This window comes from Vibrio sp. OPT20 (assembly GCF_963889365.1).
In the GTDB taxonomy this organism is placed as follows: domain Bacteria; phylum Pseudomonadota; class Gammaproteobacteria; order Enterobacterales; family Vibrionaceae; genus Vibrio; species Vibrio splendidus.
In genome coordinates, this window is record NZ_CAWPOA010000031.1 from 92,103 (window position 1) to 149,773 (window position 57,671).

Below are 57,671 nucleotides of genomic sequence, written 5' to 3' on the forward strand. Positions count from 1 at the left end.
AGGTCGTCAGGTTGGTTTAGAACTCAAGATTGGTTGTGATGGCGAGAGGCTGTCTCTGCAAGATTGGGCTAAACGCGTATTCAAAGATCTTCGTGTTATCGCTGAGTTGATGGATGCTGAACAAGGTGGTCGTGCATACCAAGAAACGTGCGATACGCTTGAAACTTGGATTGATAACCCAGAGCTGACCATTTCTGGCCAGTTGCTAGAAGAGACCAAAAAATTAGGTGGCTTGGGTAAAGTGGGTTGTGCGTTAGGAAAAACGTACGCTCAGCAACACAAAGCACACCAATATAAAGTTTACTCAGCTGAGTTGATGGAAGCGGAAGTTCAACGCTCTGTGATTGCTCAGCAACAAAGTGAAGAAGCAAGCACTCAAGATTTTGACAGCTTCTTAACGGATTATTTTTCGTATTTAAAAGCATAGCGAGACTTTGGTGGAAAGGAAGCAAGCCTTATTAGGCCAGCCTAAACGCGTAAGTGGAAAATGGTTGCCAGTAGTGACTGTTGGTGTTGTCTCTAGCCTATTGGTTGGATGTGCCACGCCACCGCCAAAGCAGCAAGATAACTTGTGTAGCATCTTCAGAGAACACCCGTCGTGGTATGAAGATGCTCTCGATATGCAAGAAGAGTGGGGCACGCCGATCAACGTAGCGATGGCTTTTGTGAAACAAGAGAGTAGCTATCGTCATGATGCTCGCCCGCCTAAAGATTACATTCTTGGTTTTATTCCGTGGGGACGCGTGAGTAGTGCCTACGGTTATGCACAAGCTCAAGACCCTGCTTGGAAAGATTTCCAAAAGGCGACCAATAACGGTGGTTCAAGAACCAATTTTGATGATGCATTGATGTTCATCGGTTGGTACACCAGCGAGACGCGTCGTCAGCTTGGTATCTCACTATGGGACCCGTATAACCAATACCTGGCTTATCATGAAGGTCGTGGTGGTTATAAGCGTAAGTCATACAATAGCAAACCATCGTTGATTAAGGTGGCACGCAAAGTCGAACAGCAAGCAAAAGATTATGGATGGCAGCTTAAACAGTGTCGTAAAGAACTAGAAGACAATAGAAGTTGGTTTTTCTAAAGCCAACCGTCATGGAGAAGAGCAATGCCTTTATTAGATAGTTTCACTGTTGATCACACGCGCATGAACGCACCTGCAGTTCGTGTAGCTAAAACAATGCAAACCCCAAAAGGGGATACCATCACTGTGTTTGACCTGCGTTTTACTGCGCCAAACAAAGACATCCTATCTGAGAAAGGTATCCATACTCTAGAGCACCTTTACGCAGGATTTATGCGTAATCAATTGAACGGTTCAGATGTAGAGATTATCGATATTTCACCAATGGGCTGTCGTACTGGTTTCTACATGAGCCTAATTGGTACGCCTTCAGAGCAGCAAGTAGCAGACGGTTGGTTGGCTGCAATGCAAGATGTGCTGAAAGTTGAGAATCAAAATAAGATCCCTGAGCTGAACGAGTACCAATGTGGTACCGCGGCAATGCACTCTTTGGATGAAGCTAAAGATATCGCTAATGCGATCATCGCTGCCGGTATCTCTGTAAACAAAAATGATGAACTGGCACTGCCAGAGTCGATGCTTCAAGAGCTTAAGATCGACTAGTCATTGTTAGTTCACCTTGAATACGCTTCACTCTAGAGACAGAGCGAGTTAGATACTAAAAGGCCCGGTTCAATGAACCGGGCCTTTTTCGTCAACGTATTTTAGGACGAGACATATTTTAGGGTTAGGCAGTTGTCGCAGTGAGCTTGTGATTACTCACTTAGTTATCCCAGTCCAGCAAACCACTTTTATCCGTTAACGATCTGCGGGAACACGCGAACGAGCTTGATACGGTTCTCTTCGAGTTCGACAATTTCCATAGGATGACTCGCAACCTGAACACTCAGGTGACTTTCTGGAATGTCTTCAAGGTGTTCCAGTATTAAACCATTAAGTGTTCTTGGGCCGTTTGTAGGTAGTGTCCACTGCAGGCCTTTGTTTATGTCACGGATATTGGCGCTGCCTTCAATCAAGAAGCTGCCATCGCTTTGCGGTGTGATCTCTTCAGATAAGCTTGGTGCAATTGAGGTCGTAAACTCACCAACGATTTCTTCTAGAATATCTTCAAGGGTAACCAAGCCGTTGATATCGCCATACTCATCCACAATCAAACCTATGCGCTGTTTATTGCGCTGAAACTTAAGTAGTTGGATATTGAGTGGTGTCGCTTCAGGAATAAAGTAGATCTCATCCGCAGCACGCAACAGTGTCTCTTTATTGAATTCGTTCTTTTCAAGCATCAAGCGGTAAGCTTCTCGTAACCTAAGCATGCCAACCACTTCATCTATCTGGTCACGATATAACACAATACGCCCATGAGGGGAGTGAGTTAATTGGCGAACGATAGATTTCCAGTCATCATTGATGTCGATGCCAGTGATTTCATTTCGAGGCACCATGATGTCGTTCACGGTTACGTGTTCTAAATCTAAAATAGACACCAACATATCTTGGTGGCGCTGAGGTATAAGGCTTCCCGCTTCATTTACCACGGTTCTCAGCTCTTCAGAACTTAAGTGGTCGGTCGCATCATGGCGGGCTTTGACGCCTAAGATACGAATAAAACCGTTGGTAATGAAGTTCACCAATATCACCAATGGTGACAATACCTTCATCAGTATCATCAAAAGGATACTACTGGCGTAAGAGACACGCTCTGGAAACAGAGAGGCGATGGTTTTTGGGGTTACCTCGGCAAACACGAGGATCACGAGAGTCAGGACACCGGTCGCAATTGCGACGCCGATATCCCCGTAGATGCGCATACCAAGAATAGTCGCGATCGCAGACGCAAGAATGTTGACGAGATTGTTGCCGATGAGAATGAGGCCGATCAATCTGTCTGGGCGGTTCAGAAGTTTTTCTACGCGTTTGGCACCTTTATGACCCGTATTGGCCAAGTGCTTTAAACGGTAGCGGTTCAAGGACATCATGCCCGTTTCGGAACCAGAGAAATAACCAGAAATTACAATGAGACACGCGAGTAGCGCAAATAAGATACCCGTTGATATGTCGTCCAAAACTATTCTTTTCCTATTTGTGTATCTTGATTAATTTATGACCGAACATGGTCGAGATGTCAATTGAATCTAACGGACTCAATATTTTAAAGGCAAGGTGTGTGAGACCTTGCCTTCATATTACAGACTAATTCAGGATGATTTCCTGAACGAAGCGGCTACCGAAGTAGGCTAATGTGAGCATGCTGGCACCGGCAAGTGCGAACCAAGTGACTTTTTGTCCACGCCAACCTTTCTGATAGTGACCCCACAGAAGGATGGAGTAGATAACCCAAGCAATAAAAGACAATACAGCCTTGTGTGCTTTTCCTTGAGCAAACATATCTTGTACGAAGATAAGGCCAGTCAATAAAGTACCTGTTAATAAGCCATTACCGATCAGAATGATCTTGAAAAGCTGTCTTTCCACCATCATTAAAGGAGGTAGGTTAGGGTTTATCACTAACGCTTTTTTCTTTTTAAGTTTGTGATCTAGCCACGCAAGCTGTAGGGCGTATAGCGCACCGATAGTCAACGTCGCGTATGAGAACAAAGCCAAAGAGATGTGCAGTAGCAGCTTTGGGTCATTCTCTAGATGTTTGATGAACGTGCTTGAAAGAAAAGTGGCAGCCATTAGATTTAGAGCAGCGAAGCTATAAACAACCGGCAAGATGAACCACAAACGGGTTTTGAGCATCGCACCGCTCATGACCAAAGAGATGATTAAACTGATCAATGAAGCAACGTTCAAGATACTGAGGTTTTGGCCACTGGCATTAAAAATTAAATCGCCAAGCAACCAAGCATGGAAAGCTAAAGCAAGTAATGCGCTGATAAACACCGTTTTTACGCGGATTCCTGTTTGGTGCACGAGACCTGGAATGATCGTGGAAATCGCCATTGTATAAAGAAAGGCTGCTGCGATCGCAATAAGACTGTCCATGGTATCCATTTAAATGATTACTAATTGGAGAATTATACCTCGCATCGCTCTTTGGGGCTATGGTGAACCTCATTCAATTCCAAGTGAATAATGTCTCACATCACAAGCGTGGATGATTAACGCTCTACAACGGGTATGACTCTAATCCGCGCTAATGTATACTCACAGTAATAGTCGCAGTTTTGAGCGAAGAGAAAACTATGTTTGATAATTTAACGGATCGTCTATCCAAAACGCTGAAGAACATCAGCGGTAAAGGTCGTCTGACCGAAGACAATATAAAAGAGACGCTGCGTGAAGTACGTATGGCGCTACTTGAAGCCGACGTTGCACTGCCCGTTGTCCGCGATTTTGTTAAGCGCGTAAAAGAAGGCGCTGTGGGTGTTGAGGTTTCTAAATCTCTAACTCCTGGTCAAGAATTCATTAAGATCGTTCAAGCTGAGCTTGAAGCTGTGATGGGTGAGTCTAACGAGGCTCTTGACCTAGCAGCACAGCCGCCAGCCGTTATTTTAATGGCAGGTCTACAAGGTGCGGGTAAAACCACATCGGTAGGTAAGCTATCTAAGCTCCTGACTGAGCGTGACAAGAAGAAAGTTTTGGTTGTGTCTGCCGACGTTTACCGTCCAGCGGCAATCAAACAGCTTGAAACGTTAGCAAGCGATGTTGGCGTCGACTTCTTCCCATCTTCAGCTGATCAAAAGCCTCTTGATATTGCAAACGCTGCAATCGACCATGCGAAGAAGAAATTCTACGACGTGCTAATTGTCGATACTGCTGGTCGTTTGGCTATCGATGAAGAGATGATGGGCGAGATCAAAGAGCTTCATACTGCAATTAAACCAGTAGAGACTTTGTTCGTTGTTGATGCAATGACTGGTCAAGATGCTGCGAACACTGCAAAAGCTTTTGGTGATACGCTACCACTAACCGGTGTTATCTTGACGAAAGTTGATGGTGATGCGCGAGGTGGTGCTGCACTGTCTGTTCGTCATATCACTGGCAAGCCGATTAAATTCTTAGGTGTTGGTGAAAAGACTGACGCACTAGAACCATTCCACCCAGATCGTGTTGCTTCTCGTATCTTAGGTATGGGCGACGTACTGTCTCTTATTGAAGACCTACAGAAAAACGTTGATACCGAGAAAGCAGAGAAACTGGCTAAGAAGTTCAAAGAGAAGAAAGGCTTTGACCTTGAAGACTTCCGTGAGCAGCTTGGTCAGATGAAAAACATGGGCGGCATGATGGGCATGATGGATAAGCTTCCAGGCATGTCTCAGCTACCAGACAACGTTAAAGATAAAGTTGATGACAAGATGTTCAAGCAAATGGAAGCGATCATCAACTCTATGACAATGAAAGAACGTCAGCGTCCAGACCTAATCAAAGGCTCACGCAAAAAGCGTATTGCTGCAGGTTCTGGTACGCAGGTACAAGATGTAAACCGTATGCTTAAACAGTTCACTCAAATGCAGAAGATGATGAAGAAAATGCAGAAGGGTGGAATGAAAGGCATGATGCGCAACATGCAGGGCATGATGGGCGGCGGTGGAGGTATGGGCGGAATGGGTGGTGGTTTTAACCCGTTTGGTCGATAATCTACAAATGTAAGCTTTAGCTACGTTACTTTTCATAGTGTTAGCCGTGTCACAGAAAGTGTCCGGTTGCTATGTTGGTGAAAAAATAGCTAAAGCCCTTGCATTGCACCGGAATAAGAGTAAAATTCCGGGGCTTTAATTTGGCACGAGACCCCAAGCTATTTACTTATACTTGGGGTTAATTATTTTATTAAGAAAGCAAAGAGGACGACATGGTAACCATTCGTTTGGCACGTCACGGTGCAAAGAAGCGCCCATTTTATCAAATCGTAGTTGCGGATAGCCGTAACTCTGTAACTGGCCGTTTCATCGAGAAAGTAGGTTTCTTTAACCCTACTGCTCAAGGTCAAGAAGAAGGTCTACGTCTAGACCTAGATCGTGTTAACCACTGGGTTGGTCAAGGCGCATCTCTATCTGATCGTGTAGCTAAGCTAGTTAAAGACGCTCAAAAAGCGGCTTAATTCTTTTTTAAAGAGAAATAGCTTATGTCGATGAAGGGTAAAGAAACGATGAGCGAGCAAAATAATAGAATTGTCATGGGTAAACTTGGGTCTACCTATGGTATTCGTGGCTGGCTTAAAGTGTTCTCCTACACAGACAATGCTGAAAGCATATTTGATTACAGCCCTTGGTATTTAAACCAAAAGGGTAAGTGGGTTGAGTACAAAGTTGAGAGCTGGAAACGTCATGGCCAAGGTTATGTATGTAAGCTAGCGGGATTAGATGTTCGTGAAGACGCGCAACTGATGACTAACTTTGAAATTGCTATTGACCCTGCTTCGTTACCTGAATTGTCAGAAGATGAATTCTACTGGCGCGAATTGTTCGGTATGCAAGTTTTTACCACTAAAGGTTACGACCTTGGTGAGGTCACTGACCTATTAGAAACTGGCTCGAACGATGTTCTAGTAATTAAAGCAAATCTTAAAGATGCTTTTGGCCAAAAGGAACGGTTAGTACCGTACCTTGAAGAGCAAGTGATCAAGAAAGTTGATCGCGAAGCTCGCCGGATCGAAGTTGACTGGGATCCTGGATTCTAACTCCAAATTACAGAGCGAGAGAACACATGTGGGTTGGCATTATTAGCCTGTTTCCTGAAATGTTCCGTTCTGTTACTGATTTTGGAGTAACAGGTCAAGCGGTTAAAAAAGGTCTTTTATCTATTGAGACATGGAATCCTCGCGATTTCACTCATGATAAACATCGCACTGTTGATGATAGACCTTACGGTGGTGGTCCTGGCATGTTAATGATGGTTCAGCCTTTGCGCGATGCTATCCAAACTGCCAAGCAAGCAGCACCGGGAAAGACGAAAGTAATCTATCTTTCACCTCAAGGTCGTAAACTCGACCAGAAAGGTGTTGAAGAGTTGGCAACAAACGAGAACTTGCTTCTTATTTGTGGTCGCTATGAAGGGGTAGATGAGCGCATTATTCAATCTGAAGTCGACGAAGAATGGTCGATTGGCGATTTTGTGATGACGGGTGGCGAACTGCCAGCCATGACGTTGATTGATTCAGTCTCTCGGTTTGTTCCGGGTGTACTTGGAGATTTCGCTTCAGCAGAAGAAGATTCTTTTGCAAATGGTTTGCTAGATTGTCCCCATTATACGCGCCCTGAGGTGCTAGACGATAAAGATGTGCCATCGGTACTCAAGTCTGGAAACCATAAGGACATTCGTCGCTGGCGATTAAAACAATCGTTGGGCCGAACTTGGCTAAGAAGACCAGAGCTCCTGGAAAACCTAGCTCTGACTGACGAACAGGAACAATTACTGGCTGAATTCATTAAAGAGCAACGCTCTTAACGAAAAGCAAGCAGTAACCTATTAAATTTAGTATCAGTTTATTCTAGGAATTTATACAAATGAGCAACATCATCAAGGCTCTTGAAGAAGAGCAACTAAAATCAGACCTTCCTAAATTCGCACCAGGTGACACTGTTGTAGTTCAGGTTAAGGTAAAAGAAGGTGACCGTGAGCGTCTACAGGCTTTCGAAGGCGTTGTAATCGCTATTCGTAACCGTGGTCTACACTCTGCATTCACAGTTCGTAAGATTTCGAACGGTGAAGGCGTAGAGCGTGCGTTCCAAACTCACTCTCCAATGGTTGATAGCATCGAAGTTAAACGCCGTGGTGCAGTACGTCGTGCCAAGTTGTACTACCTACGTGAGCGTTCTGGTAAGTCAGCTCGTATTAAAGAGAAGCTTACTAAGAAGTAATTCTTTTTGCATTCTATCGATAAAAGCGGAGCCATTTGGCTCCGCTTTTTTGTGTCTGCTATTTAGAGTTTCACAGATAAGAGAACCCCAACTCACTTGTCCCTCGCTCTTGAGGATGACGGACTAAAACGAGACTCACATTTAACTGTCATTCCCTAGACTGACGAAGGAAGGAGTAGGGAATCTCTATTCGTACCATGCTATAGGCAATAAAAAAGGATTGACGTTAAACGCTAACCCTTCAAAATTTACTCGTTACTCGTTACTCGTTACTCGTTACTCGTTACTCGTTACTCGTTACTCGTTACTCGTTACTCGTTACTCGTTACTCGTTACTCGTTGCTCGCTTAGTGTGGGTCTTCTGACCAACCATCGCTATCTGACATGTCTGGTGCGCCAGCGATGCTGTTCTCTTCGTCTGCCCATTCACCGAAATCAATCATCTGACATTGCTTACTGCAAAACGGGCGGTGTGGGCTTTGTTCGCCCCATTCAACGTCGGCATTACATTGAGGGCATTTAACGATGGTGATTTTTTTCGACATAGTGATTCTTAATTAGAGGGTATTGTAAGAAAGAGTTTAGGCTCGAGTGAGGGCTCAAGCCAAACTATAAAAGGAAATTAATTAGCTGCAGACAGCCAATTCAAATTCGATGTCTTGAGTACAGGCTTGTCCTGTTTCAAAGCTCATGAACTTAACGGCAAAACGGTTTTTATGCCCGGAGATCATCGGGTAAGCACCGTATTGCATTGGAATAGAAAGGCGAAGGATATTCGCTTCATCAGCATCGCTCTGGAAGAAGCCAGCGCGAGCAATTTGCTCTTTAAAGTGACCAGTCTCTCTGGTGAGCTTTAACCATAGTGTTAGCGCTTCATACAGAGGCTGTAGGCTATCCATCCAAGCTTTGGCATCTCGCATTCTCTTATCGAGAGGAAGATGCAGCCAATAATGCAGTGCGGGTAAATCAAAGCAGCATGAGCCACCTGGTAAATTAAAGCGTTGACGTATGGCACTCAAGAAGCGGTCTTCTTTAAGTGACTGCCCAAAACGCTCCGCCTGCATCAGTTCACGATAGATGTTACTAATATCGTTGAGTAGTGAAGTCAGCATCTCTTGATCGACACCTTCAACATCTAACCAACTTTTGTAGGTTACACGCTGCTTCTCAATATCTTTTGCAAGTTCACTCTTGAGTTGGATCTGTTCGAAGATTTCAATCAGATCAAAGATGGAACGGAAAAAGAGTTGATACTGTTGAGCATCGGAAAATGTAGAAGACAAGTGCAGCTGCCTCAAGAGTGATTCAACTCTTAAGTAGATGCGTGTTTTCTCATTTAGAGGATGTTCAAATTTGTGGGTGATCATCGAGCAAACCTTCATTCAACATTATTCTATTCTGACCCATCTACAGTACTGATTGCCAGATACTTTTGATGTAAATCTGTGATTTGAGGCAAAAGTTCTTGGTTTTTAGTATGGTTTTTAATCACGTCATCTGCAACTGCTAAGCGTTGTTCTCTTGAAGCCTGTGATTTTAAAATTGATGCAACTTGTTCCCTAGAAACATTATCACGACTCATCGTACGCTCTATTTGCACTTCTGTTGGCACATCAACGATTAATACGCGATCGGCCATGCTTTGCATTTGGTTTTCAACCAATAGAGGTGCGACTAATAAACCATAAGGGGATGTGACTTTAGACAGGTCACTGTCAATTTTGTTACGGATCATGGGATGAAGCAGGTCATTGAGCCATTGTTTCTCTGTGGGATCCGAGAAGATTAACTCACGTAGCTTACTTCGGTTGAGTGCTCCATCTTCAAGTAAGATAGCCTCACCAAAATGGTCGGTAATCTGCTTTAAGCCGTCACTGCCCACTGCAACGACTTCGCGTGCAACGATATCAGCATCGACAATATCAATATTAAAATGCTCATTGAAGAGGTTAGCAACGGTGGTTTTTCCACTGGCGATACCACCGCTTAATCCGATAATGATTGCCATGGTTAAATTCCTAGTACAGAAGTGAAATACCAACCCATGATGTCGTTACCCCACATCAAACTCACCCAACCCGCAATTGCAAGGTAAGGTCCAAAGGGAAAGGCTTTATCTATGCCTTGTTGTTTCAAGCGAAGTTGAATCAATCCGAAAACTAAACCGACAAGTGAGGATAGAAGAATGATCATTGGGAGATGTTGCCAACCGAGCCACGCGCCAAGCGCAGCCAGAAGTTTGAAGTCGCCGTAACCCATGCCTTCTTTGCCTGTCAGTAGTTTGAATAACCAGTAAACAGACCATAGCGCTAGATAACCTGCCATTGCGCCAATCACAGAATCTTGAAGCGATACTGGGCTGATATTAAACAGAGCTAACGCGATACCAGACCAAACTAAAGGTAAGGTAATTTGATCTGGCAGCAGCATAGTATCGAGATCGATAAAGGTTGCGGTAATCAATGCAAACGTGAAAAAAATCAGAGCGATGGCGTAGTAACTGAAACCAAAGTGGCTCGCGACTACGGTACAAAGTATCGCCGTAAGCAGTTCGACCAATGGATAACGAGCGCTGATTGGGTTAGCACAGCTATGGCACTTGCCCTTTAAGAACAACCAACTTAATACTGGAATATTGTCGATGATTCTTAATTGGGTTTTACATTTCGGGCAGGTAGAACGAGGGATACTGAGATTGAACTTTCCCTCTGGTGCTGGAATTTTATATTGAGAGAAATACTCCGAGCACTCTTGTTGCCACTCTCGTTCCATCATTATCGGTAAACGGTGGATGACTACGTTGAGGAAGCTGCCGATAAGAAGGCTAAAAATGAAAGCTAATACGGGGAATAGCCAAGGATAGTAGTGAAATACTTCCATAGTGTCCTTTACCACTTAATCAAGGTGAGCAGAGGTTGGCTGCTCATGGGTGTTTAGTTGCTTTTAACTATCCTAACACACTCATAAGATTAAAGATCGGTAAGTACATCGCGACAACAAGTCCGCCAACTACGGTGCCTAAAAATACGATGATCAGTGGCTCTAGAATCTTACCTAGGTTATCGACGGTGTTGTCTACTTCGAACTCGTAAATGGAAGCGACTTTATTGAGCATATCATCAAGATTTCCGGACTCTTCACCAATCATCACCATCTGCAAAACCATCTCTGGGAAGGCATTGGTATTGCGCATTGCAATGTACATCGGCATGCCTGCGGAAGTTTCACGGTGAACCTCGATGATGGCCGATTCATAATGCAGGTTGCCTGCGGTTTTAGCCGTTGTTTTAAGGCTGGTTAAAATAGGAATCCCTGAACTGAAACTGGTTGAAAGTGTTCGGCTGAACTTTGCAATCGATGCCTTGGTGATGACAGCACCCAATATCGGGAAGCGTAAACCAAGGCGACTGGTTGAAAGTCGAATCGAGTAGGATCGCTGACGCAGTTGCTGAAAAGACAGAATTAGTAAACCAATACCGATGGCACTATAGAAACTATAAGCCTGCATCCAATGGGAAAGATAAAGCACTTGCTGGGTGAACCAAGGTAAGTCTGCTCCGAAACCAGAAAACATCGATTCAAATTCAGGGATGACCATGGTCAGCATTAAGTAGGAAACGGTAAGGGCGACCGCAACAACCATTGCAGGATAGATGAGCGCCTTTATAACCTTGGATTTTAGTTGCTCACTCTTTTCACGATAGGTCGCCAAGCGTTCAAATACTTGTGCAAGGTTGCCGGAGAGTTCGCCTGTCGCGACCAAGTCGGTATAGAGGTCATCAAAGTGGCGGCTTGCGGTTCGCATCGCTTTTGAAATAGGAGTGCCTGCTTCTACGCCTTTACAGATATGCGACAAGATAGATTTCATCTCAGCTTTGCGATGGTTGTCTGAGACCAGCTTGATGGCTTGCACGATCGGCACACCAGTGGCGAGCATGGTAGCCAGTTGGCGAGTCAAAATAGTGATGTCTTTGGCTTTGACTCTATGGGTTAAACGAGTGACGGCTGAAATACTTTTCTTTTTGATTTTCTTAATCTGAATATGCTGTTCTTTGAGCTTCTCTCGCACTTCTAATTCGGTGAGCGCTAAGCTCTGCCCTGATACTTTCTTGCCAGAACTATTGATTCCCTTCCAATGGTAGTTTTTTAGTTGTGACTGTTTGCTTTTACTACTCATTTTCGCTCCGTGAATTATAGGTATAGAACACGTTGTAGCTCTTGATAGCTGGTGGTGCCTTCAAGCAGTTTATCTAGCCCTGACTCTTGTAAAGTTCTCATGCCTTCTCGGCGTGCCAAGTTTTCAATGGCTAACGCGTTCGGCTTGTCTATCAGGCTGCTTTTCAGTTGGTCACTAAACGGCATGACTTCATAGATACCGACTCGCCCAGAGTATCCCTGATTACACTCATTACATCCTTGTGAGCTGGCTTTGTAGATGATTTGGCTATTGGGAATAGAGTGGCGTAGAAATATATCAGGTGAGTCATCAGCGGCTTTACAGTGGTCGCACAATCGTCTTGCCAGTCGTTGGGCGATAATCAGGCTTAATGATGAAGCGAGGTTAAAGGGTTCTATTCCCATATGAGAGAGGCGAGTCACGGTTTCTGCTGCAGAATTGGTGTGCAGTGTCGAAAGCACTAAGTGGCCTGTTTGAGAGGCTTTGATCGCGATCTCTGCGGTTTCCAAATCACGGATCTCTCCGACCATCACCACATCAGGATCTTGTCGTAAAAATGATCGCAACGCTTCAGCGAAACCAAAGCCGATCTTAGGCGTCACTTGTACTTGATTGATGCCACACAGGTTGATTTCAACAGGATCTTCGGCTGTTGAGATGTTGCGTTCTGTTGTGTTAAGAACGTGAAGGCCAGTATAAAGAGAAACCGTTTTACCGCTGCCGGTTGGACCGGTCATTAAGATCATACCTTGCGGGCGTTTCAATGCATTAAGGTAGAGTGCTTTTTGATCCTCGCTGTAACCGAGCTTATCGATATCGAGATTGGCAGCGCTGCTGTCTAAAAGACGAAGAACGATCTTTTCTCCCCATAATGTTGGCAGTGTAGATACACGCATATCAATCGCCAGTTCGTCATTTAAGCGCAGTTTGATACGACCATCTTGAGGCAAACGACGTTCGGCAATATCAAGTTTGGCGAGAATCTTCAAGCGAGCCGATAGGCGACGACTTAAATGAGAGGCGGGCTGTTGAATTTCGACAAGGATGCCATCGCAACGTAGACGTACGCGGTAGTTTTCTTCATAAGGTTCGAAGTGGATGTCCGATGCGCCTTTACGTGCTGCATCAACCAGTATCTGATTGATAAAGCGACTGACAGGGGAGTCATCTTGGCTAAGGTCTTCAATGGACGTTATCTCGTCGTCAGATATCTTAACAAGGTTAGCGAGCTCATCTTGAGTGATCTCTTTACGCTTGGAGTCTTGCCCGGAAATCGAACGTCCATACAGCTTTCGTATTGCGCCTTCTAGTTCAGAGTAGTTAGCGACAACTAACTCAATCTGCAATCCGGTTGCGAATCGAAAGTCATCTTCAGCTTGTAAGTCGGTCGGGTCGGCCGAGGCAAGTGTGAGAGTTGAACTAGAAACAGATATTGGGATAGTGCGATACTTGGTTATCAGTTCACGAAGCCCTAATTGCTCACACAAGGATTCATAATCCGTATCGGCTAGTTGAACTAACGGTAAACCGAAAATGGTTTTGATGTTTTTTGCTAAGGAATCGCCGCTGAACAAATCCAGAACGAGCAAAGCTTCAGGTGTCGAAACACCTGAAGCGTGTACATGTTCCGCAACGGCTTGTTCTTGAGTCAGACTAAGAAGGTTAGCCTGGCGTAGAACGGTTGGGAGGTTGGTTAGCACTTATGAGCAGCCGTTAAGGATGACGCTCCTTGCTGAGCTAACATCACATGACCAGCTATCATCGACCCTAGATAAAGAAACTGAACTGCCTTTGCCACCACCACTAGTTATTGTCACATCAATCCCGCCAGAAGTTACAGCAATAGTACCTATACTAAAGTCTGTCGCCCCAATTGCTGCTGAACTTGTAGGAGCCGCCCCACTCACTGCCAAGTAATCTTCATAATTTGTTTTGAGAGCTGTTGCCGTTGCTAATGCCGCTCCTAAAGCACCTTTTTCAACGTATTCTTGATATTTTGGGATAGCAATCGCAGATAGAACTCCGATCACTGCCACCACAATCATCAATTCAATCAGCGTAAAGCCTTTCTGATTTGTTCTTTTGTTTTTGTTATTCATTGTTCTATTCCATTGTTTAGTTTGTTTCAGCGCAAGCACTGGTTGATGGAAAGAATAAAAGTCGAGATGGGGAAGTGGAATGGTGTTCAGGTTTGGCCGCGAGTGGTTTCGTGTTTATTAGTGTGGTGTTTCATATGGCTCGCAAAATTATGCGACCAACTTAAATAAGTGATTGAAATACTGATAATTTAGGTAATAAAAAAGGCACTGTTATCAACAATGCCTTTGACGGAAATATATTTACTATTCAGTTAATTACGCTTTAAATCTCATGGATAGGTCCATCGCTTTTAGATGCTTAGTCAGTGCACCAACAGAGATGTAATCAACACCCGTTTCAGCGAACTCTGCGATAGTGTCGAGAGTGACGTTACCTGAGTTTTCTAATGCAGCACGGCCCGCATTGATTTTAACCGCTTCACGCATCATGTCTGTGGTGAAGTTGTCTAGCATGATGATGTCTGCGCCAGCGCTGATCGCTTGCTCTAGCTCTGCTAGGCTTTCCGTTTCAACTTCCACTGGCTTACCCGGGTTAAGCTCTTTTGCTGTCGAGATAGCTTTTTCAATACCACCACAGGCGATGATGTGGTTTTCTTTGATTAGGTAAGCATCGAAAACACCGATACGGTGGTTGAAACCGCCACCACAAGCGACAGCGTATTTTAATGCGCTGCGAAGGCCAGGAATTGTTTTACGAGTGTCTAACAGGCGGCATTCGGTGTGCTTAACTTTGTCTGCGTAGATCGCTGTTGTTGTCGCACAGCCAGATAGCGTTTGAATGAAGTTCATGGCATTACGCTCACCGGTTAATAGCGCACGTGCTGGGCCAGTTAAGCTACAAAGCGTTTGGTTTGGTTCAACCTTGTCGCCATCTTCTACGTTCCACTCGATAGTCACCTCACCGCCCAATTGCTTAAACACTTCATCAGCCCAAGCTTTACCACAGAACACACCGTGCTCACGGGTAATGATGGTAGCGCTGTTGATTGCGTCTGCTGGGATTAGACTTGCCGTAATATCAGCCGCTGGATCTAACGTTCCGCCTAGATCTTCTTTGATGGTCTCAGCCACTGAGCGAGTGATCTCTAGAGGCAGTTGCTCTTTTAAGTAGTCAAGGCGTTGGTGGCTGTTATGTGTGTTTTTCATCGCAAATCTAATCTTGAAAGGGAGTGGGAATGGAATGATACTCTTGCTTAACTTCAAATTAAAGAGGCTAGCGTGACTGCTCTATGGGTAAGGTCACATCTTATTGTGCTAGCAGAAAAGAAAGTGAGACCAAGATGACGATCAGCTCCAACGGATGGTATGACAACGCTCGGCATGTTCCTTCCCCGTATTTTGATGTTAGACCTAGTGTCTGCGATATCTCTCTGCTGGTGGTTCACAACATTAGTTTACCTCCGGGGCAATTTGGTGGGCCTTACATCGAACAGTTTTTTACGGGCAAACTTGACCCAGAAGAACACCCGTTTTTTCAAGTGATTCACCAAATGGGTGTGTCTGCACACTGCTTGATTCGTCGTGATGGTGAGGTTGTGCAGTTTGTTTCGTTCCTTGATAGAGCTTGGCACGCTGGCCAGTCCAGCTTTGCAGGCCGTGAAAGGTGTAATGATTACTCGATTGGTATTGAACTGGAAGGCAGTGACTTTGTGGCTTACACCGAGCAGCAGTATCAAGCGCTTACCCAATTAACGGAAACACTGGTATCGAGCTTCCCTCAAATTACCACTGAACGAATCACAGGCCACCAATATATTGCGCCTCTGCGCAAAACCGATCCTGGTTTGGTTTTCGACTGGCAGAAATTTAAAGAAAAGCTCAAGGGCTAACCCTCAACTTTAGATAGCCTTACTGCTGTTAGGCGTTGAATAGTCAACGCCTGGCATAATGACTTGTGAATTTTTGTTGTTGCTATGTAAAGAAAGTGGTGGAGAGGAGAGCATCAATAAATCGAGAGTGTGACGAGCTTATCAAACGCTAATTTATTAAAACTTATGAACAGAATTTCCATCCTAAATGTGCGCTTGGTTTGATTTTTAAACAAGTGGCACTAATCTTTCTGAAACAATTCATTTTTATCCTGAAACTTTCTAGCACGAAACCTCCCCAAAAGTATTACCCCTGTAAATGGTAAGACCAATTTGGTTGCTGTTTTAAATTTCATTTGTTAAATCATGGTTAATTCATGCTGTGTTCTATGATGCAGGTCAATTTTGCACTGGACAGTGGCGTTTTAATTATGTTAATTTCTGCCCAACTTAAAATTGGTATTACCAATTGTCAGCGAAGAAAAAGAAGAACAACAAACTATGGCTTATCAAAGGATTCGTCAGCCAAAACTCTCGGACGTCATCGAACAAGAGTTAGAAAGGTTGATAGTGGAAGGAACACTGGCTCCAGGGCAGCAGTTGCCGCCTGAGCGCGAACTAGCGAAACAGTTCGATGTGTCTCGTCCTTCAATCCGAGAAGCGATACAACGTTTAGAAGCAAAACGCTTGCTTACTCGCCGTCAAGGTGGAGGTACGTTTGTTAGCGAAAATATCTGGAAAAGCTTTTCAGATCCTTTGCTTAATTTGTTGTCGTCCCATTCTGAAACCCAACTAGACTTGTTGGAATCGCGTCATGCGATGGAAGGGATTTCGGCTTACTTTGCGGCATTGCGTGGCACTGATGAAGACTTTGCTCGAATTCAAGCATGCCAAGAAAAAATTCACGGCGCGCAAGATAAGGGTGATATTGAAGCCGAATCTGCAGCAGTGATGGCTTTTCTTATTGCTTTAACAGAGGCAGCGCACAATGTGGTGTTATTACACATTGTTCGTAGTTTGGCTCCGTTACTCGAACAAAATGTCTTAGAAAATTTAAAGCTGTTGCATCGTCGTAAAGACGTTGTGGAGAAAGTGAGTATACATCGAGCTAACATTGTAGATGCGATCGTTTCAGGGCAGCCAGAACAGGCGCGTGAAATGTCACATTCTCATTTAGCTTACATCGAAGAAACATTGATGGATTTGACCAAAGAAGAATCGCGCCGCGAACGTTCTTTACGTCGAATTCAACAGGGTAAATAGCCGTAATACTTCGGCTATTTACGTGTTTAGTAGAATCCAACTAACAAAAAGGATAGATCGCCATGTCTGACATGAAGCATGACGTTGATGCTCTGGAAACTCAAGATTGGTTAGAAGCTCTTGAGTCAGTAGTACGTGAAGAAGGTGTAGAACGTGCACAGTTTTTACTAGAACAAGTTCTAGATAAAGCGCGTTTAGATGGTGTTGATATGGCTACAGGCATCAACACAAACTACATCAACACAATTCCAGCAGCACAAGAGCCAGCTTACCCTGGTGACGTAACTCTTGAGCGTCGTATTCGTTCGATTATTCGCTGGAACGCAATCATGATTGTATTGCGTGCTTCTAAGAAAGACCTAGACCTTGGTGGTCACATGGCTTCTTACCAGTCAGCTGCAGCGTTCTACGAAGTATGTTTCAACCACTTCTTCCGTGCTCCAAATGAGACGGACGGTGGCGATCTAGTTTATTACCAAGGTCACATCTCTCCAGGTATCTACTCTCGTGCATTCGTTGAAGGTCGTCTAACTGAAGAACAGCTAGATAACTTCCGTCAAGAAGTTGATGGTAAAGGTATCCCTTCTTACCCGCACCCGAAACTGATGCCTGAGTTCTGGCAGTTCCCTACTGTATCTATGGGTCTTGGTCCGATCTCTGCGATCTACCAAGCGCGCTTCCTTAAGTACCTTGACGGCCGTGGCCTGAAAGAAACTTCAGCGCAACGCGTATACGCGTTCCTAGGTGACGGTGAGATGGATGAGCCAGAATCACGTGGTGCTATCTCTTTCGCTGCGCGTGAGAAGCTAGACAACCTATGTTTCCTAATCAACTGTAACCTACAGCGTCTAGACGGCCCTGTAATGGGTAACGGTAGCATCATCCAAGAACTTGAAGGCCTATTTAAAGGCGCAGGTTGGAACGTTGTTAAAGTTATCTGGGGTAGCAACTGGGATTCACTACTGGCTAAAGACACGACTGGTAAGCTTCTTCAACTAATGAACGAAACTATCGATGGTGACTACCAGACATTCAAATCTAAAGATGGCGCATACGTACGTGAGCACTTCTTTGGTAAGTACCCAGAAACAGCTGCACTCGTTGCAGACATGACTGATGACGAAATCTTCGCTCTTAAGCGCGGTGGTCATGATTCTTCTAAACTGTTTGCTGCATTTAACAATGCACAAGAGACAAACGGTAAGCCAACTGTAATCCTAGCTAAGACTGTTAAAGGTTACGGCATGGGTGATGCGGCTGAAGGTAAGAACATTGCACACGGTGTTAAGAAAATGGACATGACTCATGTTCAACACCTACGTGATCGCCTAGGCCTAGAAGACCTTCTTTCTGATGAGAAAATCACAGAGCTTCCTTACCTGAAGTTAGAAGAAGGCACGCCTGAGTACGAATACATGCACGCTCGTCGTAACGCTCTTCACGGTTACACGCCTGCACGTCTTCCTAAGTTTACTCAAGAGTTCAAGGTTCCTGAGCTAGACGCATTCGCACCTCTACTAGGTGAGCAGAAGCGTGATATCTCTACAACTATGGCTTATGTACGTACGCTAAACATCCTTCTTAAAGATAAGAACATTGGTAAGAACATTGTTCCTATCATCTGTGATGAAGCTCGTACATTCGGTATGGAAGGTCTATTCCGTCAGGTTGGTATCTACAACCCACACGGTCAAGAATACACACCTGAAGATAAAGGCATCGTTTCTTACTACAAAGAAGCAACGTCTGGTCAAGTTCTTCAAGAAGGTATCAACGAACTAGGTTCTATGGCTTCATGGGTTGCTGCTGCAACTTCATACAGCACAAACGATCTACCGATGATCCCGTTCTACATCTACTACTCAATGTTCGGTTTCCAACGTATTGGCGACATGGCTTGGTTAGCAGGCGACCAACAAGCTCGTGGCTTCCTACTAGGTGCTACTGCAGGTCGTACAACACTGAATGGTGAAGGTCTACAGCACGAAGATGGTCACTCGCACATTCAAGCGAACACGATCCCTAACTGTATCTCTTACGACCCAACGTTTGCTTACGAGCTAGCGGTTATCATGCAAGACGGTATCCGTCGCATGTACGGTGAGAACCAAGAGAACGTTTACTACTACCTAACAGTAATGAACGAGAACTACGCAATGCCAGCAATGCCAGAAGGCGCTGAAGAAGGCATTCGTAAGGGTATCTACAAGCTTGAATCTCACGCTGGTGCTAAGGGCAAAGTTCAACTAATGAGCTCTGGTACTATCATGAACGAAGCGCGTAAAGCCGCTGAAATTCTAAGCGAAGAGTACGGCGTAGCATCTGACGTATTCTCTGTAACGTCGTTCAACGAACTAACTCGTGACGGCCAAGCGGTAGAGCGTGACAACATGCTTCACCCAGAAGCTGAAGAGAAAGTACCGTACATCACGACTGTTCTTGGTAAAGAACCTGCAATCGCAGTGACTGACTACATGAAGAACTACGCTGAGCAAGTACGTGCGTACATGCCAACTGAGTCTTACAAAGTACTTGGTACAGATGGTTTCGGCCGTTCTGACAGCCGTGCAAACCTACGTCGTCACTTCGAAGTTAACGCTGGCTACATCGTAGTTGCAGCTCTAACTGAACTGGCTAAACGTGGTGATATCGAGAAGTCTGTTGTTGCTGAAGCAATTGCTAAGTTCGATATCGACACTGAAAAAACTAACCCGCAATACGCATAAGACTGGCATTAAGGTAGGTAAATACAATGACAATCGAAATTAATGTACCAGACATCGGTGCTGACGAGGTTGAAGTAACTGAGATTCTTGTAAACGTTGGCGACAAGGTTGAAGAAGAGCAGTCACTGATCACTGTTGAAGGCGACAAAGCTTCAATGGAAGTTCCTGCGTCTCAAGCGGGTATCGTTAAAGAAATCAAGATTTCAGAAGGTGATTCTGTTTCTACTGGTTCTCTTATCATGATCTTCGAAGCGGAAGGTGCTGCAGCAGCACCGGCTGCTCCAGCAGTTGAAGCGGCGGCACCAGTTGCAGCTGCTCCTGCAGCAGCTGAGCTTAAAGAAGTTCACGTTCCTGATATCGGCGGTGATGAAGTTGAAGTAACTGAAATCATGGTAGCTATTGGCGACGCAGTAGAAGAAGAGCAATCTCTTCTTACTGTTGAAGGTGACAAGGCTTCAATGGAAGTTCCTGCACCATTCGCTGGTATCGTTAAAGAAATCAAGATCGCTTCTGGTGATTCAGTATCTACTGGTTCTCTAGTAATGGTATTTGAAGTGGCAGGTTCTGGCGCTCCAGTTGCAGCAGCTCCTGCTCCAGCGGCAGCACCAGTTGCAGCGGCTCCAGCAGCATCTGCTGAGAAAGAAGTGAACGTTCCTGATATCGGTGGCGACGAAGTAGAAGTTACTGAAATCATGGTAGCGGTTGGCGATACAGTAGAAGAAGAGCAATCTCTAATTACTGTTGAAGGCGACAAAGCTTCAATGGAAGTGCCTGCACCATTCGCTGGTACAGTAAAAGAAATCAAGATTGCAGCTGGCGACAAAGTGTCAACAGGCTCTTCAATCATGACTTTCGTTGTTGAAGGCGCAGCTCCAGTAGCAGTAGCGGCTTCAGCTCCAGCACAAGCAGCAGCTCCGGCAGCAGCACCTGCACCTAAAGCAGAAGCAGTAGCTCCAGCAGCTGGCGACTTCCAAGAGAACGGTGACTACGCGCACGCTTCTCCAGTTGTTCGTCGTCTTGCTCGCGAATTTGGCGTTAACCTTTCTAAGGTTAAAGGTACTGGTCGTAAGAGCCGTATCCTTAAAGAAGACGTTCAGTCTTACGTTAAAGATGCACTTAAGCGTCTAGAGTCTGGTGCTGCAGCATCTGGCAAAGGCGGCGACGGTTCTGCTCTTGGTCTACTACCGTGGCCAAAAGTTGACTTCAGCAAGTTCGGCGAAACTGAAGTTCAGAAGCTTTCTAAGATTAAGAAGATCTCTGGCGCTAACCTGCACCGTAACTGGGTAATGATCCCGCACGTTACACAGTGGGACAACGCAGATATCACTGAGCTAGAAGCATTCCGTAAAGAACAGAATGCAATCGAAGCGAAGAAAGACACTGGCATGAAGATCACTCCACTTGTGTTCATCATGAAAGCTGTTGCTAAAGCGCTAGAAGCATTCCCTGCATTCAACTCGTCTCTATCTGACGATGGCGAAAGCATCATTCTTAAGAAGTACGTAAACGTGGGTATCGCAGTTGATACACCAAACGGCCTAGTTGTTCCTGTTTTCAAAGACGTGAACAAGAAAGGTATTTACGAGCTATCTGAAGAACTAATGGTTGTTTCTAAGAAAGCACGCTCTGGTAAGCTAACAGCAGCAGACATGCAAGGCGGTTGTTTCACAATCTCTAGCCTTGGTGGTATTGGCGGTACTGCATTTACTCCAATCGTAAATGCTCCAGAAGTAGGTATCCTAGGTGTATCTAAGTCTGAGATTAAGCCAGTTTGGAATGGTAAAGAGTTCCAACCACGTCTACAGCTTCCACTGTCTCTATCATACGATCACCGCGTGATCGATGGTGCTGAAGGTGCACGCTTCATTACTTTCCTAAACAGCGCACTATCTGACATTCGTCGTCTAGTACTGTAATTGAGAAAGTAATTATTAAGGTGACTTTCGGGTCACCTTAATTCTTTATATAAAGACTATTTTTAGAGAACAGTTTCCGGCATTTCTCATAAACTGCGGGGGAATTGTTGTCTAGCTCACAGGCTAACTTAAAGCTACTTTCACACTGTTAACATCTCTGTAAAATGTTTCCTGTTTGAAAGCCCAATAATTTTAAGAACATCTACTCAGCCTGTTAGGGATAATGACTACAAGAGGTCACAATGAGCAAAGAAATTAAAGCCCAAGTTGTTGTACTTGGTTCAGGTCCTGCTGGCTACTCAGCGGCATTCCGTTGTGCGGATTTAGGTCTAGAAACAGTACTAGTTGAACGTTACAGCACTCTTGGTGGTGTATGTCTAAACGTTGGTTGTATTCCATCAAAAGCACTTCTTCACGTATCTAAAGTAATTGAAGAAGCAAAAGCGATGGCAGAGCACGGCGTTGTATTCGGCGAGCCACAAACGGACATCAACAAAGTTCGTATCTGGAAAGACAAAGTAGTTGATCAACTGACTGGCGGTCTTGGCGGTATGGCTAAGATGCGTAATGTTACTGTTGTTAACGGTTTCGGTAAGTTTACTGGTCCTAACAGCATCGAAGTTGTTGGCGAAGAAACGACAACAATTAACTTTGATAATGCAATCATTGCAGCGGGTTCTCGCCCAATCAAACTTCCTTTCATCCCACATGAAGACCCACGTATTTGGGATTCTACGGATGCACTAGAACTAAACGAAGTACCAGAAAAACTGCTTATCATGGGCGGCGGTATCATCGGTCTTGAGATGGGTACGGTTTACCACTCTCTAGGTTCTAAAGTTGAAGTTGTTGAGATGTTCGATCAAGTTATCCCTGCTGCGGATAAAGACATCGTTAAAGTCTTCACTAAACGCATCAAGAACAAGTTCAAGCTAATGCTTGAAACTAAAGTGACTGCTGTTGAAGCGAAAGAAGACGGTATCTACGTATCAATGGAAGGCAAAAAAGCACCAGCTGAAGCTGAGCGCTACGATGCTGTTCTTGTTGCTATCGGTCGTGTTCCAAACGGTGCACTTATCGACGCTGAAAAAGCGGGTATCGAAGTTGATGAGCGTGGCTTCATCAATGTTGATAAGCAAATGCGTACTAACGTTCCTCACATCCACGCGATCGGTGACGTTGTTGGTCAACCAATGCTTGCTCACAAAGGTGTGCATGAAGGTCACGTAGCTGCTGAAGTTATCTCTGGTAAGAAGCACTACTTCGATCCTAAAGTAATTCCATCAATTGCGTACACTGAGCCAGAAGTTGCTTGGGTAGGTAAGACTGAGAAAGAAGCGAAAGCGGAAGGCCTGAACTACGAAGTTGCTACTTTCCCTTGGGCTGCTTCTGGTCGTGCAATCGCTTCAGACTGTGCTGACGGTATGACTAAGATGATCTTCGATAAAGATACTCATCGCGTAATCGGTGGTGCTGTTGTTGGTACTAACGGTGGTGAACTTCTTGGCGAAATCGGCCTAGCAATCGAAATGGGTTGTGATGCAGAAGATATCGCTCTTACTATCCACGCTCACCCAACTCTACACGAGTCTGTTGGTCTAGCTGCGGAAGTATTCGAAGGTTCAATCACTGACCTTCCAAACAAAAAAGCAGTAAAAAAGAAGAAGTAATTCTTCTTTAGCCACTCGCTAATGTTTTTAAAAGCCGCTGATTCGTCAGCGGTTTTTTTATGTCTGAAGTAAGGAACAGGAACGTTTCACTCCGAGATGCGAGTACGCTTCGCTTCGGGATGCGAAGAGCCATTCCATTCTACAAAAAAAGGGTTGACCGATTAGGCCAACCCTTAAATTATTTACTCGAATCTACTTATAAATGCACAGCATGTTCAAGTAGCTATCCGTTAAGCTTGAAAGCTCTTCTGGCGTTTCTACACGTTTCGCTTGAATGAACAGCGAGTAGCAGATGCCGTGGAATAGGTTCGCTAGATGTTTAGGATCGTGATCGTCGCAAACTTCGCCGCGTTCAATCGCTTTGCTAAACATGTTTTGTACTAACATTTGGTTAGTGCGGTTGGTGGTTACGAATAGAGGCCATACTTCATCACGAGTCGAAGCGCTCCATTCAAACCATACGTTCAACCAATGGCTATCGTGAGCCACTAACGTCACCATTTCAGTCGCAATATTATGTAGGTTTTGTTTTGCGTGAATATCCAGATCGATATTGTCTGAAAGGAAGTTAGAGAATTGGCGTACAACGTGATTTAGTACTTCATCAACCAGATCTTCACGGGTCGGGAAGTAGTTAAATACGGTTGCTACAGACACCTGAGCGATGTCTGCAATATCAGCGTGTCCACCACGACCAATACCGCGGCGAGAGAATACCTCAAGAGCGATTTCCATCAATTGAAGTTTTCTTTTTAAAGGTGAAAGCCTAGTTCTAGGTCTCTTAGATATTGAGTCCATTTTATTTTCCTTGCCAACGAAATTTTTATATTAATGATTTTATTATTATTTAAGCCAAGATGAGTGTAATGGTGCATATGCGAATGGTCAATCCTTTGAGCTTGTTTTATAGACAGTTACATCAAACTTGATACATAAAGCGTGATCAGGATTGATGTGAAAGGAAGCGAGTATTGGATAGGGCATCAGCGCACATTTAATTGAGAATCTCACAGTAAATTAGAACCATAAGGTGGTGTGGGTATTTGAGCAGTGCTAGACTTACTCACAAAATTGAGCGACACAACTGACGAAACTGTCAACATTCGTCGCAATCACCAAATAAAATGAGAGCAGTATGAAGCATACAGTTGAAGTCATGATCTCTGAGCAAGAAGTTCAGGATCGAGTGAACGTACTAGGCAAGCAGATCACGGAGCACTACAAAGGCAGTGAAGATCTAGTTTTAGTTGGCTTATTACGTGGATCTTTTGTCTTTATGGCGGATCTTGCTCGTGCTATCGATTTAACTCACCAAGTTGATTTCATGACCGCGTCTAGCTACGGCAACGGCATGGAAAGCTCACGTGATGTTCGTATTTTGAAAGACCTTGATGATGATATCCAAGGTAAAGATGTTCTGCTTGTAGAAGACATTATCGATACAGGTAACACACTGACTAAAGTGAAAGAGATTTTGAGCCTACGTGGCCCTAAATCTATCGAAATCTGTACGTTATTAGACAAGCCTTCTCGCCGTGAAGTGATTGTCGATACAAAGTGGATTGGTTTTGAAATTCCTGACGAGTTCGTTGTTGGTGTTGGTATCGACTACGCACAAAAATATCGTCACCTACCGTACATCGGTAAAGTAGTACCTCAAGAGTAATCACTGTTCTGTGAAGAAAAACAAAAAAGGCTCGCACAATGCGAGCCTTTCTTATATCTACTGGTTAGATGTTAAAGGTTAACCAAGAGTTGGAGACGATAGGATTTTTTCAAGCGCTTCTAAGTGACTATTTTCTAACGTGTCATTACTTGAACAACGAACGCCAAGGTCTTGTAGCTTGCCGTTACCAATACCATAAACTACGCCGTGGATTTCAATATCTTGTCCACGTTCCCATGCGGTTTGCATGATGGTTGAGTTACCAAGGTTGTAGACTTGCTCTGCAACGTTAATTTCGCACAACTTGTCACCCCATTGTTCACGAGGTAGAGATTCAATTTGCTTACGGTACTTAAGGTAGTTATCGCGAATGTGGAGTAGCCAGTTGTTGATAAGGCCAAGTTTAGGGTTATCAATCGCTGCATTAACACCACCACAGCCATAGTGACCGCATACAATGATGTGTTTAACTTTGAGTACGTCAACGGCGTATTGCACAACGGATAAGCAGTTGAGATCGGTATGAACCACTTGGTTTGCTACATTTCGATGAACAAATAGTTCGCCAGAATACAAACCAGTGAGACGCTCGGCCGGTACTCGGCTATCAGAGCAGCCAATCCATAGAAAGCCAGGGCTTTGCCCTTCTTCAAGCGTTGTAAAATACTCAGGTCTTTGAGATCGAATTTCTTCAGACCATTTAGAGTTGTTTTCAAAAAGCTGTTTAATCTCTGGCATTTTGCGTCTTACATCCCTTCATTAAGAATTGTAACTATACACAATGTTACAAATTCAATCCCGTAAAAACTGCGTCAACACGTACTCATCTGACGTGTTCTAGTCGTTAAGATCATTAACTTAGCACAGAAACTACTATCTGGTTATAAGTCATGAATAATGTGATTGAATTAACACTTTCTGTCTGATTAACTCATTTGTTAAAGTGATAAGGTTTGTCATTTTCATCATCAGGAAGGTGTGTTTTGTTTGGAAGTCGTTTTGCGGATATCAGTCTCAAAGGAGACATGTTTGGTGGTGTCACCACAGCCATCATTTCATTGCCTTTAGCGTTGGCATTTGGTGTTGCGTCTGGTGCGGGCGCGGAAGCTGGCCTTTGGGGCGCCATCATGGTTGGCCTATTTGCCGCACTGTTTGGCGGCTCAAGCAGCTTAATATCAGAGCCTACCGGGCCGATGACGGTGATCATGACAGCAGTGATGACAAGCATGGTGGCCAAATATCCTGAAACCGGAATGGCAATGACCTTTACCGTGGTCATGATGGCGGGTGCTTTTCAGATATTACTTGGTACCTTAAAGCTTGGAAAATACGTTACTTTGATGCCATATAGCGTGATTTCTGGGTTTATGTCGGGTATCGGCGTTATTCTGATTATCTTGCAGTTATCACCATTGTTAGGACATGCGGCTCCATCTGGCGGGGTGATGGGCACGCTTTCCGCATTGCCTGATACGTTAGCCCATCTGAAAATAAGCGAACTGTTTTTAGGGGCATTAACACTCGGTATTCTGTTTGGTTTTCCGGCTAAATATCGTAAGTATGTGCCCGCTCAACTGGTTGCTTTGGTTGCTGTCACCCTTTTATCCGTCATTATTTTTGATACCGACTCTATCCGCCGTATCGGTGAGATCCCCGCTGGTTTACCCTCTCTCGTTATTCCGACAATCAGTTCTGAACAATTTACGACCATGGTTATTGATGCCTTGGTGCTGGGTACTCTTGGTTGTATTGATACGCTTTTGACTGCGGTTATCGGAGATTCACTGACTCGTAAAGAGCATGATTCAGACAAAGAACTTCGTGGCCAAGGCATCGCGAATATGATCTCTGGTCTGTTTGGTGCGCTACCCGGTGCGGGCGCAACCATGGGTACCGTAACCAATATTCAGGTGGGTGCTCGCTCTCCACTTTCTGGTGTTATTCGAGCCTTAGTTTTGGCATTTGTGGTATTGGTTGCGGGTGGCTTAACCGAACCAATCCCTATGGCGGTATTGGCTGGCATTGCGATGTATGTTGGTTTCAATATTCTTGACTGGAGCTTTATCCAGCGAGCACACAAGGTGAGTTATGCCGGCATGGGTGTAATGTACGGCGTTATGCTGTTGACTGTATTCGTGGACTTGATTATTGCTGTCGGACTGGGTGTTTTTATCTCGAATATCCTAATTATTGAAAGATTGAGCCGAGAGCAAGCTAGACAAGTTAAGGCGATCAGTGATGGTGATGATGAAGACGATATCCCATTGACCGATAGCGAACGTCAGCTACTGGATAGTGCCAATGGTAAAGTGCTGTTCTTTTACCTTTCTGGGCCGATGATATTCAGTGTTTCAAAGGCGATTTCACGTCAGCACTCTAGTATCTCTGATTACGAAGCGATGATTCTAGATCTGACAGATGTACCTATGATTGATGTGACGGTTGGGCTTGCACTAGAAAATGCGATTAAAGATGCGTTGGATGCGCAGTGTGAAGTGTACTTACTGTGTCCGAATGAGAATACTCGTCAGCAGCTAGAGAAATTCCATGTGATTGACCTTGTGCCGGAATCCAATACTTATCGATTCAGATATGAAGCTTTGACAGCTGCAACAAGCTATGTTGATAGAGATGAACATCAATTTGAGTCAGTCTAATTTTCAGCAATAATCTGACATGAATCAGTTATAGACGCCAAATCTAGTATTGGTGATTAATGCCGTCAAGTGAATAACTTAACGGCATTTTTATGTTTACTGAACACTGAACTGGTCTTTACGTCGCTAATATTCTTGTTCGCTTTCGAAAGAAACCCTCACTCGGTATTTGTATTAATCGTTAATCAACGATAAACTTGTTTGCAAAATGGCCGAGTAAACAAGTTTGGGTTAGTTTTCTGCTAGCTCGTTTTAAGCAATTACTCTCTTCCTCAAGCTTGGTCATCAACATCTTATCTATAGCAAATGGCAGTCTATCTCTATGTATGCATTAGAAATTGAGCAATTAAGAAAAACTTATGCAGGGGGCTTTGAGGCTCTTAAAGGCGTTAGTTTACAAGTAGAAAAAGGCGATTTTTACGCTCTGCTTGGTCCAAATGGTGCAGGTAAATCAACCACCATTGGTGTTATTTCTTCACTGGTTAACAAAACTTCAGGCAAGGTCAAAGTGTTCGGCTACGACATTGATACCGATCTGGAGTTGGCGAAACAGAACTTAGGTCTAGTGCCTCAAGAGTTTAACTTTAACCCGTTCGAAACCGTTGAGCAGATCGTACTACAACAAGCGGGTTATTACGGTGTGCCAAAAGCATTGGCGAAAGAGCGAGCGAAAAAATACTTATCTCAGCTCGATTTGTGGGAAAAGCGTGGCGAACGTGCACGTAACTTGTCTGGTGGTATGAAGCGTCGTTTGATGATCGCACGTGCGCTGATGCATGAGCCTCATTTGTTGATTCTTGATGAGCCAACGGCGGGCGTTGATATTGAACTGCGTCGTTCAATGTGGGGGTTTCTGAAGGAGATCAATGAGAAGCAGGGCATTACTATTATCTTGACGACGCACTACCTAGAAGAAGCGGAAATGCTGTGTCGTAACATTGGTATCATCAACCGTGGTGAGCTGATCGAGAATACAACAATGAAGTCGCTGCTGGGTAAGTTGAGTGCAGAGACCTTTATTCTTGATCTTGAAGAGGGCGCCACTGAACCTAAACTTGAAGGTGTGAATAGCCAAGTGATGGTTAATGGTTCGCTAGAAATCGAAATCGACAAGAACCTAGGTTTGAATACCATCTTTGCTCAATTGAGTGAACAGCAGGTGAAAGTCCTCTCTATGCGTAACAAAGCAAACCGTTTAGAAGAGCTATTTGTGAGTATTGTCCGTGAGGGGAGTAAATAATATGTACAGCCTATATTGGACCGCTTTCTGTAGCTTGTTGACCAAAGAGATCAATCGCTTTACTCGTATCTGGGTACAAACACTTGTCCCGCCTGCGATTACCATGACGCTGTATTTCATCATCTTTGGCAATCTTATCGGTGCGCGTATTGGTGAAATGAACGGCTTTAGCTACATGGAATACATTGTTCCCGGCCTGATCATGATGTCGGTGATCACTAACTCATATTCCAACGTTGCTTCGTCGTTTTTTAGTGCCAAATTCCAGAAGAACATTGAAGAGCTACTTGTAGCGCCAGTTCCTAACTACGTGATTATTGCTGGTTTCGTAATGGGCGGTGTGGTGCGTGGCTTGTTAGTGGGTACCATAGTCACATTCGTATCGCTTTTCTTTGTCGATCTGCAAGTTGACCATTGGGGCGTGATTATTGCGACAGTATTTCTAACGTCGGTTGTGTTCGCTCTGGGCGGCTTAATCAACGCTGTTTTTGCACGCACGTTTGACGATATCTCTATTATCCCGACCTTTATCTTAACGCCGCTGACGTACCTTGGCGGTGTGTTTTACTCGATCAGTCTATTGCCTGAATTTTGGCAAGGTGTGTCGAAACTGAACCCAATTGTGTACATGGTTAACGCGTTCAGATATGGCTTCTTGGGAGTGTCTGATGTGGGTATTGTAACGTCATTTGGTGTATTGGGTGTGTTTATCGTAGCGCTGTATGGCGTTGCACACTATCTAGTGACTAAGGGGATTGGCTTACGTAGCTAACCTTTGGTTAATCTAAGTAACAGGTAAAGAAAAAGGTCGATATAACATCGACCTTTTTTATGTTTTGCATTAAGAGCAGAAGCCGACTATTCAGCCGTTTCTTCTTTTAACTCTTCTTTTGTTTCCGTAACCAAATCTAGAACTTGGTTATCGATAAGACGCGTCTTACCTAGGAAAGCTGACATCAGAATCACAGCTTGAGTCGTTTCTGACGTGATCGCTTGCAGCGTTTTCGCATCACAGATAAAGATCTCATCTGGTTGTAAGTCAGCTGCGCGTAGCTGGTCTGTCGCATCTTCAATCACTGACGCGTAATCATCGCGGCCACCACGAATAGCGCTGCTGATCCAACGCATAGTGCGCGCTAGAACTGGAGCTCGTTGACGCTCGTCAATAGTTAGGTTGCTATTGCGAGAGCTCATTGCCAAGCCATCCATTTCACGAACGGTCGCTACGCCGACAACTTCAATGTCTAACGCTAAATCTGTTGTCATCTGGCGAATAACAGCAAGTTGCTGAAAGTCTTTCTCACCGAAGCATGCAAAGTTTGGCTGAACGATATTAAACAGTTTAGCGACAATCGTTGATACGCCGCGGAAGTGACCTGGACGAGACGCGCCTTCAAGCATGTGAGATATGCCTGGAACTTCAACAAACGTCTGTTTATCTAATCCATCTGGATACATGACTTCTGGTGTTGGTGTAAACACGAGCTCAACACCTTCGGCTGTTAACCTACTTAAATCAGCTTCTAACGTACGAGGATAGTTGTTCAAGTCATCAGTACGATCAAACTGCATTGGGTTAACAAAGATGCTTACCACAACAATATCAGCCAGTTCACGAGCTTTCTTGACCAGAGTCAGGTGACCTTCATGCAGGTTTCCCATTGTCGGGACAAAAGCAACCGTACGTCCATCTCGCTTAAACTGTTTAATCTGCTCACGAAGAGCCGCTATTTCAGCAAAAGTTTGCATAGTTACTCCTAAGCGATTGTATGAGCATCATCAGGGAAACGTGCGCTCTCTACTTCTTCTTTGTATAGAGCGACGGCTTTACGCATATCACCTGTTTCAGCTAGGAAATTCTTAGAGAATTTCGGCATGTAGTTCGCAGAAATACCGAACATGTCATGCATAACCAAGATCTGACCATCGGTAACATTACCTGCGCCGATACCGATAACGGGTACGTCACAAGCTTCTGTAATTCGTTTTGCCAATGAAGCGGGCACACATTCAAGGAGAACGATTTGAGCACCTGCGTTTTGCAGTGCTAGAGCGTCAGCAACCATTTTGTCGGCTTGCTCGTCGTCACGACCTTGCACTTTGTAACCACCAAAAATGTTCACAGACTGAGGCGTTAAGCCTAAGTGTGCACATACTGGTACTGCACGTTCTGTTAGCATCTTCACAGTATCAACCAACCAGCTTCCGCCTTCGATTTTTACCATGTTCGCACCAGCACGCATCAAGCTTGCTGCGCTCTCACAGGCTTGCTCTGGCGTTGCGTAGCTCATGAAAGGCATGTCAGCCATAAGAAGACAGTTTGGGCTACCTGCGCGCACTGAGCGAGTATGGTAAGCAATGTCTTCAACGGTTACTGGTAATGTGTCGTTATGGCCTTGTAGAACCATACCCAGTGAGTCACCGACAAGCAGAACTGGCATTTCTTGGCTTTCGAATAATTGAGCAAAGCTCGCATCATAAGCTGTCGACGTCGCGAATTTACGGCCTTCACGTTTGCATTTGATCAGGTCGTTAATGGTTACTTTTTTCATTGGTTTTCCTTAATGCGCTTGGCTATTGTTGCCAAACATTGAGCCCGTTCTTATCAACTATTTTGAGTAGTTCTGTCAGCTCAGTCCCATCAGGGAGTTGTAAACTTGGTGCGATTTCAGCAAGCGGGTAAAGTACAAACTCTCGTTCTTTCATTCCGTAATGAGGAACGATTAAGCGCTCTGAATCGATCACCTCATTGCCGTATAACACAATGTCGAGATCCAAAGTTCTTGGCCCCCAACGCTCGTCTTTACGGACGCGCCCTTGCTCTAGCTCGATCTTTTGAGTGCAATCAAGCAGTTCAATTGGCGTTAATTCGGTTTGGATTGCTACTACCGCGTTGATGTAGTCAGGTTGGTTTTGCGGCCCCATTGGAGTGCTACTATATAGCTGAGAGGTCGCAATAAACGTTGATCGCGGTAGGCTTTTTAGCGTTTCGATAGCCAAGTTTGCTTGGCTAACTGGGTCGGCAAGGTTGCTGCCGACCGCAATATAAGCCGTTATCATTCGGACTGCTTACTCTTTTTGTTTCGGTAAGTCTTACGGCGACGATGGCCTGATTTTGATGGTGCTGCAACGTCGTTAGCCATCGCTTGGCGCATGTTGCGGCCTGCGGTCTGATAACGCTCCCACCATTTTGCTAGTTCTTTGGTTTCGCCACCCTCAATCTCGCCACGCATTTCTAGGAAGTCGTAACCAGCACGGAACTTATTCAGTTCCATAAGACGAACAGCACGTTTACCGTTACGACGAGGCAGTCGCAATTGCAGTTGCCAAACTTCACGAACGGTCGCCGTGTGACGACGAGGAATAGCAATAGACTTAACTTGCTGGTCAAGAATGATGTTGCTCGCTTCCATTATCGCATCGTAATGCGCCATACCCTGCTCAGCGACAAGCTTGTCTGCAAGCTTGTTCATTGGGTACCAAAGAATCGCTGCAAACATAAATGCAGGGTTTACTCGCTTGCCATCTTCGATACGAAGATCGGTTGAGTCGAGTACTAAGTCAAGCATCTGCTCTGTATGAGAGTCGTAACCTTCAGTGAAGTGCTCTGCAATTGCAGGGAACATCTGTTGGAACAGATTGTATTCACGCATTAGGTGATAGGTTTCTAAACCGTGACCTGATTGAAGTAATTTCAGAGACTCTTCGTAAAGGCGCGCTGCTGGGATATCTTTTAGCAGGTGTGCCAGTTCTTCGATAGGGTCTGCTGTGTCTTCTTCAATATCGAAATCCAGTTTAGCGGCGAAACGCATTGCGCGAAGCATACGCACCGGGTCTTCACGGTAGCGAGTTTCTGGATCGCCAATTAGGCGGATCAGCTTGTCTTCTAAATCTTCCACACCACCCGCGTAATCGTGAATGCTGTAGTCTGCAATGTTGTAGTACATCGCATTAATAGTGAAGTCACGACGCTCTGCATCTTCATCAACATTGCCGTACACGTTATCGCGTAGCAACATGCCTTCATCAGATTGCGCAGAAACGTTTTTCGATGGCTCTTGGTGGTGGCCACGGAAAGTTGCAACTTCAATGATGTCACGACCAAACATGATATGTGCTAAGCGGAAACGGCGACCGATAAGGCGACAGTTTCTGAAGAGGTTTTTGATTTGTTCTGGTGTTGCGTTGGTCGCAATATCAAAATCTTTTGGCTGTGAGCCTAATAAGATATCGCGAACACCACCACCGACTAGAAATGCGTCAAAACCCGCACCATTCAGGCGATATAGCACTTTTAGTGCGTTGTCGCTGATCTGCTTGCGTGAAATATTGTGCTCTTGACGAGTATATATATTCAGAGCTAATTCGTGGAATCCGCGTTGTTCGCTTGGGGTATTGTCGTTTGTATTCATTAGTTTAGAACAAAGTAGGTATCGCCAACTTTGTTTTTCTCTTAGTCCAAAGTGGTAGTGCAGAGTTTAATTGCGGCTAATGATAGCTTAGCGCGAGCCATTTGAGAACATCGTCTGCTTAACCACTGCTGTTGGTTATGGCATTTTTATGTGTCGTTTTTGCTATTTGCCGTTAGTTTTGAGCTAATCGCTGTGCTCTTTTTGTAAACTATCAGGTAACTGACTGACGTTCCATTGCTGAGTTCCCCATAACAAAATCTCATCCATTGAAGCCTCATAGAGGGCATGCGGGATATCAAAACCTAAGAATCGCATAGCGTCGAGCAGCGTTGGTTTTGGGTTGTCGAGATCGATCGCGGTGGCATGGTTCTGTTTTGACAGTTTATTCCCCAAGCCATCGGTTGCCAATGGTAAGTGCAAGTAACTCACGGTTTTTTGCTTGAGTGTCTTATACAAACTGATTTGTCGGCCTGTAGGCTCTATCAGGTCAGCGCCTCTTACGACTTCTGTTACCCCTTGATCGATGTCATCAAGGACAACCGCCAAGTTATAGGCAAACAATCCATCTCTGCGTTTGATAATAAAATCTTCTTCAGCCAATGCTTTAGGGATTTGAATCGTACTGTGACGAACATCGTCAAAAGACTCGACTGGAAAGTCCATGCACAAGCGCACGGCTTGTTCGCCTGAATCAATCAAACCTGCGTTTCGGCAGTGACCATTATAAAAGCCACCTAAAGACTTTATCTGCTTGCGTGTGCATTGGCAGTAATAGGCTTGCTTGTCAGCGACCCATTGATCAATTTGAGCTTGGTAAAGGTCATGGCGTTGGCTTTGATAGACGACTTCGCCATCCCAAAATAGATGGTAAGCCTCAAGCGTCTTAAGAATGAGGTCTGCAGCGCCGGCCATTTCTCTTGGTGGGTCGAGGTCTTCCATGCGAACTAACCATTGTCCTTGGTTAGATTTCGCTTGAAAGTAGCTACCAAGAGCAGCAACTAGTGATCCAAAATGAAGAGGACCTGACGGTGATGGTGCAAAGCGCCCGATATAATTCATAAGTGAAAAACCTAATCTTGATGGTACCGCAGTAGCCGATTCTTAAGACGTTTATCTATTACTTTGGTTCGTTTAGTCATCGTATTAATACGTAAAAACAAGCCAAAGCTGTTGATTTTCTACCAAAATCTTGGAATATTCAGCTTGGATAACAAACAAAAAAGGGAGCCAAAGCTCCCTTTTTTACATCCGCAAGAATCAACCTTGCATCTGTTTCTCTTTGATCTCTGCAAGTGTTTTACAGTCAATACAAAGGTCAGCAGTTGGACGAGCTTCAAGACGACGAATGCCAATCTCGACACCGCAAGAGTCACAGAAGCCGAAATCGTCTTCTTCGATCTTGTCTAGTGTCTTCTCAATTTTCTTGATAAGACGGCGCTCACGGTCACGGTTACGTAACTCTAGGCTGAATTCTTCTTCTTGAGAAGCACGGTCAACTGGGTCTGGGAAATTTGCTGCTTCGTCCTGCATGTGGTGCACAGTACGATCAACTTCTTCCCTGAGCTGGTTGCGCCAAGCTGCTAAAATTTTTGTAAAATGTTCCGTTTGCTCAGGTGACATGTATTCTTCACCTGGCTTTGCTTGGTACGGTTCAACACCTGCGATGGCTAGGATGCCTAGCGCTTTTTTCTTAGATTCTGGCATACAGCATCTCCTATTTACACCTAGTCAACTGCAAAGCAGCTAATTTTAAGGCGGGTATCTATAGCAGAAAGAACGAATGGTGGCAAATACTCTTGTTCAAACTTGCAATCAATGTGAATAGTTCAGCATTTTTGCTTAGCTATTGATAAATTCAACAGCTTGTTTTAGTTGTATTTGAGTACTGCTGAGCTCTGCTTTATAGCAAAGCACTTCAACACCAGCGTCTTGTGCTTGTTTAAGTAATAACGAATATTTGGCGTCTATATGGTGTGCCGCAGACACTTTTTCAATACCTGAATGCAAAACAGTGAATAAAAGTACGGCTCTATTTCCAGATTCGACCATTTCTGTGAGTTCACGCAGATGTTTCTGGCCTCTAGTGGTGACCGCATCAGGGAAAAAGCCTTGTCCTTTGGTTGACGTTTTTTGCTTAGTTGATATTTGTTGCTTAGTGGACGTTTGTTGTTCGTCGAGCAAAGTGACGCTTTTTACTTCGATATAGCAAGGCGGCTTTTCGTTATCTTCAAGCAGAATATCAATTCGACTATTCTCACTGCCATATTTCACTTCGGTTCGTAACGCGTTATAGCCTAAGAGTTCAACTATAGTATTATTTTCAATTGCTTCCACTGCCAACTGGTTTGCTCGCGCAGTATTTACACAAATACGGTGACCTTTGTCTGTTTCTGAGATCTCCCAGCTGTTTGGGTATTTTCTTTTTACATTCTCTGAGGTTGAGTACCACACCGTATTGCCAGGGGTCGCACATCCCGTCATTGCTCCAGTGTTAGCGCAATGAATAGTACGTTCGCTGCCGTCTGGGAGTTGGATGTCAGTGAGAAAACGTTTATAGCGTTTAATAAGAGTCGCTGGCTCTAATGGAGGATTGAAGTGCATATTACTTATTTAGACAGGTAGGTTTTTATGTACAATGTTGCCAACATTACACCACAAGGTTCTCCCATTGCCACAACTGCCCATAGAAGCTGTGATGCCAGATCTGCTCGCTGGCGTAGAAACACACACTCAACTTATTCTAAAGGCCGCTCCCGGTGCGGGTAAGTCAACATTCTTCCCTTTACAGTTAGTTAAGACCAACGCCGTTCAAGGCAAAATCATTATGCTTGAACCGAGGCGTTTGGCGGCAAGGAATATCGCAACTTACTTAGCCAACCAATTGGGAGAAAAAGTGGGAGAGAGCATAGGTTTTAGAGTTCGTGGTGAATCTAAAACCAGCAGTGCGACTCGCTTGGAAATCGTAACCGAAGGGATTATGACGAGAATGATCCAAACCGACCCTGAATTGACTGGGGTTGATATGGTGATCTTTGATGAGTTTCATGAGCGCAGTATCCATGCAGATACCGCGCTGGCCTTTAGTTTGGAGATCCAAGAAGCACTGCGTGATGATCTAAAAGTGGTGGTGATGTCGGCAACCTTAGATCAACACGCGCTGCAATCTTTGTTGCCTGATGCCAAGTATGTTGAATCGCAAGGCCGAACTTTCCCTGTCGACTTCCGCTATCAGCCATTAGGCTCGAATGAATATTTAGCCCCTAAAATGGCTAAGGTGATTCAATCTCTGATGGAGAAACAGTCAGGCTCACTTCTGGCTTTCTTGCCGGGTGTCTCGGCGATAAAACAAGTCGAATCTCAACTAGAACAACTCGCCAGCGATATCGATGTGTGTCCTTTGTACGGTCAGCTCAGCTTCCCTCAACAACAAAAAGCGATCGCGCCATCAGACGAAGGGCGTCGAAAAGTGGTATTGGCCACTAACATTGCCGAAACATCGTTGACGATTGAAGGCATTCGATTAGTCGTTGATTCAGGATTAGAGCGAGTTGCAAAGTTCGATTTGAAAACCGGTATTACCAAGCTTGAGCAAGTGAAAATTTCGCAGTCTTCTGCTGAACAAAGAGCAGGGCGAGCGGGACGAATTGAAGAGGGCCTGTGTGTTCGTTTGTACAGTGAAACACAGTTGATGCAGCAACCTGCTGTGCCAGAACCTGAGATTCTTCATTCTGATTTGTCTTCGTTGGTGTCTGAATTGACACAATGGGGAGCCGCAAGTGCTGATGAATTGCAATGGTTAGACATTCCACCGAAAGCTTCAACAGAACAAGCTAAGCAACTCTTACAAAACCTGGAACTGTTAGACGGTAATGGTCAATTTACGGCACTAGGAAAACAGGCTCAACGCTTAGGAATTGAACCTCGCATCGCCAGTATGTTGGTTAAAGCGCAGCAAAGCAGCCAAGAGCTACTGAATGTCGCGATTGTTGCTGCCGCTTTACTTGAAGAGCCAGAGCGCAATGTGACGGATATTCAGCATTCGTTGCATCGACTGAAGCAAAGAAAACACTCAAAAAATAGCGTTGTGATGCAGCGAGCGAAAAGTCTCGCGAGCAAACTCAAACATCACTTAGATTTGTCACAAGTTGACGAATCATTGCTACCATTAGTGCTTTGTTTTGCCTTCCCAGACCGAATTGCACAAGTGAGAAGCGCAACCAGCAGTGCTTTCCTTCTTGCGAATGGCCACGGGGCTGAGGTTCGTGACGATGATTCATTGGCGAACAATGACTATATCGTAGTGATTGATTTGATGCGCAGCACAGAGCGAGCCAGTCAGATTTTCTTAGCCACTGCCGTTGATATTTCGCAGCTAGAAGCTGAATTCCCAAAACTGTTTGTGCGTTCCGATTACGCCGATTGGGATGAAAAACGTGGCCGCTTAGTGGCAGAGCAGCGAGTGTCTTTGGGCAAGTTGATTATCAGCACCAAAGCTTTACCAGAGCCTGATGCGAATCAGGCGAGCAAAGCGCTACTCAATTATATCGCTCGATGCGGGCTGGATCGCTTACATTGGACCCCTTCGGCTAAACAGCTGGTTGAGCGGGTACGCTGTGCAGAACTTTGGATGCCTGAGCATGATTGGCCAGCGATGGATGATGCGAGTTTAGTTGAACATCTTGATGAGTGGCTGTCGCCGTATTTAAATGGCATTAAGTCTGCCAAAGGGCTGTCGAATGTATCGATTGAACAAGCACTGTCGGCATACCTTGGTTGGCCGTTGAATCAAGAAATTGATCAATGGCTGCCTACCGACTATCTGATGCCGACGGGCAGTAAAAAAGCAATTCGCTACCAGTATCAGTCTGAGCCAGTGATCTCAGTACGAATGCAGGAAGTCTTTGGTGAACGAGACTCGCCATTGATCGCGCAAGGGCGTAAAAAAGTGGTGCTTGAGCTACTTTCTCCAGCACAACGACCACTACAAATTACTCAAGATTTAGCTGGCTTTTGGGCTGGCGCGTACAAAGAAGTACAAAAAGAAATGAAAGGCCGTTACCCAAAACATCCTTGGCCAGATGACCCTGCTAACCATGTAGCAACCACTAAAACCAAACGACAGTTGAATCGATGATGACCAAAATGTTAACGCCCAAAAAGGCACCACCTAAAAAAGCGCCAGCAAAGAAGTCACCAGCGACCAAAGCCAAGCCCAGAAAGCCAAGAGCAGCAGCGAAAAAGACTAAACCTAAAACTAAGCCATCTGGCAAGAGAGGTTGGTTGAAGATCCTGTGGGGCATTTCTTGGAAAGCAGGCTTGGCTCTTGCTGCATTGCTGTTGTTCGTCGGTATTTATCTTGATTCAGTGGTCAAGCAGCGTTTTGAAGGTCAGTTGTTTGATTTGCCAACCGTGGTTTATGCGCGAGTGCTGGACCTGTCTCCGGGAACTCAGGTGAGTTTGGTGCAGGTTAAGAATGAGCTGGATGTACTCAATTATCGTAAGGTGAACGCCCCTCGTCACCCTGGCGAATACTCTTCTTCCTCAACCAAGATTGAAATGATTCGTCGCCCGTTCGAGTTTGTCGATGGACCGGAAGCGGATCGTCATGTGATGCTGCATTTCAACGGTAACGAGTTAACTCGTATTCAGTCGCTAGAGAAGAAAGGCGACATGGGGTATCTGCGTGTTGAACCGAAAATGCTTGGCATGCTTGAAAAAAGCAGCGATGAGCAGCGTCTGTTCTTAAAACGTAATCAGTTCCCTGAGGTGATGGTTGATGCATTGCTGGCAACCGAAGACCGAAATTTCTATCAGCACGATGGGGTATCGCCACTGGCAATCGCTCGTGCGATGGTGGTCAATGTAAAAGCAGGGCGAACCGTACAAGGTGGCAGTACGTTGACGCAACAGTTGGCAAAAAACCTGTTCTTATCTAGCGAGCGCACATTATGGCGTAAGGTTCGCGAAGCCTATATTGCACTTATCTTGGATCATCGTTACAGCAAAGACCGCATCTTAGAAGCCTACTTAAACGAGGTTTATCTTGGGCAAAATGGTGGGCAAGCGATTCATGGCTTTGGATTAGCATCTCGCTTGTACTTCGGGCAACCGATTCAAGAACTCCGAATCGATCAACTAGCACTGCTGGTCGGCATGGTCAAAGGACCTTCGTATTACAACCCGGTTCGTTACCCTGAGCGAGCTAAGACTCGACGTGATTTGGTTCTACGTTTGCTGATGCAACAAGACATATTGACGCCGAAACAGTACGAAGAAGCCGCAAGCCGAGACTTGGATATTCAAGATAACCCACGTATTGCGAGCCGTCAGCCCGCTTACTTCCAGCAAGTAAACATTGAGCTTAAGAGATATGTCGGTGACCGATTTGAAGCACAGAAAGGCATTCGAGTCTTTACCTCTCTGGATCCGGTGTCCCAAGACAAGCTAGAGAAGTCGATTGCTCGTAAGGTGCCTGATTTATCTAAAACGGCAGGTAACAAGCTCGAGGCTGCTGCTATTGCCGTGGATAGAAATACTGGTGAAATTCGTGCGATGGTCGGTGGTAAGCGTACTGGTTACGATGGCTTTAACCGTGCTTTGAATGCGAGTCGTCCTATTGGTTCCTTGGTTAAGCCTGCAATCTACTTAACCGCACTAGATCAACCCCAGAAGTACACGTTGGCGACAACATTGAAGGACACGCCACTGAGCTTGAAAGGCAGTAAAGGCAGCGTGTGGAGCCCAAGAAACTTCGATCGTAAGTTCCGTGGCGATGTGCCCTTGTATGTGGCGCTTTCTAAGTCTTACAACGTACCAACGGTTCGTTTGGGCATGCAGTTAGGTATTGATAGCGTTTCGGATACGATTGGAAAACTGGGTGTCGATAAAAACGAAATTCGTCCAGTGCCATCAATGTTTTTGGGGTCATTCTCATTGACCCCATTTCAGGTAGCGCAGATGTACCAAACCATCACCAACTCTGGCCGTATCGCACCTTTGTCTGCGCTTCGTTCAGTTGTTGATAACGATGGTGAGGTTCTATATCAGTCGATCCCTCGTGTATCACAAAGCGTTGACCAGCAAGCAGCTTGGTTGACAACTTATGCCATGAAACGTGGTGTGTCTGAAGGTACGGGTCGTTTCCTGCAAGGTCAGTTTGCATGGGCAGGATTAGCGGGTAAAACGGGAACCAGTAATGACAGCCGAGACAGTTGGTTCGTGGGTGTTGATGGTCGCGAAGTCACTACCATCTGGCTAGGGCGCGATGATAATAAGCCGACTAAACTCACGGGCTCTAGTGGTGCGCTACGTGTCTATGCCGATTATCTGAAGCATCGAACTCCAGAGCAGTTACTGTTGCCTTGGCCGAATGGCATTACGACGGCAAGTTTTACTCGAACTTCTCAAGGGGCTTTAGAGTTTGACTGTGATGGTACGGTTAAACTGCCGGTTTGGGATGAGAATGGAAACATTAAAAAGGGTTGTGAAAGTCAACCAAAACAGTGGCTAAAAAAGCTTTTTCAGTGGTAAAGTCGTAAAAGAAAAGAATGACAAGGATAGTTTAAAGAATGATTTCTCGTTGGATAGTGAGCGGCTTAGGCATTGTCGGTACTGTGATCAGTTTTCAGCTGTTTGCATCTACTGTGACACCGGTGGAACAATCTCAGCAAGCTGGACAAGCTCATAAAAGACCAACCGTTGCTGTTGTGCTTGCTGGTGGAGGAGCCAAAGGAGCGGCTCACATTGGTGTACTTAAAGCGCTAGAAGAGATGCAAATTCCGGTCGATTACATTACCGGTACCAGCATGGGCTCTTACGTTGGTGGGCTTTATGCGACAGGGATGAGTGCTGATGAGATTGAAAGTTTTATTTATACGGTTGATTGGAATCGCGGCTATCGTGATCGCGTTAACCGTAGTGATCGCCGAGTGCGTGACAAAGAATATGAAGACCGTTACCAACTGAACACCGATCTCGGTTTAGGTTGGGGCGAAATCAAAGCTAGGAAAGGCGTGGTTCAAGGTCAGAACATGTTGCGTATTCTGCGTGAGACCACAGGTAACCTATCTCCACTCGACTCTTTTGACCATCTTGCTATTCCCTACCGTTCAGTCGCAACCGACATTATTGAGCTTGAAGAAGTGGTCATCGACCATGGTCACCTTGTTGATGCGATGATGGCCAGTATGTCAGTTCCTGGCGCGCTTCCCCCTTATGAATTAGATGGCCGAATGCTGGTTGATGGTGGTGTCACCAATAATATGCCAGTCGACGTTGCCAGAGCGATGGGCGCGGACATTGTCATTGCGGTGGATATCAGTACCAATTACAAAGGCAAAGAAGATTTCACGAATTTTCTAGCGGCAGCTGATCAACTCTCTAATTATCTGGTCCAACGCAGCACTCAAGAGCAAGCTGAAACACTGACGGATGATGATGTTTTCCTACGTCCTGATGTTGGGCAAATGGAGACGACTGACTTTGATAAAATGCCATCGGCTTTCCTCGCGGGCTATGAAGCCGCTAAGCAGCATACTGATGAGCTTTCTAAGCTATCGCTCTCAAATGCCGATTATCAGCATTATATCGAGGACAAACAAAAAGCACGCAGACAGCTGAAACATGGCGATAAGACTGTTGTCGATAGGGTCGTCATCAATAACAACACCCACTATTCAGATAAGTTGATCGAAAACCGCTTAAACCTTGATTCTGGTGAAGTTCTGAAGACCAGTGAAATCGAATCTAAAGTGAAAGATCTCTATGCACTGGATAGATTTGAATTGGTCACTTATGAGTTTGATAATGTTGATGGTGAAGATCAACTTCAAGTCGATGTGAACGAAAAGTCTTGGGGCCCAAACTACCTCAACTTTCGATTCTTTCTTGAAGATGATTTCTCTACTACCAGTCAGTACTCGATCGGTGTCTCAGCCAACTTTACCGATATTAATAAGCATGGTGCAGAGCTAAGAACTAACGTCGAGATGGGTACTGACAAACGAATTGAAGCGGAACTTTACTCGCCCTTCTTTTCGAGTCAAAAACTGTTCACTTCTGCATCGATTGTTTACAGTAAGGAAAACAGAAATTTGTCCGTGGTTGAGGGGGAGGTTGGAGAACCGACATTAGAAGCGACTACAGACTATGTCCCACTGACTTATAGTGAATATGTCGGTGAATTGGCATTAGGCTATCAACCGACGTTGTGGCAAGAACTGAAATTTGGTGCTCGTTATACTGATGGGGGTTTGGAGGTTTCTTCGCTACCATCTTTTGGTAACGGAGCGTATACACGTATAGGCGGGTTTATTAGTTATCGACTCGATACTTTAGATAATTTTAGTTTGCCAACGGAAGGTTACTTTGTCGATTTAGAATATCTTGTTTCCCATGATGACTTTGAGGACAACACGTCTGGAGATACCCCGGATCTAGGGGCTGAAAGCGATACTGTTTATGAGTTTTCGGCTAATTTCATGGCAGCAAAGAGTATTGAGAAGCATACTTTAGTCGCAAAGCTTGATTACGGAATTGTAGAAAGTAAAAACTCTGTTTTTCCAATCGACCCCAAAGAGCTTGGTGGCTTCTTAAACCTGTCAGGTATTCCAAGGAATAGTATGATAGGTCAGAACTTGGCCTACACCAGCCTTATCTATCGTTATAAGTGGTTTGAAAATGACTTCGGCCTCTTTAAATCACCGTTCTACGTAGGTGCATCCATAGAACATGGTGGTGTTTGGTCGAACAATGATTTAACCATTGATGAAGCACCAATGTACACCGCAGGTTCTGTTTTCGCGGGTGTCGATTCGCCAATAGGACCGATCATTTTGGCTTATGGCCGAACTGAAGATAACTATGATTCGGTCTATTTGATTGTCGGTACTTCCTACAAATAATCATGCGTAGAGTAGCCATTTAACTGCGTAATTAGGCAAAAATAGTGGGACTTTCGTCTTAACTTGCTATGTTGGTCAAAATGATAAGATTTTAATTTAACGTTAAATTTGCTATTCTGTCGCCCACAGTTTGGCCTCTATGACGCCGCTCATCAATACAAATTGAATGACAAAAATGGCAATGGAGAGCCAAGTTTCCAAGGATGTTCACTTCTTTATTTTACTAACAATTATGAAGGTAAGAAGTGAACCGCAATGAGAGGAAAAAAGTCGTGCTTGAAGCCTACCGTAAACACGTCGAAGAACGTGCTGCCGAGGGAGTTGTTCCAAAACCACTAGATGCTGAGCAGGTAGCTGGCCTAGTTGAACTTCTGAAGAATCCACCTCAAGGTGAAGAAGAAATCATTCTTGACCTACTAGAAAACCGCATTCCACCGGGTGTAGATGAAGCTGCGTATGTAAAAGCGGGCTTTCTTACGGCTATCACTAAAGGTGAAGTGACATCTCCACTAGTAAGCAAAGCAAAAGCTGCACAACTGCTTGGTACTATGCAAGGCGGTTACAACATCGAATCTCTAGTATCTCTACTAGATGACGCTGAACTTGCTCCAATCGCTGTTAAAGCCCTGTCTCATACTTTACTTATGTTCGATGCGTTCTACGACGTAGAAGAGAAAGCGAAAGCAGGTAATGCTTCAGCACAACAAGTGCTTCAATCTTGGGCTGATGCTGAATGGTTTACAGCTAAAGACAAAGTAGCGGAAAAAATTACCGTTAAAGTATTTAAAGTCACTGGTGAAACAAACACCGATGACCTATCTCCAGCGCCTGATGCATGGTCACGTCCTGATATCCCAGTACACGCGAAAGCGATGCTGAAAATGGAACGTGATGGCATTACTCCTGACGAACAGGGTAACGTTGGTCCAATCAAACAGATTGAAGAAATGCAAAAAGACGGCATTCAACTGGCTTACGTTGGTGATGTTGTTGGTACAGGTTCTTCACGTAAATCGGCAACGAACTCAGTGCTTTGGTTTATGGGCGAAGATATCCCATTCGTACCAAACAAGCGTACTGGCGGTGTTTGTCTTGGTGGTAAAATTGCACCAATCTTCTACAACACAATGGAAGATTCAGGCGCACTACCCATTGAACTGAACGTACAAGACATGAACATGGGCGATATCATTGATATCTACCCGTACGAAGGTGTTGTTCATAAGAACGGTTCTGTGATTTCAAACTTTGAACTAGGCAAAGTTTTGCTAGACGAAGTTCGTGCTGGTGGCCGTATTCCACTGATCATTGGTCGTGGCCTAACAGGTCGTGCTCGTGATGCTCTAGGCCTAGCTGAAACAGACCTGTTTGCTAAACCAATCGATCCATTAGCTTCTGATAAAGGCTACACGCTAGCTCAGAAGATGGTAGGTAAAGCGTGTGGCGTTGAAGGTGTACGTGCTGGTCAGTACTGTGAACCTAAAATGACGACTGTGGGTTCTCAAGATACTACGGGTCCTATGACTCGTGATGAACTTAAAGATCTGGCGTGTCTTGGTTTCTCAGCAGACCTTGTAATGCAGTCTTTCTGTCACACATCTGCATACCCTAAACCGGTTGATGTAAACACTCACCATACGCTACCTGATTTCATCATGAACCGTGCGGGTGTTTCACTTCGTCCGGGTGATGGTGTTATCCACTCATGGTTAAACCGTATGCTTCTTCCTGATACTGTAGGTACAGGTGGTGACTCGCATACTCGTTTCCCTCTTGGTATTTCATTCCCTGCGGGTTCTGGCTTGGTCGCATTTGCGGCGGCAACAGGCGTTATGCCTCTTGATATGCCTGAATCTATCTTGGTTCGCTTTAAAGGTGAAATGCAACCGGGTATCACGTTACGTGACCTAGTACATGCCATTCCACTTTACGGTATCAAGCAAGGTCTACTAACTGTTGAGAAAGCAGGTAAGATCAACGAATTCTCTGGTCGTGTACTAGAAATTGAAGGTGTTGAACACCTGTCTGTAGAGCAAGCATTTGAGCTTTCTGATGCATCTGCTGAGCGTTCAGCTGCAGGTTGTACTGTTAAGCTGTCTCAAGAGTCTATCGATGAGTACCTGAACTCGAATATCGTTATGCTTAAGTGGATGATTGCTGAAGGTTACGGTGATGTTCGTACGATTGAGCGTCGTATTACGGCAATGGAAGAGTGGGTAGCGAATCCTGAGTTGCTATCTGCTGATTCAGATGCGGAATACGCACATGTTATCGAGATTGATCTTGCTGATATTGACCAACCAATCCTATGTGCGCCAAACGATCCAGATGATGCTCGTCTTCTTTCTGATGTTCAAGGGACAGAGATTCAAGAAGTGTTCATCGGTTCTTGTATGACCAACATTGGTCACTTCCGCGCTGCAGGTAAGATGTTAGAAGAGTTTAACGGCTCACTAAATACTCGCCTATGGGTTGCTCCGCCAACGAAGATGGATAAAGACCAACTGACAGAAGAAGGCTACTACGGCATCTTCGGTCGTGCTGGGGTACGTATCGAAACTCCTGGCTGTTCACTATGTATGGGTAACCAAGCTCGTGTTGCTGATGCTTCGACGGTTATGTCGACGTCAACACGTAACTTCCCGAACCGTTTGGGTAATGGTGCGAACGTTTACCTAGCTTCTGCTGAGCTTTCTGCTGTTGGTGCGATTCTTGGTCGTATCCCAACGAAAGAAGAGTACCTAGAGTACGCTGAGAAGATCAATGCAACCGCTGCTGATACATACCGTTACCTGAACTTCCATAAAATGGGTCAGTACACGGAAAAAGCAGATACCGTTATCTTCCAAGAACCAGCTTAGTTCCTCGTTATATTTGTAGCTGCAGCGTTGTTGACTGCGTACGTTCACCCTAATCACATAGAGCTTCTATGCTCATAGGGATGAACGTACTTGTCGCCTAGCTGCAACTCCAACTATTTAGAGGAACCCAAATGATAGAGCGTCTACTTCGGTAGGCGTTTTTTTATGTCTGAATGTTAGTTTACGAGCGACTCGATCTCTTGATGACTTCGCTATATACTCTCGCCTCATTTTTTACCCTATCTGTCATTAGTGCGCGGAGCCTTTATGGAATTTGAATTTACACGAAACACTTTAATGGGCGAGTACTATGTAAAGTGCAGCATGGGTCATGAAATTGTTGGCCGCTGGCTTCAAGAAGAGATTGGGAAAGATAAGCAGAAACTGGATCACGTGATGGCGTTGATTGAACAATCTCGACAGGATCTGAGTAATGAAGTGACGCTGCTTGGCAAAGAGATCAGCCTTGCTATCAATGAAGATGACGTAACGATTCAGGAAAACGTGTTAGCGCATGAGCAAGAGATGGAAGAGGGCAGTGAATTCGACTTCTATAACTGTGAAAGCCAAGCAAGCTGTGGAATCGATGATTTCGAGCGACTTATCGAACGCTGGATGGACTTTTTAGGCTATTAAGGTCTAACTTTCTACTCGCTAGTTAGCCCCTATTTTTAAGTCATTTAGAGCTTTGAAGGCTTGGTTGCCCAAAACTGGAGCAACAATAGCGCAACGCATTAAGATAGTGAAAAGGCCGCACCATATTGGTGCGGTCTTTTTCGTTTTTATGACCTTATCATTTGCATATTATTTAAAATCAATGACTTAACGTTTTGGCACGCTACTTGGATTGTAATAAGAGAATTAACGGATTAAGTGAAGAATTTAAGGAACGAATATGAAATTAATAAATGCCATTGTTAAGCCATTCAAATTAGACGATGTACGCGAAGCGCTCTCTGATGTGGGTATTGAAGGTATGACAGTTTCTGAAGTGAAAGGTTTTGGTCGTCAGAAGGGACACACTGAATTGTATCGTGGTGCGGAGTACCAAGTGGATTTCCTACCAAAAGTGAAGCTAGAGATTGCTACCCAAGCTGAAAACGTTGACCGAGTTGTTGAAGCGATTAGCCAAGCAGCACATACCGGAAAAATCGGTGATGGCAAAATTTTTGTGTATGACCTAAGCCAAGCCGTACGTATTCGTACTGGTGAAATGGATGCTGAAGCACTTTAAAGAATTACAAGGACTGGAGACTTTAATATGGAACTTACGACAACAGTAATGGAACTACGTTACGCACTAGACACTTTTTTCTTCCTCATTTCAGGTGCGTTGGTCATGTGGATGGCAGCAGGCTTCGCAATGCTTGAAGCTGGTCTAGTTCGTTCAAAGAACACCACAGAAATTTTAACTAAGAACATCTGTTTATACGCTATTGCTTGTACGACTTTCTTAGTGGTTGGCTACAACATTATGTACGTAGATAACGGTGAAGGTGGTTGGTTGCCTTCATTTGGTACTTTAATTGGTACTCAAGGTGAAGGCGCAGACCATTCACTAGAATCTGACTTCTTCTTCCAAGTTGTGTTCGTTGCAACGGCAATGTCGGTCGTTTCGGGCGCAGTGGCTGAGCGTATGAAGCTTTGGTCATTCCTTATCTTCTCTGTGGTTCTAACAGCGTTTATTTACCCAATGGAAGGTTACTGGACTTGGGGTGGTGGCTTCCTATCAGAAGCAGGCTTCAGTGATTTCGCAGGTTCAGGTATCGTGCATATGGCTGGTGCTTCGGCTGCGCTTGCTGGCGTATTGTTACTCGGTGCTCGTCGAGGTAAATACGGTAAAAATGGTGAAATCTACCCAATCCCTGGTTCAAACATGCCGTTAGCAACATTAGGTACGTTCATCTTATGGTTTGGTTGGTTCGGCTTCAACGGCGGTTCTCAGCTAATGGTTTCAGACTTTGAAAACGCGACAGCGGTTGGCCAGATCTTCCTTAACACCAACGCAGCAGCAGCAGCTGGCGCAATCGCAGCATTACTAGTATGTAAAACAACTTGGGGTAAAGCAGACTTAACAATGATTCTTAACGGTGCGTTAGCTGGCCTAGTAGCAATCACTGCAGACCCTCTATCACCATCACCTTTATTTTCTGTAGCGATTGGTTCGGTATCTGGTGCCTTGGTTGTATTCAGCATCATTGCTCTAGATAAAGTGAAGATTGATGATCCAGTGGGTGCTATCTCAGTTCACGGTGTATGTGGCTTCTTCGGTCTAATGGCTGTGCCTCTAAGCAACGCGGATGCAACGTTTGGTGCTCAACTATTGGGTGCAGCAGTAATCTTTGCATGGGTATTCGGAGCTAGCCTAGCGGTATGGGCAGTGCTTAAAGCAACAATTGGTATCCGTGTAACCGAAGATGAAGAACTAGAAGGTATGGACATGCACGATTGTGGTGTTGGCGCTTACCCTGAATTTGTATCAGTAAAGTAATCAAAGAATAAAGCTTAATGTAGACAAAGAGTAAGCTAGTTTAAGAAACCCCATAACCATTGGTTATGGGGTTTCTTGTTATTTATGTCTAAGCAACAATGATCTTTCAAGAGAGAGTGAGCGAGTATTTTGAATAGGAGATGATATGAATATCTCCTGAAATACATTGTTACAAAAGTGCGAGCTTGATGGTGCTGAGTAGACGAATTTTTTGTCGGACATCATTGTAATTATGTTACTGATGAATATAATAACGCAACTGATATAGATTATCATTTCGATATAAAGGATTTTACAATGAAAAAACTGCTAACACTTTCAGCTCTAGCGTGTAGTGTGATTGCCCCGACAGCAATGGCTGCGGAAGAAGTGAACGTATACTCTTACCGTCAACCTTTCCTAGTTGAGCCTATGTTCAAGGAATTCACGAAAGAGACTGGCATTAAAGTAAACGTTAAGTTTGCTAAAAAAGGTTTAGCAGAGAAGTTAGCTCAAGAGGGTGAATACAGCCCAGCTGACGTTGTATTAACTGTCGATATCAGTCGTTTATCTGAACTAACTAAACAAGGTCTAGTTCAGTCTGTTGAAAGTGATGTACTTGAAAAGAACATCCCTGCTCAGTACCAAGATACTGCTAACGAGTGGTTTGCTCTAACAACTCGTACACGTAGCGTTTATTCTTCACGTGACCGTGTTGGTCGTCTAGGTGAAGAGTTCACTTACGAAGATCTAACTAAGCCTGAATTTAAAGGCAAAATCTGTACTCGTAGCGGTAAGCACCCATACAATGTTTCTCTAGTATCTTCGATGATCGCTCACAAAGGTGAAGCTGAAACGAAAGAGTGGCTAGAAGGCGTAAAAGCAAACCTAGCACGTAAGCCTCAAGGTAACGATCGCGCACAAGTTAAAGCGATTAAAGAAGGTCTATGTGATGTTGCTCTTGGCAACAGCTACTACCTAGGTAAGATGGTTAACGATAAAGAGCAAAAAGCTTGGGCTGACTCTGTTTACATTAACTTCCCTAACCAAGAGACAACAGGTACTCACGTGAATATCTCTGGTATGGCAATGGCTAAATACTCTCCAAATGAAGAGAATGCCGTTAAGCTAATGGAATTCCTATCTGGTAACACAGCGCAAAGCATGTACGCAGAAGTAAACTACGAATACCCAGTGAAAGCAGACGTTAAACCTTCTGAGCTTGTTGCTTCATGGGGTGAATTCAAAGCTGATACAATTTCTCTAGACCAGATCGCTGACCACCACGCAGCAGCAATCAAGTTATTAGATGAAGTTAAGTTCGATCTTTAATTTATTACTGTAGGCTTCGGCCCAAGTAAAATGACAACCTCAAGTCGCCATTTTCGGTCACTTGGGGTTGTTTGTTTTTGGAAAATCACTTTTTGATACAAAGCTCGTCGTTGATCCCTTGAGTTATTAGCATCTCACCTTGAAGTCGTTAGAGTATATGGGTATAAATAACCCCACCATTAAAAGGATATGAGATGTATTTGCAAATGCATTTGTGTTTCATTAAGCCTCGTTGTAGTTAGGCGATGAAAGAAAAGAATTATTTATGGAACACCAGTAGCGGCATTATTGCAGTATTGCTGGTTTTACCGATCTTAGCGATTTTTACGACGGCTGTTGGAGAAACAGATGAGCTATTTTCTCATCTGATGTCCACAGTGATGCCCACCTATGCTTACAATACGGTGGTTTTAGTCATAGGAACCATGTTCCTGTCTTTAGTTTTTGGTATTCCGTCTGCTTGGATTATGGCTATGTGCCGTGTGCCGGGTGAGCGTGTTTTACAGTGGGCATTGGTACTGCCATTAGCTATGCCAGGCTATATTGTCGGGTATATCTTTACCGATTGGTTCGACTTTGCAGGCCCTGTTCAAGTGCTACTGCGAGATCTGACTGGGTGGGGACCCGGTGAGTATTGGTTCCCGGATATTAGAACGTTATCGGGTGCCATTATTGTTCTGTCCCTCGTTCTTTACCCGTATGTTTACTTGTTGTGCCGCGCGGCATTTATGGAGCAAAACGTCTCCTTATTGCAATCCGCTCGGTTGCTAAAATGCTCGCCTTGGGAAAGCTTCCGTCGTATCTCCTTACCACTTGTTCGTCCATCAATGGCGGTCGGTTTATCGCTTGTTGCTATGGAAACCATCGGTGACTTTGGTACCGTGAGTTATTTTGCGGTAAATACTTTAACGACTGCGGTTTATGATACTTGGCTAGGCTACTCAAGCTTAACGGCTGCAGCGAAAATATCGGCAATCATGCTGGTTATCGTGATCCTATTATTGAGCTCAGAGCGATACAGTCGCCGTAAGCAGAAGCTATTCCAGAACCAATTCAGCAGCCGCGAAGATTTTCGTTACAACCTCTCTGGTTGGAAAAAATGGCTGGCACTATTCTGGTGCTGGGGATTAGTTTGTGTTGCGTTCTTATTCCCTCTTGGCCAGCTCATTATTTACGCCTACAAATATTTTGCTCAAAGCTGGACCCCTGAATTCAGAGAATATGCCATCAACAGCCTTTACGTTTCGGTAGCTGCTGCGATTATTGGCGTTATCATTGCGATGATTGTGAACTTTAATCAGCGTGTTAGCCCAAGTAAGAAAAATCAGGCTTACATGCGTATTGCTTCGATGGGCTATGCCGTTCCTGGCACGGTGTTAGCGATTGGCGTGATGGTACCTGTGTTGTTTATGGATCACTTGGTCAATGACATCGCTAAAGTGATGGAGTGGGGACGACCTGGTTTGATCTTCTCTGGTTCCATGTTTGCGCTTATCTTTGCAATGGTCGTGCGTTTTTCTGCAGTGGCGATCGGCAGTATCGAAAGTAGCTTGAGTAAAGTATCTCCTTCATTGGATATGGCTTCGAAAACCATGGGTTGCAATACCAATCAGATGTTACGCCGTGTTCATTTACCTTTGATTAAACGTGGTGCATTGATCGCTGGCTTACTGGTGTTTATCGAATCAATGAAAGAGCTAAATGCGGCATTGCTGTTACGTCCTTTCAACTTCGAAACATTGGCGACCTATGTTTATAACTATGCCTCAGATGAGCACCTAGAGTTGGCGGCAATGCCTGCTGTATTATTGGTGTTGGTGGGTTTAATTCCTCTGATCATCGTTAACCGTTCTTTGGAGCAGAAACACTAATGAGTTGTGCATTATCAATTAAAGATCTGACTTGCAAATATGAGTCGCAAACCATCTTGGAATCGCTCTCGTTAGAAGTTGAGCATGGTGAAATTGTTTGTCTTCTTGGTGCCAGTGGCTGCGGAAAAACGACTTTGCTTAAGGCGGTTGCAGGGCTGCTTCCATTAAGTAGCGGAATCATGAGCTTGAACTGTCAAACCATTGATGATGGTGATAATTGGTTGCCACCAGAGCAACGAAACATCGGTATGATTTTCCAAGATTACGCCCTGTTTCCGCACCTGACGGTAAACCAGAATGTCGGTTTTGGCCTTAAAGATCTCTCTGATCAGCAAAAGAAAGAGAAAGTTCAAGAGATGTTGGAGCTGGTTCATTTAGATGAATTCGGTGACCGGTACCCACATCAACTTTCTGGTGGTCAACAGCAGCGCGTAGCGATTGCTCGTTCTTTAGCATACAAGCCAGATTTATTGTTATTGGATGAACCTTTCTCAAATATCGATACTCAGGTTCGCCATGAGTTGATCTCTCAGATTCGTAAAATATTTAAGAAGCAGGGTGTGACGGCTATTTTTGTGACTCACAGTCGTGAAGAGGCGTTCGCGTTTGCAGATAAGATGGCAGTAATGAACCATGGTGTGATTGAACAGTATGGTTCGGCGTCGGAGCTTTACTTCCACCCTTCGAGTAAGTTTGTTGCAGACTTTTTGGGCGGCGGCAGTTACCTCAATGCACAGCGTATTTCAGAGCTGGAGTTTGAAACCAGCTTGGGTGTGGTTGAAGCTAAACCACAAACGGAGATTGAATTTGGCAGTGCGTGTGAGCTTCTTTTAAGACCACAGCATATCCAAGCTAGTTACGAACAAGACAGTGCTATTTCAGTACTAGAGCAGCAATTTATGGGCGATCACTGTCGTTATGTTATTGAAGCTCACGGTCAAAAGCTATTGGCAACCTCGTCAGAAGCGCTTGAAGTTGGTATGCCGGTCAACGTAAAAGTGGATACCAAAGGCGTATTGGCTTTCTAATTAGGTACAATTCATAGTACCGCTAATTCTCGATGAACCATAAAAAAGCCCAGCACTTTAATCTAAAGTACTGGGCAAAAGCTCTTCATCTATAGGGGTTAACAAGGCAGTGATTTGTTAAGTCCCATACAAGACTGCTGCGCTCTATAAGCCTATAGAGAGAGGAAGTCTTTCACTTTTTGAAGAACATGTTCTGCAGTGTCTTTATCTTCCATTTCAGCGAAGATTCGTAGCAATGGCTCAGTTCCTGAGAAACGAGCAATCACCCAGCCGCCATTCTTGAAGTACACCTTGGCACCATCTTCATAGCTGACTTTTTCAATTTCGTATTCAAATTCAGGCAGTTGTTTTTCGACGTAGATCTTGGTGTAGAGCGCTCCCTTCTCTGAAGGTTTAAACTTGCAATCGCCTTCCGCCGTATACGCGTAGCCATACTTAGAGTAAATCTCATCAAGCAGCTCAGACAGCTTCTTGCCTGTCACACTGATCATCTCAACCAGTAAGCTCGATGCGAACACGCCATCCTTACCTTTGATGTGACCTCGAATGGTTAAACCGCCAGAGCTTTCACCGCCAATTAGTGAGTCATCGGCTTCCATTTGAGAGCTGATATGCTTAAAGCCTACAGGAACCTCAAAGCTCTTCTCACCATGATCTGCCGCTACTTTGTCGAGCAGATGTGTGGTGGCGATGTTACGCACGACAGAGCCTTTCCAGCCTTTGTATTCCAATAAGTAGTAGTAAAGAAGCAGTAACACTTCGTTAGGGTGAATGAAGTGACCTTTCTCATCGATGATGCCTAAACGGTCGGCATCGCCATCGGTACCAATACCAATGTCATAGCCTTCTGCTGCTACCAAATGCTTCAAGCGATACAGCGTAGCTGCATTAGGAGATGGCATTAGGCCCCCGAAATCTGGGTTCTTACCATCGTTGATCACGTCGACATCACAGCGAGCGCTGATTAACACGGTTTGCAGTGCGTTTTTTGCCACGCCAAACATTGGGTCAATCAGGACTCTTAGGTTGGCTTGTTTAATCGATTCGATATCAATAGCGTTAATGATCGAGTCAACAAAGGCGTTCATCGGATTGATGACTTCAATTTCTTTGTCATTCAATGCTTGTTCAAAATCGACTCTGACGACATCTTCACTGGTTAGGGTCGAAATCTGTTGTTCGATCTTTTCTGTGATGATCTCATCAGCATCTCGGCCACCTTCAATGAAGATCTTTATGCCGTTATAGTCCGCTGGGTTGTGAGAAGCGGTAATACAGGCTGAGTAAATACATCCCATCTCTTTTGCTTGGAACATCACGATAGGAGTCGGAACGAACTTGTCGATAAAGCTCACTTTGATGTTGTTGGCTGCCAATACTTCAGCAAACCAACATGCGGCTTTATCTGAAAGGAAGCGGCGGTCATAGCCGATCACAAACCCATTCTTGGCTGCATCTTCGTTGTTAATGATGTTAGCGAGCGCTTGTGCTACCAAACGGACGTTTTCTCTAGTGAACTCCTCACCAATGAAAGCGCGCCAGCCACCTGTACCAAATTTAATCATTAGAAAATCCTTTTAGTCTCATTGTCTCAAGCCAGTAAAGACTTGAGATAGTGAGCTGTTCATCAAATTAAGTGATTAGCCGAGTACAACGATAACTTCGTTCTCGCTGCCTTCTGCTTGTACCGGGATTGCGCCTTCAACTGACTCACCATTGACAGTGATAGAGGCAACGCCTTTGCTTACTGCATTCGGGTTCTGCACTGTGATGTTGTAAGTCGCGCCACGCCATTGACGAGTAACCTCGAACTCTGGCCAATCAGTCGGGATACATGGATCAACTGTTAAGCTTTCAAAGCCTGTACGAACACCAAGAATGAAGTTGGTTACCGCGAAGTAAGCCCAACCAGAGGTACCTGTTAACCAAGGGTGGTTTGCACGACCATGGTCTTGGTGATCTTTACCCATGATGAACTGCACGTACGAGTATGGTTCTGCGTAACGCGTTTCAATCATGTCGTTTTGGTTGTACGGGTTAAGTGCGTCGTAGAACTTCATAGCACGGTCACCACGACCTAGCTTCGCTTCTGCTACCCAAGCCCATGGATTCGGGTGAGAGAAGATTGCACCATTCTCTTTAACGCCTTGGTAAACGCGAGTTACGAAACCGATATCGTCGTTTGGTGTTGCGAATGAAGGAGAGTTTAGGTGTAGGCCATATTCTGAGAAAAGGTTCTCATCGACAGCGTCCATCGCTTTCTCGCCACGCTCTTGAGATACCGCGCCAGATAGAACCGCTAGCGTGTTTGACTCAAGGTGCACACGACCTTCAGCTTGTTGAGCGGTACCGATCTTGTCGCCATTTTTAGTCAGACCACGGATGTACCAGCCACCCTCGTCATCCCAAAGGTGCGTTTCACACGCTTCGCGAACGTTCGCTGCCATTTCAGTGTATTTAGTAACGTCAGCATCGTTATTACGGAACTTAGCTAGGTCTAAGAATTCTTGTAGCGCCCAGAAGTGTAGGAATGAAACCATTGAAGATTCACCACCACCTAGGTTCAAGCAGTCATTCCAGTCTGCGCGAAGACCCTTACAGATACCGGTTTGACCTACGTATTCTGCAGAGAAGTTCAGTGCGGCTTTCATGTGTTCGTAAACCGTTGCTTCACCCCCATCTGCGTATGGAATCACTTCGTCAAAGAAATCGTGTTCACCCGTTTCCATTACGTACTTGATGATGGTTGGTACGATCCATAAGTGATCATCAGAACAGGTATCGTCAATGCCGTGGATCTTGTCGTCATCTGACGGTGTTGGAACAACCGTTGGCGATTTTGAAGGTTCAACGTCAGCTTTCTCTGGATCGAACCAATCAGGATCGAACAAGTGTAGACCGTAGCCCGCTTTCACTTGGCCGCGAAGCAGGTCGATAATACGTTTCTTGGTCATTTGTGGGTTGGCATGAGGTACTGAGATCGCGTCTTGCGCCGTATCACGGTAGCCAAGGCCAGTACGGCCACCGACTTCAATGAATGAAGCAAAGCGAGACCAAACCACACAGGTTTCCGCTTGGTATAGCGTCCACGTGTTGATCATTGTGTCTAAGCCTTCGTTTGGCGACTTAACTTGGAATTTGTTGCAACGCTCGTCCCAGTGATCTTTGATTCCTTGGAAAGCTGCATCTACGTTGGCTGCATCTTGGTACTTCTCGCGTAGGCGTTCACCGTTGCCTTTACCGATACCTAATACATACGCAAAGCGAACTTCTTCACCCGGTTGAATCGTAAATTGCTTGTGCAGAGAACCACAATGGTTGTAGCAGGTTTGAGCGCTGTTAGAACACTTGCCATTTTCAACCGCAATTGGGTTTGCTTCATCACGGTACATGCCAAGGAAGTTGTCACGTTGGCCATCATAGCTGTCTGGTGAGAAGGTTGACGCTAGGTAGTAGAAGCCTTCAAAGTCGTTAGTGTTGTAGTACAGGTCGTATTCAAGAACACCTTCTTGGTAAGACGTACCCGCAGAGTACAAAGACATCTGATGGTTCTGATTATCTGATTGGATGTGGCTGAACGAGAACTCAACAAATGAGAAAGTACTGATGGTTCTTGGCTTGTCAGTGTTGTTCTTCAGCACGACGTCCCAAACTTCAGCATCTTCTCCCTTAGGAACGAATAGCGTTTTAGTTGCGGTAATACCGCTGTATTCACACTTGAACTTAGAGTATGACAGGCCATGGCGTACTTCGTAGTTCGCTTCATCTAGGCTTTTTGCCACTGGCTGCCAAGAGATAGACCAGTAATCACCCGTCTCATCATCACGCAGGTAAACATAGTGTCCTGGACGGTCGAATGTGCCGTTTGGACGGAATTTAGTAACACGGTTGTATTCCGGAGAATTGTAGAACGAGTAACCGCCCGCATTGTGCGAAATTACGGTACAAAACTTTTCAGTACCTAGGTAGTTGGTCCAAGGTGCTGGTACATCAGGGCGAGTGATGACGTATTCGCGATTGTCGTTATCGAAATAGCCGTATTTCATTGTCATTTCCTTTTTAACAAACTGCATCTATGCAGCTAATTTTTAAATAGTGATGCTGAGTCTTATCTGACTGAGCACCTTAATTTGAGTTAGCAACTTAATTTTAGTTAGCAACCGCTCGATATGAGTGCCGCTTTGGTTGTGTTTTATTGAGCTTTCCAAGGGCTGCGATAATCAACATTGAGCCTGTCGAGTAATGGCAGATGCCCCTTTAGGCGAGATAGGTAATCTAGCCAGTTTCGGTTGTTTTTATGTGTCCAACATCCTTCAGCTAAAGCGCTAATTCTTGGGAATACCATGTAATCCATACGCTTTTGGTTGGTGACGATCTCACACCATAGAGCACACTGAATTCCGCGGATCCGCTTACGAATTGGGTCGGTGTCGGATATTTCAGCAAGCGCTTCGTAGGTATAAGCTTGTTCTAATGGGATAACGGCAGCCCAATCTACGCCCGGTTCTTCCGGTGCATAATCTTGGGTCATGTCGAGATAGGTAAATTGTGCCGGTTGCAGCACCACATCAAAGCCTTGGCGAGCGCAATTCACTGCAGCTTCTTCACTGAGCCACGAGTAGATGATGGTCTCTTTACTGACTTTGTCGCCGTGTTGCGCTTCTTCCCAGCCCACCATGCGCTTGCCAAGTTGCTTGAGTTTGTTCTCGGCATAACGGAAGAGGTGGCCTTGTAAGTCTTTGCTG

49 protein-coding genes (2 of these 49 cut by a window edge) are annotated in these 57,671 nt (G+C 44.9%); 27 read left to right on the forward strand and 22 right to left on the reverse strand.

Translation table 11 applies throughout. The features are described 5' to 3' along the window. The 3 genes in view from gshA to luxS are tightly spaced (at most 24 nt apart) and all read left to right on the forward strand, a layout consistent with a single transcriptional unit that may run on beyond the window. Positions 1-427, forward strand: partial view of a glutamate--cysteine ligase gene (gshA, locus tag AACR09_RS01630; RefSeq protein WP_029406033.1) — the final stretch only. 1,142 nt of this gene lie to the left of the window's left edge; the window shows 427 of its 1,569 coding nt (coding positions 1,143-1,569); the start codon falls outside the window, past its left edge; the stop codon is at positions 425-427. Positions 428-437: 10 nt separating this feature from the next. Further along, positions 438-1,088: a transglycosylase SLT domain-containing protein gene (locus AACR09_RS01635; protein WP_193835916.1), complete on the forward strand. Its 651-nt coding sequence runs from the start codon at positions 438-440 to the stop codon at positions 1,086-1,088. 24 nt (positions 1,089-1,112) lie between these two features. Further along, positions 1,113-1,631 (forward strand): S-ribosylhomocysteine lyase, encoded by a 519-nt coding sequence (gene luxS / locus AACR09_RS01640; RefSeq protein ID WP_017079953.1) that lies wholly within the window; start codon positions 1,113-1,115, stop codon positions 1,629-1,631. Between the two features lie 188 nt (positions 1,632-1,819). On the opposite strand, the gene AACR09_RS01645 is transcribed toward luxS, so the two are convergent. Together AACR09_RS01645 and AACR09_RS01650 are read right to left on the reverse strand one after the other, a co-directional pair. Further along, positions 1,820-3,091: an HlyC/CorC family transporter gene (locus AACR09_RS01645; protein ID WP_004735502.1), complete on the reverse strand. Its 1,272-nt coding sequence runs from the start codon at positions 3,089-3,091 to the stop codon at positions 1,820-1,822. 127 nt (positions 3,092-3,218) lie between these two features. Continuing rightward, positions 3,219-4,013 (reverse strand): cytochrome C assembly family protein, encoded by a 795-nt coding sequence (locus AACR09_RS01650; RefSeq protein WP_017079954.1) that lies wholly within the window; start codon positions 4,011-4,013, stop codon positions 3,219-3,221. A gap of 200 nt (positions 4,014-4,213) precedes the next feature. Here AACR09_RS01650 and ffh point away from each other — a divergent pair, with 200 nt between their 5' ends. The 5 genes from ffh to rplS all read left to right on the forward strand — a co-directional run bounded on the left by ffh (position 4,214) and on the right by rplS (position 7,828). Continuing rightward, on the forward strand, positions 4,214-5,608 hold the full coding sequence (ffh, locus tag AACR09_RS01655) for a signal recognition particle protein (RefSeq protein ID WP_004735506.1): 1,395 nt from the start codon (positions 4,214-4,216) through the stop codon (positions 5,606-5,608). A gap of 212 nt (positions 5,609-5,820) precedes the next feature. After that, positions 5,821-6,069, forward strand: a complete 249-nt coding sequence (gene rpsP / locus AACR09_RS01660) for a 30S ribosomal protein S16 (RefSeq protein ID WP_004735508.1) — start codon at positions 5,821-5,823, stop codon at positions 6,067-6,069. Positions 6,070-6,093: 24 nt separating this feature from the next. Beyond that, a complete protein-coding gene (gene rimM / locus AACR09_RS01665) occupies positions 6,094-6,648 on the forward strand; it encodes a ribosome maturation factor RimM (RefSeq protein WP_004735510.1) in 555 nt (184 codons plus the stop codon). 26 nt (positions 6,649-6,674) lie between these two features. Further along, positions 6,675-7,415, forward strand: a complete 741-nt coding sequence (gene trmD, locus AACR09_RS01670; protein WP_004735512.1) for a tRNA (guanosine(37)-N1)-methyltransferase TrmD — start codon at positions 6,675-6,677, stop codon at positions 7,413-7,415. 59 nt (positions 7,416-7,474) lie between these two features. Next, a complete protein-coding gene (rplS, locus tag AACR09_RS01675; RefSeq protein WP_004735514.1) occupies positions 7,475-7,828 on the forward strand; it encodes a 50S ribosomal protein L19 in 354 nt (117 codons plus the stop codon). 347 nt (positions 7,829-8,175) lie between these two features. Here rplS and yacG read toward each other — a convergent pair whose 3' ends face one another. The 8 genes from yacG to nadC form a co-directional block, all read right to left on the reverse strand. Continuing rightward, positions 8,176-8,373, reverse strand: coding sequence for a DNA gyrase inhibitor YacG (yacG, locus tag AACR09_RS01680; RefSeq protein WP_004735515.1), 198 nt, complete (start codon positions 8,371-8,373; stop codon positions 8,176-8,178). Between the two features lie 81 nt (positions 8,374-8,454). Beyond that, positions 8,455-9,195 carry a cell division protein ZapD gene (gene zapD, locus AACR09_RS01685; RefSeq protein ID WP_017087400.1) on the reverse strand — a complete coding sequence of 247 codons (741 nt, stop codon included), beginning with the start codon at positions 9,193-9,195 and terminating at the stop codon, positions 8,455-8,457. Positions 9,196-9,221: 26 nt separating this feature from the next. Then, positions 9,222-9,836 (reverse strand): dephospho-CoA kinase, encoded by a 615-nt coding sequence (gene coaE / locus AACR09_RS01690; RefSeq protein ID WP_017088713.1) that lies wholly within the window; start codon positions 9,834-9,836, stop codon positions 9,222-9,224. A gap of 2 nt (positions 9,837-9,838) precedes the next feature. Further along, positions 9,839-10,708, reverse strand: coding sequence for a prepilin peptidase (locus tag AACR09_RS01695; protein ID WP_004735439.1), 870 nt, complete (start codon positions 10,706-10,708; stop codon positions 9,839-9,841). 67 nt (positions 10,709-10,775) lie between these two features. Beyond that, positions 10,776-12,005, reverse strand: a complete 1,230-nt coding sequence (locus AACR09_RS01700; RefSeq protein WP_193835917.1) for a type II secretion system F family protein — start codon at positions 12,003-12,005, stop codon at positions 10,776-10,778. Positions 12,006-12,019: 14 nt separating this feature from the next. After that, entirely contained in the window at positions 12,020-13,705 is a 1,686-nt protein-coding gene (gene pilB / locus AACR09_RS01705; RefSeq protein WP_193835918.1) for a type IV-A pilus assembly ATPase PilB, read from the reverse strand. Continuing rightward, complete coding sequence (locus AACR09_RS01710; RefSeq protein ID WP_193835919.1) at positions 13,706-14,104, reverse strand: type IV pilin protein; 399 nt, start codon at positions 14,102-14,104, stop codon at positions 13,706-13,708. A 255-nt stretch (positions 14,105-14,359) separates the two neighbouring features. Continuing rightward, complete coding sequence (gene nadC, locus AACR09_RS01715) at positions 14,360-15,250, reverse strand: carboxylating nicotinate-nucleotide diphosphorylase (protein WP_017079961.1); 891 nt, start codon at positions 15,248-15,250, stop codon at positions 14,360-14,362. An 83-nt stretch (positions 15,251-15,333) separates the two neighbouring features. On the opposite strand from nadC, the gene ampD reads away from it, so the two are divergent. From ampD to lpdA, 5 genes are all read left to right on the forward strand, one after another. Further along, positions 15,334-15,933, forward strand: coding sequence for a 1,6-anhydro-N-acetylmuramyl-L-alanine amidase AmpD (gene ampD, locus AACR09_RS01720; protein WP_054541864.1), 600 nt, complete (start codon positions 15,334-15,336; stop codon positions 15,931-15,933). A 480-nt stretch (positions 15,934-16,413) separates the two neighbouring features. Beyond that, positions 16,414-17,175, forward strand: a complete 762-nt coding sequence (gene pdhR / locus AACR09_RS01725) for a pyruvate dehydrogenase complex transcriptional repressor PdhR (protein WP_004735446.1) — start codon at positions 16,414-16,416, stop codon at positions 17,173-17,175. Positions 17,176-17,237: 62 nt separating this feature from the next. Next, entirely contained in the window at positions 17,238-19,901 is a 2,664-nt protein-coding gene (aceE, locus tag AACR09_RS01730) for a pyruvate dehydrogenase (acetyl-transferring), homodimeric type (RefSeq protein ID WP_004735447.1), read from the forward strand. Positions 19,902-19,927: 26 nt separating this feature from the next. Further along, positions 19,928-21,817, forward strand: coding sequence for a pyruvate dehydrogenase complex dihydrolipoyllysine-residue acetyltransferase (gene aceF, locus AACR09_RS01735; RefSeq protein ID WP_061022511.1), 1,890 nt, complete (start codon positions 19,928-19,930; stop codon positions 21,815-21,817). A gap of 242 nt (positions 21,818-22,059) precedes the next feature. Beyond that, on the forward strand, positions 22,060-23,487 hold the full coding sequence (lpdA, locus tag AACR09_RS01740) for a dihydrolipoyl dehydrogenase (protein ID WP_004735450.1): 1,428 nt from the start codon (positions 22,060-22,062) through the stop codon (positions 23,485-23,487). A gap of 192 nt (positions 23,488-23,679) precedes the next feature. Here the strand turns inward: lpdA and AACR09_RS01745 are convergent, their stop codons facing one another. Then, entirely contained in the window at positions 23,680-24,285 is a 606-nt protein-coding gene (locus AACR09_RS01745) for a LuxR/HapR/OpaR family quorum-sensing transcriptional regulator (RefSeq protein WP_017079965.1), read from the reverse strand. 337 nt (positions 24,286-24,622) lie between these two features. Here AACR09_RS01745 and hpt point away from each other — a divergent pair, with 337 nt between their 5' ends. Next, complete coding sequence (gene hpt / locus AACR09_RS01750; RefSeq protein WP_004735452.1) at positions 24,623-25,153, forward strand: hypoxanthine phosphoribosyltransferase; 531 nt, start codon at positions 24,623-24,625, stop codon at positions 25,151-25,153. A gap of 78 nt (positions 25,154-25,231) precedes the next feature. Here hpt and can read toward each other — a convergent pair whose 3' ends face one another. After that, complete coding sequence (gene can / locus AACR09_RS01755; RefSeq protein WP_004735453.1) at positions 25,232-25,891, reverse strand: carbonate dehydratase; 660 nt, start codon at positions 25,889-25,891, stop codon at positions 25,232-25,234. 287 nt (positions 25,892-26,178) lie between these two features. On the opposite strand from can, the gene AACR09_RS01760 reads away from it, so the two are divergent. The 3 genes from AACR09_RS01760 to AACR09_RS01770 all read left to right on the forward strand — a co-directional run bounded on the left by AACR09_RS01760 (position 26,179) and on the right by AACR09_RS01770 (position 29,822). After that, complete coding sequence (locus AACR09_RS01760) at positions 26,179-27,810, forward strand: SulP family inorganic anion transporter (RefSeq protein ID WP_193836206.1); 1,632 nt, start codon at positions 26,179-26,181, stop codon at positions 27,808-27,810. A gap of 322 nt (positions 27,811-28,132) precedes the next feature. Continuing rightward, the gene (locus tag AACR09_RS01765; RefSeq protein ID WP_017087409.1) at positions 28,133-29,050 is read left to right on the forward strand and encodes an ABC transporter ATP-binding protein; all 918 of its coding nucleotides are present in this window, start codon (positions 28,133-28,135) and stop codon (positions 29,048-29,050) included. Between the two features lies 1 nt (position 29,051). Next, positions 29,052-29,822: an ABC transporter permease gene (locus AACR09_RS01770; protein WP_004735456.1), complete on the forward strand. Its 771-nt coding sequence runs from the start codon at positions 29,052-29,054 to the stop codon at positions 29,820-29,822. Between the two features lie 86 nt (positions 29,823-29,908). On the opposite strand, the gene panC is transcribed toward AACR09_RS01770, so the two are convergent. From panC to sfsA, 7 genes are all read right to left on the reverse strand, one after another. Continuing rightward, the gene (panC, locus tag AACR09_RS01775; RefSeq protein WP_108092809.1) at positions 29,909-30,799 is read right to left on the reverse strand and encodes a pantoate--beta-alanine ligase; all 891 of its coding nucleotides are present in this window, start codon (positions 30,797-30,799) and stop codon (positions 29,909-29,911) included. 8 nt (positions 30,800-30,807) lie between these two features. Next, the gene (gene panB, locus AACR09_RS01780; RefSeq protein ID WP_017091579.1) at positions 30,808-31,602 is read right to left on the reverse strand and encodes a 3-methyl-2-oxobutanoate hydroxymethyltransferase; all 795 of its coding nucleotides are present in this window, start codon (positions 31,600-31,602) and stop codon (positions 30,808-30,810) included. A gap of 22 nt (positions 31,603-31,624) precedes the next feature. Beyond that, positions 31,625-32,110 (reverse strand): 2-amino-4-hydroxy-6-hydroxymethyldihydropteridine diphosphokinase, encoded by a 486-nt coding sequence (folK, locus tag AACR09_RS01785; protein ID WP_004735459.1) that lies wholly within the window; start codon positions 32,108-32,110, stop codon positions 31,625-31,627. Continuing rightward, positions 32,107-33,462: a polynucleotide adenylyltransferase PcnB gene (pcnB, locus tag AACR09_RS01790; RefSeq protein ID WP_004735460.1), complete on the reverse strand. Its 1,356-nt coding sequence runs from the start codon at positions 33,460-33,462 to the stop codon at positions 32,107-32,109. The genes folK and pcnB overlap by 4 nt, the downstream gene beginning before the upstream one ends. 183 nt (positions 33,463-33,645) lie before the next feature. After that, entirely contained in the window at positions 33,646-34,521 is an 876-nt protein-coding gene (gene gluQRS / locus AACR09_RS01795) for a tRNA glutamyl-Q(34) synthetase GluQRS (protein ID WP_193835920.1), read from the reverse strand. Between the two features lie 198 nt (positions 34,522-34,719). Further along, positions 34,720-35,166: an RNA polymerase-binding protein DksA gene (gene dksA, locus AACR09_RS01800; protein ID WP_017073117.1), complete on the reverse strand. Its 447-nt coding sequence runs from the start codon at positions 35,164-35,166 to the stop codon at positions 34,720-34,722. A gap of 135 nt (positions 35,167-35,301) precedes the next feature. Beyond that, positions 35,302-36,063: a DNA/RNA nuclease SfsA gene (gene sfsA, locus AACR09_RS01805; RefSeq protein ID WP_108100192.1), complete on the reverse strand. Its 762-nt coding sequence runs from the start codon at positions 36,061-36,063 to the stop codon at positions 35,302-35,304. Between the two features lie 34 nt (positions 36,064-36,097). Between sfsA and hrpB the strand changes: the two genes are divergently transcribed. The 10 genes from hrpB to AACR09_RS01855 all read left to right on the forward strand — a co-directional run bounded on the left by hrpB (position 36,098) and on the right by AACR09_RS01855 (position 52,926). Next, positions 36,098-38,596, forward strand: a complete 2,499-nt coding sequence (gene hrpB / locus AACR09_RS01810) for an ATP-dependent helicase HrpB (protein WP_193835921.1) — start codon at positions 36,098-36,100, stop codon at positions 38,594-38,596. After that, positions 38,593-40,992, forward strand: a complete 2,400-nt coding sequence (mrcB, locus tag AACR09_RS01815) for a penicillin-binding protein 1B (RefSeq protein WP_193835922.1) — start codon at positions 38,593-38,595, stop codon at positions 40,990-40,992. Before hrpB ends, mrcB begins: the two co-directional genes overlap by 4 nt. A gap of 38 nt (positions 40,993-41,030) precedes the next feature. Further along, positions 41,031-43,364 (forward strand): patatin-like phospholipase family protein, encoded by a 2,334-nt coding sequence (locus tag AACR09_RS01820; RefSeq protein WP_193835923.1) that lies wholly within the window; start codon positions 41,031-41,033, stop codon positions 43,362-43,364. Between the two features lie 272 nt (positions 43,365-43,636). Next, entirely contained in the window at positions 43,637-46,225 is a 2,589-nt protein-coding gene (gene acnB, locus AACR09_RS01825; protein WP_026012369.1) for a bifunctional aconitate hydratase 2/2-methylisocitrate dehydratase, read from the forward strand. Between the two features lie 267 nt (positions 46,226-46,492). Continuing rightward, positions 46,493-46,861: a YacL family protein gene (locus tag AACR09_RS01830; RefSeq protein ID WP_017088701.1), complete on the forward strand. Its 369-nt coding sequence runs from the start codon at positions 46,493-46,495 to the stop codon at positions 46,859-46,861. Between the two features lie 259 nt (positions 46,862-47,120). Then, a complete protein-coding gene (gene glnK / locus AACR09_RS01835) occupies positions 47,121-47,459 on the forward strand; it encodes a P-II family nitrogen regulator (RefSeq protein ID WP_004738200.1) in 339 nt (112 codons plus the stop codon). Positions 47,460-47,486: 27 nt separating this feature from the next. Next, positions 47,487-48,716 (forward strand): ammonium transporter, encoded by a 1,230-nt coding sequence (locus AACR09_RS01840; RefSeq protein ID WP_017088370.1) that lies wholly within the window; start codon positions 47,487-47,489, stop codon positions 48,714-48,716. A gap of 297 nt (positions 48,717-49,013) precedes the next feature. Continuing rightward, positions 49,014-50,027, forward strand: a complete 1,014-nt coding sequence (locus AACR09_RS01845; protein WP_017093921.1) for a Fe(3+) ABC transporter substrate-binding protein — start codon at positions 49,014-49,016, stop codon at positions 50,025-50,027. Positions 50,028-50,272: 245 nt separating this feature from the next. Further along, positions 50,273-51,898, forward strand: coding sequence for an ABC transporter permease (locus AACR09_RS01850; protein WP_193835924.1), 1,626 nt, complete (start codon positions 50,273-50,275; stop codon positions 51,896-51,898). Continuing rightward, on the forward strand, positions 51,898-52,926 hold the full coding sequence (locus AACR09_RS01855) for an ABC transporter ATP-binding protein (RefSeq protein ID WP_004734523.1): 1,029 nt from the start codon (positions 51,898-51,900) through the stop codon (positions 52,924-52,926). The genes AACR09_RS01850 and AACR09_RS01855 overlap by 1 nt, the downstream gene beginning before the upstream one ends. A 152-nt stretch (positions 52,927-53,078) precedes the next feature. Here AACR09_RS01855 and AACR09_RS01860 read toward each other — a convergent pair whose 3' ends face one another. The 3 genes from AACR09_RS01860 to AACR09_RS01870 all read right to left on the reverse strand — a co-directional run. Next, positions 53,079-54,491: a phosphoglucomutase/phosphomannomutase family protein gene (locus AACR09_RS01860; RefSeq protein WP_193835925.1), complete on the reverse strand. Its 1,413-nt coding sequence runs from the start codon at positions 54,489-54,491 to the stop codon at positions 53,079-53,081. Between the two features lie 75 nt (positions 54,492-54,566). Continuing rightward, positions 54,567-56,972, reverse strand: a complete 2,406-nt coding sequence (locus AACR09_RS01865) for a GH36-type glycosyl hydrolase domain-containing protein (protein ID WP_193835926.1) — start codon at positions 56,970-56,972, stop codon at positions 54,567-54,569. 146 nt (positions 56,973-57,118) lie between these two features. After that, positions 57,119-57,671, reverse strand: the end of a protein-coding gene (locus AACR09_RS01870; protein WP_193835927.1) for a beta-N-acetylhexosaminidase. The gene runs 1,409 nt beyond the window's last position; 553 of the gene's 1,962 nt are visible here — the last part of the coding sequence; the start codon falls outside the window, past its right edge — the gene reads right to left on this strand; the stop codon is at positions 57,119-57,121.

Excerpts from the sequence above, each read along its gene's own strand:
- pcnB (WP_004735460.1), bottom strand. The coding sequence starts at position 33,462 with ATGAATACAAACGACAATACCCCAAGCGAACAACGCGGATTCCACGAA.
- AACR09_RS01765 (WP_017087409.1), top strand. The coding sequence starts at position 28,133 with ATGTATGCATTAGAAATTGAGCAATTAAGAAAAACTTATGCAGGGGGC.
- can (WP_004735453.1), bottom strand. The coding sequence starts at position 25,891 with ATGCCAGAGATTAAACAGCTTTTTGAAAACAACTCTAAATGGTCTGAA.
- AACR09_RS01745 (WP_017079965.1), bottom strand. The coding sequence starts at position 24,285 with ATGGACTCAATATCTAAGAGACCTAGAACTAGGCTTTCACCTTTAAAA.
- sfsA (WP_108100192.1), bottom strand. The coding sequence starts at position 36,063 with ATGCACTTCAATCCTCCATTAGAGCCAGCGACTCTTATTAAACGCTAT.
- dksA (WP_017073117.1), bottom strand. The coding sequence starts at position 35,166 with ATGCCAGAATCTAAGAAAAAAGCGCTAGGCATCCTAGCCATCGCAGGT.
- zapD (WP_017087400.1), bottom strand. The coding sequence starts at position 9,195 with ATGATCACCCACAAATTTGAACATCCTCTAAATGAGAAAACACGCATC.
- AACR09_RS01860 (WP_193835925.1), bottom strand. The coding sequence starts at position 54,491 with ATGATTAAATTTGGTACAGGTGGCTGGCGCGCTTTCATTGGTGAGGAG.
- panB (WP_017091579.1), bottom strand. The coding sequence starts at position 31,602 with ATGAAAAAAGTAACCATTAACGACCTGATCAAATGCAAACGTGAAGGC.
- nadC (WP_017079961.1), bottom strand. The coding sequence starts at position 15,250 with ATGAAAAACACACATAACAGCCACCAACGCCTTGACTACTTAAAAGAG.
- AACR09_RS01760 (WP_193836206.1), top strand. The coding sequence starts at position 26,179 with ATGTTTGGTGGTGTCACCACAGCCATCATTTCATTGCCTTTAGCGTTG.
- AACR09_RS01850 (WP_193835924.1), top strand. The coding sequence starts at position 50,273 with ATGAAAGAAAAGAATTATTTATGGAACACCAGTAGCGGCATTATTGCA.
- mrcB (WP_193835922.1), top strand. The coding sequence starts at position 38,593 with ATGATGACCAAAATGTTAACGCCCAAAAAGGCACCACCTAAAAAAGCG.
- AACR09_RS01820 (WP_193835923.1), top strand. The coding sequence starts at position 41,031 with ATGATTTCTCGTTGGATAGTGAGCGGCTTAGGCATTGTCGGTACTGTG.
- AACR09_RS01695 (WP_004735439.1), bottom strand. The coding sequence starts at position 10,708 with ATGGAAGTATTTCACTACTATCCTTGGCTATTCCCCGTATTAGCTTTC.
- glnK (WP_004738200.1), top strand. The coding sequence starts at position 47,121 with ATGAAATTAATAAATGCCATTGTTAAGCCATTCAAATTAGACGATGTA.
- hrpB (WP_193835921.1), top strand. The coding sequence starts at position 36,098 with ATGTTGCCAACATTACACCACAAGGTTCTCCCATTGCCACAACTGCCC.
- panC (WP_108092809.1), bottom strand. The coding sequence starts at position 30,799 with ATGCAAACTTTTGCTGAAATAGCGGCTCTTCGTGAGCAGATTAAACAG.
- AACR09_RS01855 (WP_004734523.1), top strand. The coding sequence starts at position 51,898 with ATGAGTTGTGCATTATCAATTAAAGATCTGACTTGCAAATATGAGTCG.
- ffh (WP_004735506.1), top strand. The coding sequence starts at position 4,214 with ATGTTTGATAATTTAACGGATCGTCTATCCAAAACGCTGAAGAACATC.
- AACR09_RS01845 (WP_017093921.1), top strand. The coding sequence starts at position 49,014 with ATGAAAAAACTGCTAACACTTTCAGCTCTAGCGTGTAGTGTGATTGCC.
- hpt (WP_004735452.1), top strand. The coding sequence starts at position 24,623 with ATGAAGCATACAGTTGAAGTCATGATCTCTGAGCAAGAAGTTCAGGAT.
- rplS (WP_004735514.1), top strand. The coding sequence starts at position 7,475 with ATGAGCAACATCATCAAGGCTCTTGAAGAAGAGCAACTAAAATCAGAC.
- yacG (WP_004735515.1), bottom strand. The coding sequence starts at position 8,373 with ATGTCGAAAAAAATCACCATCGTTAAATGCCCTCAATGTAATGCCGAC.
- pdhR (WP_004735446.1), top strand. The coding sequence starts at position 16,414 with ATGGCTTATCAAAGGATTCGTCAGCCAAAACTCTCGGACGTCATCGAA.
- gluQRS (WP_193835920.1), bottom strand. The coding sequence starts at position 34,521 with ATGAATTATATCGGGCGCTTTGCACCATCACCGTCAGGTCCTCTTCAT.
- rpsP (WP_004735508.1), top strand. The coding sequence starts at position 5,821 with ATGGTAACCATTCGTTTGGCACGTCACGGTGCAAAGAAGCGCCCATTT.
- AACR09_RS01700 (WP_193835917.1), bottom strand. The coding sequence starts at position 12,005 with ATGAGTAGTAAAAGCAAACAGTCACAACTAAAAAACTACCATTGGAAG.
- luxS (WP_017079953.1), top strand. The coding sequence starts at position 1,113 with ATGCCTTTATTAGATAGTTTCACTGTTGATCACACGCGCATGAACGCA.
- lpdA (WP_004735450.1), top strand. The coding sequence starts at position 22,060 with ATGAGCAAAGAAATTAAAGCCCAAGTTGTTGTACTTGGTTCAGGTCCT.
- ampD (WP_054541864.1), top strand. The coding sequence starts at position 15,334 with ATGGGTAAGGTCACATCTTATTGTGCTAGCAGAAAAGAAAGTGAGACC.
- AACR09_RS01865 (WP_193835926.1), bottom strand. The coding sequence starts at position 56,972 with ATGAAATACGGCTATTTCGATAACGACAATCGCGAATACGTCATCACT.
- AACR09_RS01710 (WP_193835919.1), bottom strand. The coding sequence starts at position 14,104 with ATGAATAACAAAAACAAAAGAACAAATCAGAAAGGCTTTACGCTGATT.
- AACR09_RS01770 (WP_004735456.1), top strand. The coding sequence starts at position 29,052 with ATGTACAGCCTATATTGGACCGCTTTCTGTAGCTTGTTGACCAAAGAG.
- folK (WP_004735459.1), bottom strand. The coding sequence starts at position 32,110 with ATGATAACGGCTTATATTGCGGTCGGCAGCAACCTTGCCGACCCAGTT.
- AACR09_RS01830 (WP_017088701.1), top strand. The coding sequence starts at position 46,493 with ATGGAATTTGAATTTACACGAAACACTTTAATGGGCGAGTACTATGTA.
- coaE (WP_017088713.1), bottom strand. The coding sequence starts at position 9,836 with ATGGCAATCATTATCGGATTAAGCGGTGGTATCGCCAGTGGAAAAACC.
- aceF (WP_061022511.1), top strand. The coding sequence starts at position 19,928 with ATGACAATCGAAATTAATGTACCAGACATCGGTGCTGACGAGGTTGAA.
- AACR09_RS01650 (WP_017079954.1), bottom strand. The coding sequence starts at position 4,013 with ATGGACAGTCTTATTGCGATCGCAGCAGCCTTTCTTTATACAATGGCG.
- rimM (WP_004735510.1), top strand. The coding sequence starts at position 6,094 with ATGTCGATGAAGGGTAAAGAAACGATGAGCGAGCAAAATAATAGAATT.
- AACR09_RS01840 (WP_017088370.1), top strand. The coding sequence starts at position 47,487 with ATGGAACTTACGACAACAGTAATGGAACTACGTTACGCACTAGACACT.
- trmD (WP_004735512.1), top strand. The coding sequence starts at position 6,675 with ATGTGGGTTGGCATTATTAGCCTGTTTCCTGAAATGTTCCGTTCTGTT.
- aceE (WP_004735447.1), top strand. The coding sequence starts at position 17,238 with ATGTCTGACATGAAGCATGACGTTGATGCTCTGGAAACTCAAGATTGG.